Below are 57671 nucleotides of genomic sequence, written 5' to 3' on the forward strand. Positions count from 1 at the left end.
CAGTGGTTCACGGTCAACGCGATGAAGTCGGCGTTCCTGCCGTTCGACGAGCGGCTGGCGCTGATCAACGGCGTGATCAAGCCGGGGTTCGCGCAGCTCAAGTGGCAGTCGTGAAGCAGACCTACCGGTCCAAGACCGCGTTCGTGCTCGCCTGGGTGTGGCTGGCCTTCGTCGCGTTCAACGTCTGGGACCTGATCGCCCACTACACCGGCAAGTCGTCGCTGGTGGCACTGGCCGTGCTCGGCGCGCTGACCGCGCTGGTCTACGTGATCGCGATGCGCCCCGCCACCGTGTTCACGGAGGCGGGGCTGATCGGGCGCAACCCGCTGCGCACGACGTCCCTGCCGTGGGCCTCGATCGAGGACGTGACGGTCTCCCACTCGATCAACGTCGAGTACGGCGAGGAACGGGTGCTGCGGTTGTGGACGCCGATGAGCAGCGCCCGGGAGCGGGCCAGGGCGCAGCGGCGCGGGGCGCCCAGGCAGCAGCGCGGGCGCTTCAGCACCGAGCCCACGCTGTCGAAGGCCGAGCAGGCGGCCGTGGAGGCGTTCGCGGGCAAGACGCACGCCGACTGGGTGGGCGACCAGATCCGCGACCGCGCCGAGTCGGCCAGGCGCCGCGAGGAAGAGGCGGCGCCGGCCAGGGTCACGTGGTCCTACGACTCCATCGCGGTGCTGGTGGCGGCCGTGGTCCTGCTGGTGGTGGCGATCGTCATCGCCTAGCCCGGTTGACGAAGCGGGACATGCCCTCCTGGGCGATGCCCGATTCCTCGACCTGCCTGGCTGCCTCCGTCTCCCTCGCGAAGGCACGCTCGACCTCGTCCATGGACGGCCGCAGGAGCGCCAGGTGGACCGCCGTGGCCGTGCCCGGCCGGGTCCAGTGGCGTACGCGGTCGATCGCGGCGTCCAGCAGCCGCTCCTGGGGGACGATCTCGTCCAGCAGGCCCGTGGCCAGGGCCTGCTCGGCGGTCATCCGGGTCGAGTCGAGCACCAGCCTCAGCGCCTTGGCGCCCACCAGGCGGGGGAGCAGGTGGCTGGCGGCGTTCGAGACGGACAGGCCGATGTGGTTCTCCGGCAGGAAGTACTCGGTCGCCGGGGTGCCGAGGCGGGTGTCGAAGCACAGCGTCCACTCGGCGGCCCCGCCCACGGCCAGGCCGTTGACCGCCGCCACGACCGGGATCCGCGTCTCCAGCACCGCCCTGGTCATGTCGTGGAAGAGCTCCACCTCCTCGACCAGCGACTTGCCGGCGGCCTCGTGGATGTCCTCACCCGCCGAGAACGCCCGGCCGGTGCCGGTGACCACGATGCCCCTGACGTCCTCGCCGCACGCGCGGACGGCGGCCGCCAGGTCGCGGCGCATGCCCGCGGTGAGGGCGTTGAGCTTCTCCGGGCGCGCGAGCGTGATGACGGCCACCCCGTCGCGGTCGGTCACTTCGATCATGATCTCTCCTTGGGGATGGCGATGGCAGGGGTGGCGCGCTGGTCTCGTTCTGGGGAGAGGAGGTGGCGCTTCTCGATGCGGGACGACGGGGTGAGCGTGAACTCCGCCACGAACTCCACGTACTCCGGGATCTTGAAGCGGGCCAGCCGCTCCCTGGCGTGGGCGACGATGCTCCCGGCCGTCTCGGCGTCGGGGGCGTGCCCCGGGCGGAGCTGGACGAACGCCTTGGGCAGCTCTCCGAACAGGTCGTCGGGGATGGGCACCAGGGCGGCCTGGAGGACCGCGGGGTGCTCGGCGAGCACGCCCTCGACCTCGGCGCACGAGATGTTCTCGCCACCCCTGCGCACCATGTCCTTCAACCGCCCGCGATGGTGGATGTATCCGTGCTCGTCGCGGAAGCCGAGGTCGCCCGTGTGGTACCAGCCGCCCCTGAACGCGTGGGCGGTGGCCTCCGGGTGGTTCCAGTAGCCGTTCATCATGGGCGTGCCCCTGACCAGGATCTCGCCGGTCTCCTCGGCCAGCGTGACCTCCTTGCCCGGGTACGCGAGCCCCATGGCGCCGGTGCCGACCGTCTCCACGGCGTCGATGGGCATCCCCAGGTCGGGCCCGCTCTCCGTGGATCCGTACAGCTCGCGCCACGGCGCGCCCCAGCGCTCCTCGAACGCCCGGTGCAGGTCCGGCCGGATGCCCGAGCAGAGCACCAGGCGCATCCGGTTGTCGCGGTCGTGGGGGTGGGGCGGCTGCTTGTGCAGGAGGAGGGGCATCGAGCCCAGCACGTACGTGATCGTCGCCCCGTGCTCCCGGACCGAGGCCCAGAAGCCGGAGGCGGAGAAGCGGGGGAGGACGACGAGGGGGATGCCGCCGACGAGGCAGAAGAGGGTGGCCCACTGGGGATCCATGTACGAGTACGGCTGGGCGATCAGCATGACGTCGTCGTCGCGCAGGCGGGCCTGGTCGGCGATCAGCCGGGCGGTCCTGAGCCAGTAGTCGTGGGTGAGCATGCAGGCCTTGGGGAAGCCGGTGGTCCCCGACGTGTACTGAAAATTCGCGATTTCGTGGGTCAAAGCCGGGCGCTCGCCGCAGTGCTCCCCACGGTGCTCCCCACAGTGCTCCGCGTCGAGGACGTAGACCGTGCCCGGGACGTGCGGGGCGTGCTCGTCGGTGGTCAGGGTGGCCACGGCGCCCGAGTCGCGCAGGACGTGCTCCAGGTCGGCGGCCCGGTAGCGGACGTTCACCGGTACGGTGACCGCGCCCGCCTTCAGCACGGCCAGCCAGCTCAGCGGCCAGCCGGGGACGTTGTCCATCATGATCGCCACCCGGTCGCCGGGCCGGACGCCCTTGTCGATCAGCGCGGCGGCCAGGCCGTCGGAGCGGGCGTCGGCGTCGGCGAAGGTGAGCGAGGTGTCGGGGAAGCGGAGGAACTCGCGCGTGCCGTACGTGCTAGCGGCGTGCCTCATCAGGTCGGGGATCGTTGCGTGCATCCGGCGGCTCCCAGGGGAAGTCGGGCAGCAGGGAGAGGTCGAGGGTGGCCCCGGCCGGGGCGGGTGCGCGGACGGCGGCCAGGCCGATCGTGACGAACTCGGCGCACACCTGCTCCAGCGCGGAGTCCCCGTCGGGGCGGTACCACTCGCTGGTGCCGGTGCACATGGACATCAGGGCGAGGCGGGTCAGCTTCTGGTCGGCGACGCGGAACACGCCCTGGGCGACGCCGTCCGCGAGGGCGTCCTTCCAGTGGGCCTCGTACGCGTCGCGCAGGGCGATGATCTCGTCGCGGGCGGCGGAGCCGGGGGTGAGGGAGCGGAGCTCGCCGTCCATGACGCGGCTGGTCATGGGGCTGAGCGCGTGGACGGAGGTGAGGGAGCTGATCAGCAGGGCGAGCCGGTCGGTGGGGCTGCGGACGTCGGCCAGCATGCGTTCCGTGGCGTCGATCAGCCCTTGCTGGGCGACGCGCATGAGGTCGGCGAGCAGGGACTCCTTGCTCGTCACGTGGTGATATATCCCGGCATTGGTCATGCTGACCGCTTTGGCCAGGTCGCGGATGCTCGTTGCCGCGTAGCCCTGCCGGGCGAACAGCAGCACCGCCGCCGTCCTGATCCGCCGGTTCGCATCCTCGCTGGCGGTCCTACCGAACGTTCGGTCGCCCATGATGGGAAAAATACCCCATGCCTTACGAAATCGCCATAGGTTGACCCTGACACCGTGTCAGGCCGTACACCTGGAGCCGTCATGTTCAGCATCGGAGATTTCGCCAGGCTCGGTCTCGTCTCGGTACGCATGCTGCGTCACTACGACGCCATCGGCCTGCTGCGCCCCGCGCACGTGGACCCCGTCAGCGGCTACCGGTCCTACCAGGCCGCGCAGCTGTCCCGGCTCAACCGCATCGTCGCGATCAAGGACCTCGGCTTCACGCTGGAGCAGGTCAGCGCCATTCTCGACGAGAAGGTGAGCACGGAGGAGCTGCACGGCATGGTACGGCTGCGCCGCGCCCAGCTCGAAGCCCAGATCAGCGCCGACCTGGCCAGGCTCCGAGGCGTCGAGGCGCGACTGCGCACCATCGAGACGGAGGGGCACATGAGGACAGCCGAAGTCGTGCTCAAGAGGGTGGACCCGGTCCGGGTCGCCGAGCTCAGCGCCAGGGCGGCCAGCTACGAGGGGGAGGACATCGGCCCGGTCATCAAGCCGCTGTTCCAGGAGATCTGCCGCCGGGTGGAGGCCGCAGGGGTGAGCGTCGTGGGTCCCGGCCTGGCCTATTACGTGCCGGACGACGACGGCTCCGTCAAGGTCCACACGTGCCTGCCGGTCTCCGCTCGGCCCGGCCCGTACGACTTCGAGATCGTCGACCTGCCTCCCATCGAGACCGCGGCTGCGATCATCCACCAGGGGTCGATGGAGGCGGTGGGGCCGACGTTCCAGGCGCTGGCCCACTGGATCGAGGAGAACGGCTATCAGTCGCTGGGCCTGGCCAGGGAGATCTCGCTGCACTGCCCGGAAGACGAGGATGAGTGGGTCACCGAGCTCCAGATCGAGGTGACGTCGGCGTAGTCGATGAGTTTCGATCGCGCGCCCGGTCTGAAGGACGAAGGAGGAACACACGACATGCCGCAGATCGTCGAATTTCCCGAGCGCCCCTACATCGGGATCCGCAAGACCATCACCATGACCAGCTTCAACCTGGTGGGGGACCGCATCGGTGAGCTCATCGGCTGGCTCGCCGAGCGCGGGGTGTCCCCGGCCGACGCCCCGTTCTTCAGGTACGACAGCATCAACATGGCGGAGGACCGGCTGGTGGTGCAGGCGGGGGTGCCCGTTCCGGCGCCGGTGGCGGGTGAGGGCGAGATCTTCGCCGACGTCCTGCCCGCGGGCCGCTACGTCACCACCTCCCACCACGGCCACCCGGACCAGCTGAGGGACGTCATCGCCGGGCAGCTGAAGTGGGCCGAGGAGCAGGGCCTGACCTGGGACATGACCGAGAAGGACGGGACGGAGCACTGGGGCTGCCGCCTGGAGTTCTACAAGACCAACCCCATGGTCGAGCCCGACCTGAACAACTGGGACACCGACCTCCAGTTCCGCCTGGCCTGACCCTCCAGGGGCCTGCGCGTCACGGGGTCCGGAGCGGATCCCGTGACAGGGGTCAGTCGATGGCCTGGTAGAGCGTGGTCCAGAAGTCGTTCATCAGCCGCGCCGGGTCCGGGACGGTGTATCCGACCTGGGTGAGCAGGATGCCGGTGAGCTGCTCGGCCGGGTCGGCGTAGGTCGAGGTGCCGCTTCCGCCGTCCCAGCCGAACTGGCCGATGGAGGCGTAGTCGCCGCGGTACGTGCGCACCGCCATGCCCAGGCCCCAGCCGCCCTGCTGCCCCTGGCCGAAGGACACGTGGACGTTGTTGACCGCCAGCGCGTGCCGGGCGGCCTGCTGCTCGGCCGTGAGCCGGTTGGTGGTCATCAGCTCCACCGCGGGCCGCGACAGGATCCGCTCGCCGGCGTGCATGCCGCCGTTGAGCAGCATCCGGAAGTAGGCGTGGTAGTCGTCGGCGGTGGAGACCAGCCCGCCGCCGCCGCCCTGGAACGCCGGAGCCTGGCTCCACCGCCCGCCCTTGGCCTCGTCCCACACGAGGAACTCGCCGGTCTGCGGGTCGGGGGCGTACAGGTCCGGCAGCCGGTCGATCTTGTCCTCGGGCACGTGGAAGCCGGTGTCGCTCATCCCCAGCGGCTCGAAGATGCGCTCGCGCAGGAACTCCTCGAACGACCGGCCCGTGACCCGGGAGACCAGCACGCCGACCAGGTCGCTGCTGATCTGGTACTGCCAGCACTCGCCGGGCTGGTGCATCAGCGGCAGCTCGCCCAGGCGGCGCATCCACTCGTCCTGCTCGGGCACCGGCACCGGCAGATTGGGCGTGAGCCCCCGCTCGAAGACCGCGTTCAGGATCGGCGTGCCCAGCGCCGTCATGTCCATGCCGAGCCCGAACGTGGAGGTCAGCACGTCGCGTACGGTGATCGGCCGGCGCGCCGGCACGGTGTCGTCCAGCGGGCCGTCGACCCGCTTCAGCACCTGGCGGCCGGCCAGCTCCGGCAGCCACTCGTCCACCACGTCATCCAGCCGCAGCCGGCACTCGTCCAGGAGCACCATCGCCGCCGCGATCGACACCGGCTTGGACGTGGAGGCCATCCGGAAGATCGTGTCCCGGCTCATCGGCGCGCCACCGTCGTGACGCGTCGTCCCGATCGCCTCGACATGCGTCTCGTCGCCCCGGCTGACCAGGGCGACAAGCCCGGGGATCCGCCCGGAGTCGACATGCCGCGCCAGCACCTCGCGCAGCCTGCGCAGCCCCGCCTCGGAGAAGCCGCTGTTGCTGTGTCCCATCGTGGAGCTCCTTGCCCAAAGTGTTCGGGAATCGCTGAACGTCTGCGACACTACATTGCATTCACTGATCGGTCAACAAATATGGAGAGGCTAGAGGGCTGGTTAGACGGGTAATCTCGGCTGCATTGCAATGATAGTGAAGCTGAACGCAATGGCGTGGATTGCAATGATGGTTCGCGCGAATGCATACTGTGCAGCGGCGCGCATGGCGAGCGACAGGAGACGAGCACCGATGCCGGGAGGCAGACTCACCAACGAGGACCGTCAGCACATCGCCGAGGGGCTGGCCGAGGGGCTCGGATACGCGGAGATCGGGCGGCGTCTGGGGCGGCCCGCCTCGACCGTCATGCGGGAGGTCACCCGCAACGGCGGACCCGACGGCTACGGGGCGGAGCGGGCGCACGAGGCCACCCGGCATCGCGCGCGCCGCAACAAGCAGGCCCAGCCGCCGGCGCCGCCGATCCCCGACGGCGGCCACGGGCGTGACCCCCGGGCGGTGCAGGACTTCACGGAGTCCTTCACCGCTCTGCTCATCCAGCAGGGGCTGCCCCAGATGATGGCGAGGGTGCTGGCCTGCCTCTACATCACCGACTCGGGCACCCTCACCGCCGCCGACCTGGTCCAGCGGCTACGCGTCAGCCCGGCGTCGATCTCGCACGCCGTCGCCTTCCTCGAGCAGCAGGGGATGGTCAGGCGCGAACGGGTCCCCGGCAGGCGGCGCGAGCATTATGTCGTCGACGACGAGATCTGGCTCCGGTCCATGATCGCGGCCCTGCAGATGAACGACGCCCTGGCCGCCGCGTCGCGGCGCGGAGCCGAGATCCTCGGGGCCGCCACCCCGGCGGGCGCCCGCTTCGAGTCCTCGGCCGCGCTCCTCCACCTCGTGACCGAGGCCTTCCGGCAGGTCATCGAGCAGTGGCGGCAGGGCCAGGCCGCCCGGCATCCGGACGCCCCGGCCCCACGGGAGGAAGCTCCTCCAGGTCCGCGGTAGCTTCAGAGGCCCAGGCAGGCGGTCAGGTCGGTCTTCAGGGCGGCCAGCTCGCGAGCCGCCTGCTCGCGGGCCCGCGCGACCTCCCCCGTCACCGGCACCACGACCTCCAGATAGCACTTCAGCTTGGGCTCCGTGCCCGAAGGGCGGACGACCACGCGGCTGTCCCCCGACAGCAGGTATCGCAGCCCGTCCGTGGGCGGCAGGCCGCCGTCGCCCTTCGCCAGGTCGTCCGTACGCGTCACCGCCCGGCCGCCCAGCTCGGCGGGAGGGTGGGCGCGCAGGCGGGTCATGGCGTCGGCGATCAGCGACAGGTCGGACACCCGGAAGGAGAGCTGGGACGTCGCGTGCAGGCCGTAGCGGCGGGCCTGGTCGTCCAGGAGGTCCAGCAGCGTACGGCCGGAGCGCTTGGCCGCCGCGGCGACGGCCGCGACCGTGAGGGCCGCCCCGATCCCGTCCTTGTCGCGGACCGGCAGCCCCGCGTCGGAGCCGACGCTGTAGCCGATGGCCTCCTCGTAGCCGAAGACCAGCCCCGGGCCCGCCTTGATGATCCACTTGAAGCCCGTCAGGGTCTCGCCGTAGCGGACCCCATGCGCCCGGGCGATCTTGCCCAGCAAGGTCGAGGAGACGATGGTGGTGGCCACCATGCGGTCGCCGGTGGTCTGCGTGATCACGTGCTCGGCCAGCAGGCCGCCGACCTCGTCGCCGGTCAGCATGCGGCACGTCCCGTCCGGCAGCGGGACCCCCACCGCGCACCTGTCGGCGTCGGGGTCGTTGGCCAGGACCAGGTCGGCGTCCAGCTTGGCGGCCAGGGCGACGGCCAGGTCCATCGCGCCGGGCTCCTCCGGGTTGGGGAAGGAGACCGTGGGGAAGTCGGGGTCGGGGTCGCGCTGCTCCTCGACGGCCACCGGGGTCTCGAAGCCGGCGGCCAGGAAGGCGCCGGTGAGCGTGGCGGCTCCCACACCGTGCAGGGGCGTGTACGCCACGCGCAGGTCGCGGGCCTCGCCCAGGGGCAGGGAGGTCACGGCCGCGAGGTAGTCCTCGACGATGCCCTCGCCGAGCTCGGTGAGCGTGCCGGGACCGTTCAGCGGGAGCCGGTCCACCCGCCCGACGGCGTCGATGGCCGCCGAGATCTCGGCGTCGACCGGGGGCACGATCTGGGAGCCGTCGCCCCAGTAGACCTTGTAGCCGTTGTCGCGCGGCGGGTTGTGGCTGGCGGTGACCGTGACCCCGGCGTCCGCGTCGAGGTGGCGTACGGCGAAGGCCAGCACGGGCGTGGGCAGCGGACACGGCAGGAGGGAGGCGTGCAGCCCGGCGCCCGTCAGGACGGCGGCCGTGTCACGGGCGAACACGTCGGACTTGTGGCGGGCGTCGTAGCCGATGACCACGTGCTTGCCCGGCCCGAGGACCCGGGCCAGGCCTGCGGCGGCGCGCATGACGGTGACGCGGTTCATCCGGTTGGGGCCCGCGCCCAGCTCTCCCCGCAGGCCAGCCGTGCCGAACTCCAGCTTGGCCCCGAACCGCTCGCGCAAAGCCTCCAGGTCGCCGCTGTCCAGGAGCCGGGAGAGCTCGTCGCGGGTCTCCGGGTCCGGGTCCTGGGCCAGCCACTCCCGGGCCAGGCCCGGCAGATCCGCGTTCACAGGCGGTCCACCACCTTGGCCAGCAGGACGCCCATGCGGGCCGCCGTGGCCCGGCCGACCTCCAGGACCTCCTCGTGGTTGAGCGGCTCGCCCGCCAGCCCCGCGCCGGGGTTGGTGACCAGGGAGACGCCGAGCACCTCCAGCTTCGCCTCCCGGGCGGCGATGGCCTCCAGGACGGTGGACATGCCCACCATGTCGCCGCCCAGCGCGCGCAGCATCCGGATCTCGGCCGGCGTCTCGTACGTGGGCCCGCGGAAGGCCACGTACACCCCCTCGGAGAGGCTCGGGTCGACCTCGCGCACCAGCTCGCGCAGGCGGCGCGAGTAGACCTCGGTGAGGTCGATGAACGTGGTGCCGGTGATCGGGTTGGCCCCGGTCAGGTTGATGTGGTCGCTGATCAGGACCGGGTCGCCGACGTTCTGCGTCTCGGGGCGCAGGCCGCCGGCGGCGTTGGTGAGCACGAGCGTGCGTACGCCGGCCGCGGCCGCCGTACGCACTCCGTGGACGACCGCGTCCACCCCGAGCCCTTCGTACAGGTGCGTGCGCCCGAGGAACACCAGCGCGTGCCGCCCCGCCGAGGTGCGCACGACGCGGATCTTCCCGCCGTGGCCCGCCACGGCGGGGGCGCGGAAACCGGGCAGATCGGTGAACGGGACCTCGCTCACCGTCTCGCCGATGGCATCGGCGGCGGGCACCCACCCCGACCCCATGACGAGCGCCACGTCGAAGGTGCCGAGGCCGGTCGCGCTCTTGAGAGCCGCGGCGGCCTCATCTGCCAGGGTGTATGCGTCGTTGGTCACAACTCAGTAGTTTAGGAGGAGCTTGTCCAGCACCCGCACCCCGAACTGCAGGGCGTCCACCGGCACCCGCTCGTCCACGCCGTGGAACATCGAGGCGAAGTCCATGTCGGCGGGCAGCCGCAGCGGCACGAAGCCGAAGCCGCGCACCCCCAGGTCCGCGAAGAACGTCTTGTTGTCGGTGCCGCCCGACATGCAGTACGGGATCGCCCGCGCCGCCGGGTCCTCGGACTTGAGCGCCGCGATCATCGACTCGACCAGCGCCCCGTCGAACGTGGTCTCCAGCGCGATGTCGTGGTGCACGAACTCGCGCCGGATCTTCGGCCCGAGCAGCGAGTCGACGGTCTTGAAGAAGTCCTCCTCGAACCCGGGCAGGAACCGCCCGTCGACCACCGCCGTGGCCTGGCCGGGGATGACGTTCGACTTGTAGCCGGCGTCGAGCTGGGTCGGGTTGGTGGTGTTGCGCAGCGTCGCGCCGACGAAGCGGACGAGCGGCCCGATCTTGTCCAGGATCGGCTGCGGGTCGTCCTCGTCGAACGGGATCCCGAACGCGTCCGCGACCTCGGTGAGGAACTGCCGCACGGTCGGCGTGTACGTGAGCGGCCAGTCGTGGTCGCCGATCCTGGCCACGGCCTTGGCGACCTCGGTGACGGCGTTGTCGGAGTTGAGCATCGAGCCGTGCCCGGCCGTGCCGTCGGCGATGAGCTTCATCCAGGCCAGGCCCTTCTGGGCTGTCTCGATCAGGTAGAGCCGCAGCGACGGGTCCACCTCCAGCGAGTAGCCGCCGACCTCGCTGATCGACTCGGTGACGCCCTCGAACAGCTCGGGGTGGTTCGCGGTGAGGTATTTGGCGCCGTACACGCCGCCGGCCTCCTCGTCGGCCACCCACGCGAACACGAGGTCGCGCCGCGGCCGGCGCCCGTCGCGCTTGAGCTGGCGCAGCACGGCGAGCATCATCGCGTCCATGTCCTTCATGTCCACGGCGCCGCGGCCCCAGATGTAGCCGTCGCGCACCTCGCCGCCGAAGGGGTCGACGGACCAGTCGGCCGCGTTGGCGGGGACGACGTCCAGGTGCCCGTGGACGAGCAGGGCGGGCAGGGACGGGTCGGTGCCCTCGACGCGGGTGATCACGTTGCCGCGGCCGGGCTCGCTCTCGATGTACGTCGAGTCGATCCCGACCTCGGCCAGCCTGGCCATGACGACCTCGGCCGCGGCCCGCTCGCCGGGGCCCGTGCCGTCCCCGTAGTTGCTGCTGTCCACCCGGATCAGCTCTGCGCAAAGGTCGGCGACCTCGTTCTCGGCGGGTGTCATGGCGTCTTCTCCCAACGGTGATCCAACGTGAGCAATCCGGACTTGTGAAGGTGACCGCGCTTGTAGGCGCGGGTGATCAGGGTGAGGTCGCTGTCGGTGATCTCGTCGTACTGTCCGACGACCCCGGTCATGAAGCGGTAGAGGTCGGCCTCGTGCGCGGCCACGACCTGCACGATGAGCGAATGGCTGCCCGAGGTGGCGGCGCAGTAACGCACGCTCGGGTGCCCGGCCAGCCGCTGCCCGACCAGGTCCAGCCCGTACGGCCGGACCTTCAGCCACAGCATGGCCTCGACCTCCAGCCCGAGCAGCGCGGGCTCCACCTCGGCCCGCGGCAGCAGCAGCCGCCGCTCGATCAGGGAGGTCACCCGCCTGCGCGCGGTCGGCACGGAGACGTCGAGGCGCTCGGCGACGGCGGTGAAGGCGATCCTGCCGTCGGCGGCGAGCAGCCGGGCGATCTCCTCCTCCAGGGGCGACAGGCCCTCCTCGTCGGGCAGGCACTCGGGGGCCGGCGCGGGCCGCAGCTCCAGCACCTCCTCCTCGCTGAGGTACGGCGCGTGCCACTCGGCGACGGTCCTGAACGTGTGGAGCACGACCTGGGCCTGCGTCTGCCGCACGCCGTAGATCTCGGACATCTGCGTGGAGAGCACGTGGTGCAGGTCCTCGCGGGAGGGGGAGACCAGCTCACAGCCGATGTCGGCGGCGCCGGTCAGCGCGTAGACCGAGCGCGTGTCGGGCCGGTCGGCCAGCGCCTCGGCCACCTTGCCCGCCGTGCCGGGGCGCACCTGGACGTGCAGGTGGACGGGCCGCCCGTGACCGGTGCGCAGGTCGTCGTAGATGGCCGTGACCCGCACGATGCCCTCGGAGATCAGGCGCTGCAGCCTCCTGGCGACCGTACGTTCGTGCTCGCCGACGACCCTGCCGATCTCACCCCATGAGGCGCGCGGGCTGACCTGGAGCGCGGCGACGAGGCGCCGGTCGAGAACGTCCACCTGCAACCTGTTCTGTGTCGGGTTTGTAAATATCTGGCCAGAGATTTGACTGTTTCGGTCGTCCAAATGCACAGTAAGCCATCTCCGCACTTTGCAGCAAAGGAGCCCCCGTGGCGACCTCCCCCGTGGCACAATCACCGGTCGGCATCCCGAAGAGCCGGGTCCGTCAGCTCATGGCGGCCAGCATCGGCAACGTCGTGGAATGGTACGACTGGTACGCATACACGTTCCTCGCGACGTACTTCTCCGCCCAGGTCTTCCCCAAGAGCGAGGGCGGCCTCGTGGCGCTGCTGAGCGCCTACGGGGTGTTCGCGGTGGGCTTCTTCATGCGCCCGCTGGGCGGCCTGCTGGTCGGCGCGTTCGCCGACCGGTTCGGGCGCAAGGCCGCGATGACGTTCACGATCGTGCTGATGGGCGTGGGGTCGCTGCTGCTCGGCGTGACGCCGACGTACGAGGCCGTCGGCCTGCTGTCGCCGATCATCCTGACGCTCGCCCGGCTCATCCAGGGCCTGTCCGTGGGCGGTGAGTTCGCCGCCGCGACCACGTTCCTGGTGGAGTCGGCCCCGCCCGGACGGCGCGGCCTCTACTCGAGCTTCCAGTACGTCAGCACCACCATCGGCCAGCTGCTGGCCTCCGGGCTGGCCGCGCTGCTCGCCTTCAGCCTCGTCAAGGAGGACATGGCCTCCTACGGCTGGCGCATCCCGTTCATCGTGGGCGCCGTGATCAGCCTCGTGGGCCTGTGGATCCGCAAGGGCGCCGACGAGACCTCGGCCGTGGCCGAGGAGATCCAGCGTGGCGAGGCCAAGCGGCCGCGGCTGTTCGAGTTCCTGGTGAGCCACCCGAGGGCGGCCGCCACGATCGTCGGCATCACGATCGCGGGCACCGTGGCGTACTACACCTGGACCAGCTTCCTGCCGATCTACGCGCAGATCACGGTCAAGTTCGACCCGGCGCAGTCGCTCACGGTCGGCACGATCTCGCTGCTGTTCTTCATGGTGCTGCAGCCGCTGCTCGGCATGCTGTCGGACCGCGTCGGGCGCAAGCCGATGCTGATCACTTTCGGTGTCGCCTTCGTGGTGCTGCCGGTGCCGCTGCTCAGCATGCTGGGCAACTCGTTCGGGAGCCTGCTGCTCGTGCAGCTGATCGGCATGGTGTTCCTCGGCTGCTTCACCTCGATCTCGGCCGCGGTGAACTCCGAGCTCTTCCCGACGAGGGTGCGCGCGGCCGGCGCGGGCTTCCCGTACTCGCTGACGGTGGCGATCTTCGGTGGCACCGCTCCGCTCATCGGCACCGCGCTCAAGGACGCCGGAAACGTCGAGGTGTTCCCCTATTACATGTCGGCGCTGGCGCTGATCTCGACGCTGGTCTACATCTTCGTGCTGAAGGAGACCAAGGACCAGCCGCTGCGTTAACCGCCGTACGAGGTGCAGGGGCGCTGCCGCAACTCCTTGACGTAGTCGTCGGGGGCGCCCGCCCGCTCCGCCGCCTCGGCGAGACTGCCGAGGTAGCGGGCCGACGGCAGGCCGCCCTCGTAGCCGTCGAGCACGTAGAACCAGGCCACGACCTCCCCGTCGAGGGTCTGCACCCGCAGCCGCACCTTGTGGTACGCCCCGCGCAGCGCGCCCTCCCACTGGTCGAGCGAGGTCTCCTCCCAGTCGGGCACGTCATAGAGCACCACGAACACGTGCTCGTCGGGATCCTCGACGATCGTGGCGATCGCGCCCTCCCAGGTGGGGTCGCTCCCGCCGAAGGTGAGCCGCCATCCCGTCAGCCAGCCGACGCCCCAGATGGGGGAGTGCGGCGCGCGCATGGCCATCTGCTCCGGGTCCATGTTGGAGCCGTACGCGGCATAAAGCCTGGGCTCATTCGGCTTTCCTGCAGGACCTGAAAGCCACGCCACGGTCCACCCCTCTCGGCGGGTGCTGCACGTCATCCAGCTACCGCGCCATCCTGCCACGCTGGGCGGCCGACTCGGTCCATCACTTCGGATGTGGGGACGACGTGTCATCCCTCCGTCACCGTGCGGCATCATACCAGCCATCATGATCTTGAACCTTTGTCCGCCTTTTATCGGGCTTGTGCGGGTGGCAACGGCCCAGTTGCAGCCTTACCGAGACCATGCGGGACAATGGGTTACGTGACGAGGATCGTGATCATCGGTGGCGGGCCCGGCGGCTACGAAGCGGCGCTGGTGGCCGCGCAGCTAGGCGCACAAGTCACGATGATCGAACAGGACGGCCCCGGCGGCGCGTGCGTGCTGACCGACTGCGTGCCCTCCAAGACGCTGATCGCGACCTCGGTCCGCAAGCAGGCGCTGCTCGACGCGCCGTCGCTGGGCGTGGGGTTCTCCGGGGGGCCCGACGGCGACGCGGGCGTGGTCGGGGTCGATCTGCCGCTGGTCAACAAACGGGTGAAGGAGCTGGCCCAGGCCCAGTCCGCCGACATCGCCACCCGCGTCGAGGCCGAGGGCGTCGAGATCATTCGCGCGCGCGGGCGGCTGGTCGACCCGCAGGTGGTCCGGGCGGGCGACCGTACGATCAGGGCCGACGTCGTGATCGTGGCCACCGGCGCGACGCCGCGCGTGCTGCCCGGCGCCGAGCCCGACGGCGAGCGCATCCTCAACTGGCGCCAGCTCTACGACCTGGAGGAGCTGCCCGAGCACCTGATCGTGGTCGGCTCGGGCGTGACCGGCGCGGAGTTCGCGGGCGCGTACCGCTCGCTCGGCTCGGAGGTCACGCTGGTCTCCAGCCGCGACCGGATGATGCCCAACGAGGACGCCGACGGCGCCGAGGTCCTCGAAGAGGTCTACCGCCGCCGCGGCATGAACGTCATGGGCCGCTCGCGCGCCGCCTCCGTCAAGCGCACGGACGACGGCGTGGTGGTGACCCTGGAGGACGGCCGCACGGCCGAGGGCACCCACGCGCTGATGACGGTCGGCATGATCCCCAACACCGCCGGCATCGGCCTGGAGGAGGCCGGGGTCCAGCTCGACAAGGGCGGCTTCATCAAGGTCGACAAGGTCTCGCGCACGTCCGCGCCCGGCGTCTACGCGGCCGGCGACTGCACGGGCGTGCTCATGCTGGCCTCGGTGGCGGCCATGCAGGGGCGCATCGCCGTCTGGCACGCGCTCGGGGAGGCCGTCCAGCCGCTGCGGCTGGCCACGGTGGCCTCCAACATCTTCACCGACCCGGAGATCGCGGCCGTCGGGGTCGCCCAGCGCTCCATCGAGGCGGGCGAGATCGAGGCCAACGTCGTCAAGCTGCCCCTGGCCACCAACGCGCGGGCGAAGATGCAGGGGTTCAACGACGGCTTCGTCAAGCTGTTCTGCCGCCCGCACACCGGGATCGTGCTGGGCGGCGTGGTGGTGGCGCCGCGCGCCTCCGAGCTGATCCTGGCGGTGTCGGTGGCGGTGCAGCAGCGACTGACCGTCGACCAGCTCGCGCACACGTTCGCCGTCTACCCGTCGCTCTCCGGCTCCATCACCGAGGCCGCCCGCCGCCTCATGCAGCCGGGCCACGCCATCTGACCCTCCCCCCTCCGCTTCCCCCGGGCAACCCGCCGCCGCACGGCTTCTCGCCGATGCGGTGTGCCGGCGTGCCGGGCGTCGGCGCGCCCTGACGCGCGCCGTCCCGGAATCTCGCCCCTTGGGGGCCGCATCGCGCACGGGGCTCAATGCCGCCGCGTGTGCCGTCGGCACCTGAGCGCAGGCTCCTTGGTGTCGTGGCATGAGTGTCCCGTCCGCCCTCATTGATGTGCCGACTTGAGGGGACCTGCGCCGCGGGCGGGCGGATGAAGTGGGGCGGGACCGTTGACGTTTGTTGGTATGGACAGCAAACTAACTCACGAAGTTGGCGCAGCCGTCCATAAGGAGCTTCCATGCCCTATCGCCCCCCCTTGGTCGCGCACGAGTACTTTGTCGCGGACCCGCCCGAGCTGCCGGTTCGCGGACGAGGCGAGGGTGGTCTGTCGGCGGTGACCGCCGCGGAGCTGGTCGCGGCCGACGGCGCCGAGGTGATGGTGAAAGCGGTCACCACGGCGGAGGAGACGCTGGTCGTCCAGGTGGGAGTGGCCGGTGAGGGAGTCATCCGGGTGCGGTTGTCGGAGGACGCGACCGCCAGGCCGCGCTCGGAAGGGGCCATCTCCCTGGTGACCCCCGGCACGTATCCAGGGGCACGGGCCGGGGTCGCGCCGGGCGAGCCGATCGTGATCGACGCCGGTTCGCTGCGGGCCGAGATCAGCCTGGCGCCGTGGCACCTGAAGTTCATGGACGCGACCGGTAAGACGCTGGTCGAGCAGGATCGGGGGCACACCGACATCAGCGGCCGGCTGCGTACGCTGCCCTTCGGCCGCTCCAGCGTCAACGGCGCCCCCGTCGCCTACCACGAGAGCTTCGCCGCCGCGCCCGACGAGGCCTTCAGCGGGTTCGGGGAGTCGTTCACCCGGCTGGACAAGCGCGGCCAGCGCCCGCTCATGTGGAACTTCGACGCGTTCGGCGCCGAGTCGCAGCGCGCGTACAAGAACATCCCCCTGTACGTCTCCAGCAAGGGCTACGGGGTCCTCGTCGACAGCGGGGCCCCGACGGAGTTCGACGTGTGCCAGTCCACGCACAGCGTCGTGCAGATCCTCGTGCCGGACGACGTCATGGACTACTACGTGATCGCCGGGCCGACGCCGTCGCAGGTCCTGGACCGTTACGACCTGCTGACCAGCCGCCCGTCGCTGCCGCCGAAGTGGGCGTTCGGGACGTGGATCTCGTCGGGGTTCTGCGTGGACAGCCAGGAGCGGGTGCTGGCCAGGGCGCGGACGATCAGGGAGCGCGGCATCCCGTGCGACGTGCTGCACCTGGACACGTACTGGCAGAGCGACGGGCACTGGTCCGACCTGCAGTGGGACCCCGTGAACTTCCCCGACCCGGACGCGATGCTGGCCGAGCTCAAGGGGATGGGGTTCCGGGTCTGCCTGTGGATGAATCCGTATATCTCCCACCTGAGCCCCGCCTTCGCGGAGGCGGCTGATGCCGGATATTTCTTGAAGAATCGGGCGGGGGAGACCTACGTCGCCGACTGCTGGCACGGGTCGTTCCCGGCGTGCGGGATCGTCGACCTCACCAACCCGCAGGCCGTCGCCTGGTTCCAGGGCCTGCTGCGCGACCTCCTGCGCCAGGGCGTGGACACCTTCAAGACCGACTTCGCCGAGGGCGTGCCCGCCGACTCCGTGGCCTTCAACGGCATGAGCGGCACCGACCTGCACAACGTCTACACCCTGCTGTTCAACGACGCCGTCGCCGCCGTGACCCGCGAGGTGCACGGCCACGACCTCGTCTGGGCCCGCTCCTCCTACCTCGGCGGCCAGCGCCACAGCGCCCAGTGGGGCGGCGACACCTACACCAGCTACGCCGCCATGGGCAGCACGATCAGGGGCGGCCTCGCGCACGGACTGTCCGGCGTGCCGTTCTGGAGCCACGACGCCGGCGGCTTCACCGGCCGGCCCACCGACGACCTGTACGTGCGCTGGACCCAGTTCGGCGCGCTCTCCCCGCTGCTGCGCCTGCACGGCACGACCACCCGCGAGCCGTGGGAGTTCCCGGCCGTCGAGGAGCAGGCCGTCGGCGCCCTGAAGCTGCGCTACCGGCTGATGCCCTACATCTACACGGCGGCCGTGGAGGCGGCCCGCACCGGCGCGCCCATGATGCGGGCCCTGTGCGTGGACCACCCGGACGACCCGGTGGCCTGGCAGGCCGACCTGCAGTACCTGCTCGGCCGGGACCTGCTCGTCGCCCCCATGACCGCGCCCGAGGGCACCCGCCAGGTATACCTGCCGCGCGGCACGTGGGTCGACTACTGGACGGGCGAGGTGCTCGAAGGCTCCCGCTACGTCACGGTCTCCAAGCCGCTCGACCAGATCCCCCTCTTCGTCCGGCACGGCGCGCTCATCCCGGTGGCCACCCACCCGGGGGACACCGTGGACGTGCCGGCCGAGATCACCCTCGTCGCCTTCGGGGGCGGCGACGCGACTGCGGAAATCCACGACGCGGACGGCGTGACGGTCGCCGTCGCCACCAGGGACGGCGACGTGCTGCGTGTCGCCGTCACCGGCCCGAAGCGCGTCACCGGGGTCGAGATCGCCCCGGTGGCCGGTGCTCCCGCGCGGGCCGAAATCTCGTAACACCCCCTGGAGGGATCATGATGAAGACAAGAGCCGCGGCGGCGCTCGCCGTCGCGGTCCTGGTCCTGTCGGCGTGCGGCTCGGGAGGCTCGGACACCCCGTCCGCCCAGAGCAGCAGTCAGCCGCGCACTCTCAAACTCTGGCACTACGAGTCGGCCGACAGCGCCATGGGCAAGGCGTGGACCGAGGCGATCAAGAAGTTCGAGGCGTCGCACCCGAACGTGAAGGTCAAGTTCGAGGCCAAGGGCTTCGAGCAGATCCAGAAGACCGCGAGCATGGTGCTCAACTCCGACGAGGCGCCCGACCTCATGGAGTACAACAAGGGCAACGCCACCGCCGGTCTGCTGTCCAAGCAGGGGCTGCTCACCGACCTGAGCGAGGAGGCCGCCAAGCGCGGCTGGGACAAGCTGCTGCCCGGCGGCCTGCAGACCACCGCCAAGTACGACGACCGCGGCGTCATGGGCTCCGGCAAGTGGTACGGCGTGCCGAACTACGGCGAGTTCGTGATGGTCTATTACAACAAGGACCTGTTCGACAAGCACAAGGTCCAGGTGCCGACGACGTTCGAGCAGTTCACGGCCGCGATGGACACGTTCGTCAAGGCAGGGGTGACCCCCATCGGCACCGCCGGCGCCGAGTACCCGGCCCAGCAGATCTTCTACCAGCTCGCGCTGACCAAGGCGCAGAAGCCGTGGCTGGACGCCTTCCAGTCCTACAAGGGCAAGGTCGACTTCCACGGCCCCGAGTTCACCTACGGCGCCGACACGTTCGCCGACTGGGTGAAGAAGGGCTACATCGCCAAGAACTCGTCCGGCGTGAAGGCCGAGGACATGGGCGTGGCCTTCATGAACGGCAAGTTCCCCATGATGATCAGCGGTAGCTGGTGGTACGGCCGATTCGCCTCGGAGATCAAGAAGTTCGAGTGGGACCACTTCCTCTTCCCCGGCGCCACGATGTCCCCGGGGTCGAGCGGCAACCTCTGGGTCGTGCCCGAGAAGTCGGAGAACAAGGACCTGGCCTACGACTTCATCGACATCACCATGAGCAAGGACATCCAGAACCTGCTCGGCAACTCCGGCGGCGTCCCCGTGGCCGCCGACCCGGCCGCGATCACCGACGCGAAGAGCAAGGAGCTCATCGAGACGTTCAACAAGCTCACCAGCCAGGACGGCCTGGCCTTCTACCCCGACTGGCCCGCGCCCGGCTACTACGACGTGCTGGTCGCCGGGATCCAGAACCTCATCAACGGCAGCAAGGCGCCGTCCGCGGTGCTGGACGAGATCGCCAAGCCGTACGAGGACAACCTCGCCGACATCGGCAACTAGATGCGGGTGCGCACAAGGGGGTACTGGCTCTACCTGGTCCCCAGCCTGCTGCTGTTCCTGGTCGTCATCGTCGTGCCGTTCCTCATGAACGTGGGCGCGAGCTTCACCCGCTGGTCGGGGGTCGGCACGCCCAGGTGGATCGGCTTGGACAACTACACCAGGCTGTTGAAGGACGAGCGGTTCTGGCAGTCGTTCCAGCACAACGTGGGCCTGATCGTGGCCATGGCCATCGTGCCGACCGCGATCGGCCTCGTGCTGGCGGCCGCCCTGTTCGACTACATCGGCAAGAAATTCGGGTCCCGCACGGCCTCGGCGCTGCGGGCCATGTACTACCTGCCGCAGGTGCTGCCGGTGGCGGTGGCCGGCGTGGTGTGGGGCTGGATGCTGCACCCGTCGTACGGCGCGATCAACCAGATCTTCGGCCTCGACCTCGACTGGCTCGGAGATCCCGACCTGGCGCTGGCCACGGTCATGGCGGTCATGGTCTGGTTCCAGCTCGGCTACCCGGTGGTGATCTTCATGGCGGGGCTGCAGCGCGTGGACCCGGCCTACTACGAGGCGGCCGAGATCGACGGGGCCTCGTGGTGGCGCAGGTTCTGGCACATCACGCTCCCGCAGATCCGGCCGGAGGTCTTCGTGGTGCTGCTGACGTGCACGATCGCCGCGCTCAAGGTGTTCGGGCCGATCTTCGTGCTGACCCGCGGAGGGCCCGGCAACGCGACGATGGTGCCGTCGTACTTCTCGTACCTGAACTTCTTCCAGAAGAGCAACGTCGGGTACGGCTCCGCGATCGCCACGGTGCTGGCCCTGATCATCATCGTCGTGACGTTCCTGTTCCTGCGGGTCCAGGAGCGTGAGCGATGAGGGGCCCGGGGCGCTGGGCGGTGCTGTTCGCGCTGGTCGTGCTGGCGGTCGTGATGGTGTTCCCGTTCGCGATCGTGGCGATCAACGCGGTCAAGTCGCCGGCCGAGTACAGCTCCGACGGGCCGCTGAGCCTGCCCGACGGGCTCTACCTCCAGGGGCTCGTCGACTTCTGGAACCGGGTGGAGTTCGGCACGAAGCTCTGGAACAGCCTCCTGATCAGCGCGTCCGTGGCCGTGCTCGCCGTCGTGCTGTCGGTGCTCAACGCGTACGCGCTGGGCATCGGCAGGGTGAAGGGCCGGCTGTCGATCCTCGTGCTGTTCCTGGTGGCCAACACGCTGCCGCAGGAGGCGCTGGCCTACCCGCTGTACTACCTGGCCAAGGCGGTCGGGCTGTACGACACCCAGCTGTCGGTGATCATCGTCATGACGGTGATCCAGGCGGCGTTCGGCACGTACCTGCTGAGCGCGGTCCTGGGCCAGTTCCCGAAGGAGATCCTTGAGGCGGCGGCGATCGACGGCGCGGGGCGGCTGCGGTCCCTGTGGCGGATCGTGGTGCCGATCAGCAGGCCCACCCTCAACGTGCTGCTGATCTTCTTCTTCATCTGGACCTGGAACGAGTTCTTCCTGCCGCTGATCTTCCTGATCTCGAACGACACCCAGACCGTGCCCGTCGCGCTCGCCGTGCTGCAGGGCGAGAAGTACATGGACGCCACGATGTCCAGCGCCTCGGCGCTGCTCGGCCTCCTGCCGGCGGTCGCCTTCTTCCTGATTTTCCAGCGCACGCTGACCCGCGGTGTGACGGTCGGCGCCATCAAATGATGGAGAACCCCCCAATGCGAAAGATCCCGCTACTAGCTACCCTCACCCTCGCGGCCGCGCTGCTGGCCGCGCCCCCCGCCCAGGCCGCCGACTACCCGTTCCAGAACCCGGCCCTGCCGGTGGAGCAGCGGGTCGAGGACCTGCTCGGCCGCCTCACGCTCCAGGAGAAGCTGGGGCTGCTGCACCAGTCGCAGGCGGCCATCCCGCGGCTGGGCATCGCGTACCACAAGAACGGCACCGAGGCGCTGCACGGCGTCGCCTGGTCCAACGACCTCAACGACAAGTGGAGCCAGAAGCTCGCCAGCGGCACCGTGTTCCCGCAGGCCGTGGGGCTGGCCAGCACGTGGGACCCGGCGCTGATCAAGAAGGTGGGCTCCGCCGTCGGCGACGAGGCCCGCGGCTACAACGCCGTGGACCCGACCGTGTGGGGCCTGCAGGTGTGGGCGCCCGTCGTGGACCTGCTGCGGGACCCGCGGGCGGGCCGCAACGAGGAGGGCTACTCGGAGGACCCGCTCCTGACCGGGGCGATCTCCACCGCCTACGGCAAGGGCCTGCAGGGTGACGACCCCTTCTACCTGAAGACCGCGCCCGTCCTGAAGCACTACCTGGCCTACAACAACGAGACCAACCGCGGCACCAGCTCCTCCAACCTGACGCCGAAGCTCAAGCACGAGTACTACGAGCAGGCGTTCAAGGCGGCCATCTCGGCCAACGCCGCGACCGGGGTCATGGCGTCGTACAACCTGGTCAACGGGCGGCCCAACCACGTCAACCCCGACCTCGGCACCACGGTCAGGTCGTGGACGGACAAGACGCTCTACAACGTCAGCGACGCCTGGGGGCCATACGCGCTCACCGAGACGGAGAAGTACTACGACAACAAGCCCGAGGCGTTCGCCGCGGTGCTCAAGGCGGGGCTCGACAGCTACACCATCGACGACAGCAACCCCGGGCCGCTGGCCGAGCAGCTCACGGCCGCGCTGAACCAGGGGTTCATCACGCAGGCCGACGTGGACAGGGCCGTACGCAATGTCCTGACCATCCGCACCCGGCTGGGGCACTTCGACCCGGACGGCGGGCCGTACAAGAAGATCACCAAGGATGTGATCAACAGCCCGGCCAACCAGCAGCTGAACCGGGAGGCAGCGGGCAAGGCGGCGGTGCTGCTGCGGAACTCCGGGGCTCTGCCGTTCAAGCGGCCGAAGTCGGCGGCCGTGGTCGGGCCGCTGGCCGGGACGCTGTACCACGACTGGTACGGAGGCACCATGCCCTACCAGGTGACGCCGCTCGACGGGATCAAGGAGCGCGTCGCCGACGTCAGCACCGGCACCGGGCTGGAGCGGATCGCGCTCAAGCACCTGGCCTCCAGCAAGTACATCACCGCCACCGGCACCGGGCCCGACGACAACGCGGCCCTGGTCGACACGGCGCCCACCGCGGCCTCCGAGTGGGACCTGACCGACTGGACCAGCGGCGTCTCCACGCTGCGCAACGCGGGCAACGGCAAGCTGCTCGGCGGCGACTGGCGCTCGCTCGACACCGACGACGACCAGCCCCACGGCTGGTACGTCCAGCAGCAGTTCGCCCTGGAGCGCCAGTCCGACGGCAGCTACCTGATCAGGTACGCCGGTTACGAGACCGGTGATGGCTGGTACGGCCTGCCCGAGCCGTACGTCACGGTCTCCGCCGACGGCACGCTCGGCCTGGGCGCCAAGGACCAGGCGGCGAAGTTCGGCAAGGAGGTCGTCTCCGACGGCGTCGCCGAGGCCGCCGCGCAGGCCGCCAAGGCCCAGGTGGCGGTCGTGGTGGTCGGCAGCAACCCGTTCGTCGCGGGGCGCGAGGTCCACGACCGCTCCAACCTGCAGCTCGGCGAGGGGCAGCGGCGGCTGATCGAGGCCGTGCGCAAGGCCAACCCGCGCACCGTCGTCGTCCTGGAGACCAGCTACCCGGTCATCGTGGACGCCCCGAACCTGCTGTGGACCACGCACGCGGGCGCGGAGACCGGACACGCGGTCGCCGACGTGCTCTTCGGCGCCGTCAACCCGGCCGGCCGGCTCACCCAGACCTGGCCCGCCACCGACAACCTGCCGAGCATCTACGACTACGACCTGGCCAAGACCGGGATGACGTACCTGTACGGGAAGGACAAGCCGCTCTACGCGTTCGGGCACGGCCTGAGCTACACCTCGTTCGGCTACCAGGGGCTGACCGTCCAGGGCGACAAGGTGAGCGTCAAGGTCACCAACACCGGCAAGGTGAAGGGTGACGAGGTGGTCCAGCTCTACACCCACCAGCGCGAGTCCCGCTTCAAGCAGCCGGTCAAGCAGCTGCGCGGCTTCCAGCGCGTCACGCTGAACCCGGGCCAGTCGCGTACCGTGACCTTCCACCTGAAGAAGTCGGACCTCGCGGTCTGGGACTACACCCGGGGCAGGTGGGCCGTGGAGAGCGCCACCCACGACGTGCTCGTCGGCTCGGCGTCCGACAAGATCCGCCAGTCCGCCACGCTGCGGGTCTCCGGCGAGACCATCCCCGTGCGTGACCTGACGCGGACCACGCGGGCGATGGACTTCGACGACTACGCGGGCGTGACGTTCGCGGACGAGACCAAGGCCGGCGGCGAGGCCGTGGAAGGCTCGGCGGGGGACTGGATCTCCTTCACCGGCGCCTCCTTCGGCTCCCGCTTCACGGCCGGCGTGTCCTCGGTGAGCGGCGGCTCGCTGGAGCTGCGCTCCGGCTCGCCGACCGGTGCCCTGCTGGGCACCGTCCAGGTGCCCGCCACGGGCGGCGTCTACCAGTGGGGCACGGCGACCGCCACGGTCAAGGCGGGCGGCGGGAGCCTGTACTTCGTGTTCAAGGGTGACCTGCGGATCAAGGACTTCGCGCTCGCCCGATGACGTTCCGCGGCGGTCACGAGCATGGTCGTGGCCGCCACGGAACACTCCTTGCCTTCATTGGATAGTTGTGCTATCTATTTTGTTTTAGATAATTCAACTATCCAATGGAGGCTCCGGTGATCGTGATCGTTCTGCTGGTCGCCACGCTGGCGTTCCGGCTGCTGGGCGCGCTGGGTGTGGCCAGGTTCGCCACCTGGAGGGTCAGTGCCGCCCATGGTCTGGCGGTCATGCTGGTGATGACGGCCGGCGCGCATTTCGTCCCGGCAGGCGTGACGTTCATGCCCAACCAGGCCGACATGGTGGCCATGGTGCCGCCGTTCGTGCCGTTCCCGGCCCTGGTGGTCGCTCTGACCGGCGTGCTGGAGCTGGCCGGCGCGGCCGGGCTCGTGCTCGAAAGGACCCGCAGGGCCGCCGGGATCTGCCTGGCGCTGCTCTTCGTGGCCCTGCTGCCGGCCAACGTGTACGCCGCCCTCGCCGGCCAGGACGTGACCCCGCTCTGGCAGCGGATCCCCGAGCAGGTCCTCTACATCGCGATCGCCCTGTGGGCCGCCGCGCGCCGCCGCGAGCTCAACCGTGGGAGCAGCCGCGAGCTCAGCCGCGTGTGACCGCCGCCCCGGCCCAGGCCGATCCGGCGACGCTGAAGGCGCGGCAAGGGGGTGAAGTTCACCGACGTCACCTCCGCACGATCAAGATCGGCGACAAGAGCTACACCACGGCCCCGTGGCTGCAGGAGGTGCCCGCCGGCAAGAAGCGGGTCCGCCACATCCTGAGCACGACCGGCGGCATGGCCGGCACGTACTCGCAGCATCGCGTATGGCCGGAATCCGGGAAAACCCCTCTTAATTCGTTGTGCGTCCAAACTATTGACCGTCGGCTCGCCCGTGTGTGAGCCTTCTTGAGTAGCTCATGCGCGAAGGCGCGGTGACGGTCAGGGTCCCTGCACTCTGCTCGTGCATGGCGGTCATCTGAAGCCTTTGGGGCGCCTGCTGGCGTGCCTGGAAAGGGAGAGCCGCGCATGCGAAGAAGATTATCGGTCATGTTCACGGTCGCCGCCGTCCTGCTCGTGGCGGCGATCGTGCGGATGTCGCCGGTCTCGGCCGTCGCCTCGGATCCGTACGCGTACAAGAACGTCAGGATCGACGGCGGCGGCTTCGTACCCGGCATCATCTTCAACCCCACGGAGAAGAACCTCATCTACGCCCGCACCGACATCGGCGGGGCGTACCGGTGGAACCAGTCCACCAAGTCCTGGACCCCGCTGCTGGACTGGGCCGGCTGGGACAAGTGGGGCTACAACGGCGTGATCAGCCTCGCCACCGACCCCGTGCAGACCAACCGGGTGTACGCCGCCGTCGGCATGTACACCAACAGCTGGGACCCCAACAACGGCGCGATCCTGCGTTCGACGGACAAGGGCGACAACTGGCAGGTCACGCCGCTGCCGTTCAAACTGGGCGGGAACATGCCAGGACGCGGCATGGGCGAGGCGCTGTCGGTGGACCCGAACAACAACAGCGTCCTCTACTTCGGCACCCCCAACGGCAACGGGCTCTGGCGCAGCACCGACTACGGCGCCACCTGGGCGAAGGTGGCCAGCTTCCCGAACCCGGGCAACTACGCCCAGGACCCGAACGACTCCAACGGCTACCTGAGCCACAAGCCGGGCGTGGTCTGGGTGACCTACGACCCGCGCTCGTCCACCAAGGGCACCGCCACCAAGACCATCTACGTGGGCGTCGCCGACAAGGAGAACAACGTCTACCGCACCACCGACGCGGGCGTCACCTGGTCGCGCGTGGCCGGCCAGCCGACCGGCTACCTCGCCCACAAGGGCGTGCTGGACAGCACCAACGGCTACCTCTACATCGCGACGAGCGACACCGGCGGCCCGTACGACGGCGCCAAGGGCGACGTGTGGCGCTACGCCACCGCGACCGGCACCTGGACCCAGATCAGCCCCATCCCGTCGTCCAGCTCCGACGACTACTTCGGCTACAGCGGCCTGACGATCGACCGGCAGAAGCCGGGCACGATCATGGTGGCCACGCAGATCTCCTGGTGGCCGGACGTGATCTTCTTCAGGTCCACGGACTCCGGCGCGACCTGGACCCGCGTGTGGGACTGGACCTCGTACCCGAACCGCAGCTTCCGCTACAAGCACGACATCTCGGAGAACCCGTGGCTGACCTTCGGCGCCAACCCGCAGCCCCCTGAGGTCACCCCCAAGCTCGGCTGGATGACGGAGTCCCTGGAGATCGACCCGCTCGACTCCAACAGGATGATGTACGGCACCGGCGCCACGATCTACGGCACCGAGGACCTCACCAAGTGGGACTCGAACACCCAGTTCACCATCAAGCCCATGGCCAAGGGCCTGGAGGAGACGGCCGTCCTGGACCTGATCAGCCCGCCGAGCGGCGCGTCCCTGGTCAGCGCCCTGGGCGACATCGGCGGCTTCCGCCACACGAACCTGGACGCCGTGCCGTCGATGATCTTCACGGCCCCGGTCTTCACCTCGACCACCAGCCTGGACTACGCGGAGAAGTCCCCGTCGATCATGGTCAGGGCGGGCAGCTTCAAGGACTCCGACCGCCCGAACGACAGCCACGTGGCCTTCTCCACGGACGGCGGCGCGAACTGGTTCCAGGGCACGGAGCCGGGCGGCATCGACGAGGGCGGCACGGTGGCGGCCGCCGCCGACGGCTCCCGCTTCGTCTGGGCGCCCAAGGGCGTCACGCCGGTCTACTCGGTCGGGTACGGCAACTCCTGGCAGCAGGCGTCCGGCCTGCCCACGGGGGCGATCGTGGAGTCGGACCGCGTCAACGCGACGAAGTTCTACGGCCTCAACGGCGGACGCCTCTACCTCAGCACCAACGGCGGCGCGACCTTCACCGCCACCGCCGCCTCGGGCCTGCCCGCCAACGGCAAGATCAAGGCGGTGCCGGGCAAGGAGGGCGACCTGTGGCTGGCCGGTGACGGCGGCCTGTGGCACTCCACCGACAGCGGGGCGTCCTTCACGAAGCTGCCGGGCATCACCAACTCGGTGAACGTCGGTTTCGGCAAGGCGGCGCCCGGCGGCACGTACATGGCGATCTTCGCGGTGGCCACGATCGGCGGCGTCACGGGCCTGTACCGCTCGGACGACGCCGGGGCGAACTGGGCGCGCATCAACGACGACAAGCACCAGTGGGGCAACATGGGCGAGGCCCTGACGGGCGACCCCAGGGTGTACGGGCGTGTCTACGTCGGCACCAACGGGCGCGGCATCCTGTACGGCGACCGCACGGGCCCGCCGGTAACCGTCACCCCCACCCCGACCCCGACGGTGACCCCCACCGTCACGCCCACCGTGACCCCGACCGTCACCCCCACCACGGGGTCGGGCTGCGCGGCGACGTACAAGGGAGTCAACGAGTGGTCGGGCGGCTTCCAGGCGGAGGTCACCGTCAAGAACACGGGCGCGGCGCAGATCACGGGCTGGAAGGTGACCTGGACCTGGGCGGGTGACCAGAAGATCAGCCAGCTCTGGGGCGGCACCCCGGCCCAGACGGGCGCCAACGTGAGCGTCGTCAACGCCGGCTACAACGGCACCCTGGCACCGAACGGCACGACGTCGTTCGGCTTCACGGGCACCTACACCGGCACCAACACCCCACCCGCCACCCTCACCTGCGCCCCGGCGTAGGCGAGGCCTGCCACGAGGGGGAGCGCACGCCCCGGGATTCCGGCCCGTGCCTCCCCCTCACCCGTCCGCTCAAGAGCAGCTGTCGCGGTACGGAAGGTCCGGGACATAGGCCCTCCATTCAGCGGTGGTGAGGGAGCCGCCCGCCCGCCGGCAGATCGCCCGGATGACACCGGCCGGCTCGACGACGTGCGTCCGCGCCACCCCGTTCAGATCAAGGGTGACGACGCCGCCCCCGTCAGCCGTGAAGGCGATCGACTGGAGCTGCCCCGTTCCCGGGTCCTGACCTCCCCCGATGTCACGCAGCGTGCCGAGGATCGTTCCCGTGACCGGATCGAACAACCGCACCCTGCCGTCCGTCGCGCCGACCGCGACGACGTCGTCGCGCGGGGAGTAGGCGGCGATCGACAGTTCGCCGGACTCGTCGCGGACGACCGGCCCGAGGCGCTTGCCGGCGGTGTCCCACAGCGTCAGGCGGCCCCGGGAGTCCAGGACCACCACGCCGCCGCCCTGGTGGAGGAAGAAGATCCGGACACCGGTGGTGTCCCTTCCGCCGGCGCCGAAGGGCCTGGTCACCGGCCGTCCGGTGGCGGCGTCGAGCAGGCGCTGGCCGGCGCCGGCGAATGCCAGCCGCTTGCCGTCGGGGGAGAAGGCCACGTCGTTCGTCTCCGGGAGCGCCGCGCTCCAGAGCTTCCGCCCGGCCTTCCAGTCCCATGCCTGGGCGGCGTACCTGAGCACGCGGCGCCCGTCGTCCGGGCTGCGCAGGACGAGCGCGAGGCGGGTGCCGTCCGGGCTGAAGCTCACCACGTGGGGCTCCAGACCTCCCGGGTCAGGGGCGATCTCGGCCAGGACGGCTTGCGAGGCGACGTCCACGATCTTGACCGCGCCCTGGTCCACCGCGGCCAGCAGCCTGCCGTCCTTGCTGAAGTACGCCTCCTCCATGGCGGGCAGGGCGCCCGCGGCCCTGCCGCTGCGCACGTCGCGTAGCCGGGTTTTGCCGTCGGTCAGGGTCACCGAGAGCTGCCCGCCGGGGCTCAGCCTGCCGAAATCGGTCGAAGAGCCCGCCGGGGTGACGGAGAGGTCGGAGACGTCGACGGAGAAGACCCGGTCCTCGACGAGGTAGCGGAACGTCCGGCCGTCGAAGGCGCCCTGGGGCTGCTCGCCATCAGTGTCGCCCAGCAGCGGCACCGTGGTGAGGAGCTGCGCATCGGCCATCCGCCAGAACTGGACCTCCTCACCGGTGATCGAGGCGAGCAGCTTCCCGTCCTCGCTGACCGTCACCGCGCCGCCGTTCCAGGTCCCTTGTGTGCCGGCGCCGTCTTTGACGCCGATGTCCACGACGGACCTGTCCTCGACGTCGGTCAGGCGCACCGACTTCGCCCGCCGCGTCGCCAGCCACCTGCCGTCCGCGCTCGCCGTCGCGCCGGCCGTGGAAAGCCGGTTGTGCTCGCCGGTCCGCGGATTCCACTGCTGGTACTTGTCAGGGTCACGGATCACCACCGTCCGGTCGTCCGCGCGGACGATCTCCGCCCAGCTGTTCACGAGGTCGAGCGGGCGATCGAAGACCCAGGTCCCGACGGCCGTTCCGGCGGCCAGCTCCCAGGCCCGGATCCGCTTGTCCGTCAGGACGACGAGCGTACGGTCCGAGGGCGCCAGGGCCACCGCGGTCACCTGGTCCCCGGCCAGCCCCAGCCGGTTGATCTCGCCGATCCGCTTTCCGGTGCGCACGTCCCACACCTGGGCGGTGTCCTGGCTGACGTCGGTCAAGGTACGCCCGTCCGCGCCGAGGGCCCGGACCGTGTCGCCGGCGCTCACCCGGTCCGCGAACGTCGCCGACTCGCGCTGGGCGAGCGCCGTCATCAGCCCCGCCCTGGTGAGCGGCGTGCGGTCCAGGCTCCACGCCGCCACGCTCAGCCGCATCGCCAGCATCGGATCCGTGACGCGTACCTGGTGCACGAGCCCGGCCAGCCGGGTCGCCTCCGACCTGCCGAGCGACGCGGTGACCTCCTCGGCACGCCGATCGGCGACCAAGCCCTGCTGGACGGCCAGTCCTCCGGCCACCAGCGAGATCACCAGCAGCCCGCCGAGGGAGAGCGACACCAGCCGGGCACGCTTGGCGCCGCGCCTGGCCAGGTCCGCGCTCGCCTGGAGGAAACCTCGCTCCACCGGGGCCAGCGTGATGTCGCGCCGCGAGTTGGCCGCCCACCGCAGGGCGTTGTCCAGGCTGCTGCCGCGGAACAGGTCGCCGTCGCGCCGGCCGGCCCCGTCCCACCGGCGCGCCGCCGTGAGGATCTCCCGGTGGACCGCCAGCCCGTCGCGGTTGTTGTCGATCCAGCGCCTGTACCTGGGCCAGGCGTGCGGCAGGGCCGGCCGCGCCAGCCAGATCTCCTCGCCGCCCCTGGCCAGCAGGTACGTGAACACCTCCAGGATCCGGTTGACCGCCGTCGCCTCGTGCTGTGCCCTTCCCTGCAGGAGCTCGGCCCGGGCCGCCCGCCGTCCGGTCAGCTCCCCGTGCTCGTCCACCGTGACCAGCCGCAGGAAGACCTCGGCCACCAGCTCGCGCTCGGCGGGCCCGAGCATCGCGTACGCCTCCTCCGCCAGCGCGCCCAGCGCGGGATCGTCGGCCGGCACCGAGATCCGGGTGGCCTCGCGGCCGCCCATGGCGAGCAGCCCGGCGACATCCACCTGCCCGCCGCCGCTGACCAGGCCGAGGAGCAGCTCCCGGGAGGTCGGGCGGTCGAGCGGATCCTTGGCCAGCGCGGCGGCCACCAGCGGGTGCAGCGACTCCGGCAGCACGCTGAGATCCGGGCTGGCGGACAGTACGCGGTGCATGACCCCGCCCAGGCTCTCGGCCTGGAACGGGTCTTCGCCGGTGGCGGCGAACATCACGATGCCGGCCCAGGCGAACACGTCCGCCGGCGCGCCCGCCCGGTGCCCGGTGAACACCTCCGGGGCCATGTACGTAGGCGTTCCCGCGACCAGGCCGGTCTCGGTGAGCGACATCTCCATCGTCCGGGAGATGCCGAAGTCGATCACTCGCGGGCCGTCCGGACCGAGCAGCACGTTGTCCGGCTTCAGGTCACGGTGGATCACGCCCGCCTCGTGGACGGCGGTCAGGGCGGTGGCGATGGCGGTGGCCAACCGGTGCAGGTCACCGCCCGCGAACCGGCGGCCGTCGAGGACGACCTGACGCAGGCTCGGCCCTTCGACGTACTCGCTGACGATGTACGGGCGGGTCCCCTCCAACTGGGCGTCGAGCACGCGCGCGGTGCAGAACGAGGCCACCCGCTGCGCGGCTGTCATCTCCCTGCCCAGCTGGGCGGCCTGGTCGCTGTGCAGGACCTTGATCGCGACGCGGCGGGCGTCCTCCGTGTAGGCCTCATAGACCACACCCTGGCCGCCCGCGCCCAGCCGCCCTGCCAGCCAGTACTGCCCCAGCCGCTGCGGATCCCCGTCGAGCAGTTTCGCCGCCATGCCTCATCCCCGTTTGTCGTGAATATGCGTATTCGATGCGCTGGATCCGGACAAAGTTCGATCACAACAGTTCACGCGTACGGCGGCGGCCGTCGGAGTGGAGCAGGTGGCGGCCTGCCAAGGGCGGGCCCGGTCCAGGTCGAACGCCACGCCGGCCAGGCGGATCGTGCGCACCTTCGGGTCCTTGAGCAGCTCCCGCAGCTCGCGGACCGCGAGCGGGACGCGATCCGGGCCCGGGTGGCCGTGACCGGCCAGTTCGCCGCCCTGGACGAGGACCTGACCGGGTACGAGAACCTGACCGTCCTCGCCCGCCTCCACGGCCTGCCCCGCGCCGCCGGCAAACAGCGAGCCGACGACCTGCTGGCCGCCTTTGCTCAGCCACGTCGCCGCCGCGGCCCGGGGCCTGATGAACAACGCCGGCGGCGCCGCCGGATCCGTCGCCTGGTCGCTCATCGCGACCGCTGCCATCGCCGCGGTCTGCGCGCCGCTCGCCCTCCACCTCTACAACAAGCGCGGCTGACGCGCCGCAGCGCCCACGCCGTCGCCCGGCCGGCGGGTCAGCCTACGGGCCCCCGGCGGCCTTCAGACTCCGACGACCTTGACTGTTTTCCCGCATAGCCTGATCAGATCGTCCTCGTCCGAAGCGAGGACGATCACCGGCCGGACGGAGAGTAGGGCGGTGGCCGCGACCACTGCGTCAATGGCCCTCACGCACGATCGAGGTCGCCCTCTGATCGGCCGCACACCATTTCACAAGACCTTCGCAGTCGAGGATCAGGGTGCCCGCGCTCAGCTTGCTTCGTGCGCGCGCCATCCGTTCTCCCCCTGGAGCTCGGGCGCCGACTTGACGCTGCGGAACAGCTCTGCCGCCTCATCCCGCAACGACTGCGGGATCGGGCCGGCGGCCGGCCGCGTCAGGGGCCGCCGCGGCAGGAGCGTCTGACGCGTCTTTCGGCGCTCACCAGGTCGGGCAGGTCGAGGTGGAGGAGCTTGTCGCGGATCTCGTCGGCCGTCGCCGGATCGACGACCTCGTCCACCAGGTCCAGGGCGTGTTGCCAGGAGTCCCGGGCCGCGTCGTGGTCGCCGGCCGCGCGGTGGCTGTCGCCGAGGTGGCGCAGGGTGCCGATCTCGTTGTAGCGGTCGCCGACGTCCCGGTAGAGGGTCAGGGCGTGCCGGTAGTACACGATGGCCCGGTCGTACTCGCCCATCCGGTGCAGGGCGTAGCCGAGGCCGTCCAGGACGCCCGCGTCGCCGTAGCGGTTGCTCAGGCCGTTCAGCTTGATCAAGGCGTCCTGGAGGTACGTGGCGGCCCGGCAGTCCTGGTCGAGCCGGATGTGGGTCCAGGCGAGCGCGTGCAGCATGCTGGCCTCGCCGGCGGGGTTGCCGGTGGCCGCGTACAGGGCGAGCGCCCGTTCGGCCTGTCGGATCGACTCCTCGTACCGGCCGACCTGGTCGAGCAGCCAGGCGTGGCTGCGGTGGGCGGTGGCCAGCCCGCCCAGGTCGCCCAGCTCCTCGTGCAGCTCCAGCGAACGCCGGATGCCGGGCCAGGCCACGTGATAGTCCCCGAGCCGCGCGGAGGCGCGGGCCAGCGCCCGGTGCAGGTGCGCCTGCGCGGCCCTGTGCCCCAGCCGCTGGGCGGCGGCGAGCCCGAGGCGCTGTACGGTCGCGCAGTCGCGCCAGTGACCCTGCTGGTCGAGGAAGCGCTCCAGCGCCCAGGCCAGTTGCCAGCCGTGCGTGTCGAACCCGCCCTGGGCCGCCAGCTCCACCACGGACATCAGTACGGGATGCTCGGCCGTGAACCAGGCCAGCGCCTGCCGGTCGTCCTCGAACTCCGGCACGGGCAGGCTCAGCTCCGGCCGCACCCAGAACGGGGCGAACTTCCTGCAGGCCCCGTGCGCCTGCTGCGTGTAGTGGTCGAGCAGCCGTTCTACGGCCGCGTCCCGATCGTCCTCGGAGTCCTCCACGAGCTCGGTGGCGTACGCGCGCAGCAGATCGTGCGCGACGTACCGGCCGGGGGCGTGCTCGGTGAGCAGGCTGGCCCTGGTCAGCTCGTTCAGCGCCCGCCGTACGGGCTCGCCCGCGAGGGCGGCGGCCGCCCCGGCGCTGACATCAGGCCCCGGGTGCAGCGCCAGCAGCCGGAACAGGCGGGCCGCCGCCGCGCTGAGCGACCGGTACGACCACGAGAACACCGCCCGCACGTCGACGGCCGGATCGCCGTCCGCGAAGGCGTCCAGCGTCGCGGGCGTCTCGCGCAGCTCGGCGGCGATCGCGGACAGCGGGAAGGCCGGGTTGGCGGCGGCGCGGGCGGCCACCACGGCCAGGGCCAGCGGCAGGCCGCCGCACCGTTCGACGATCTCGTCCACCGCCCGCGGCTCCCGGGCGACCCGCTCCTCGCCGAGCCGCCGGGCCAGCGACTCCCGGGCGTCCTCGGCCGGGAACAGGTCCAGCGTCATCGGAAGCGCCCCCTCCGTCGCCAGCAGGCCCGGCAACCGGTCCCTGCTGGTGATCAGCACCAGGCAGCCGGGGCTGCTGGGCAGCAGCGGGCGTACCTGCTCGGCGTCGCGGGCGTTGTCCAGCAGGATCAGCACCCGGCGCTTGGCCAGCAGGCTCCGGTACAGCCCGACCTGTACGTCCACCCCGACCGGGATCCGGTGCGGCGGCACGCCGAGCGCCTCCAGGAAGCTCCTCAGGGCCTCGGCGGGGTCCATGGCGGAGCCCAGGCGGTCGAAGCCGCGCAGGTTCACGTACAGCTGGCCGTCCGGGAAGCGGTGGGCCACCCGGTGCGCCCAGTGAACCGCCAGCGTCGTCTTGCCGACCCCCGCCATGCCGCCGATGGCGCTGATCACGACCGTCCGCAGCGCGTCACCGTCGAGCAGGGCGAGGGCCTTGGCCAGGTCGGCCCGCCTGCCCGCGAAGACGGCGAGATCGGCGGGCAACTGCGCGGGCGGCACCGCGTTGCCCGCGTCGCGGGCCTCGCCCGCCGTGTCCGGCGGGGTCGTCGGGAGCGCGGTCGTGTCCCTCAACGGGGCGGCGGTCTCGGTCAGTACGCGCTGTTGGGCGGCGCGTAACTCCTGGCCCGGTTCGATGCCCAACTCCTCGGCGAGCTCGTCCCGGACCGCCTGCCAGGTGTCCAGCGCCTCGGCCTGGCGGCCGGTGGTGGCCAGGGCGAGCACCAATCTGGCCTGGAGCCGCTCGTCCAGCGGATGCCGGGTGGCCGCCGCCCTCAGCGCGGGCAGCAGTCCGGCCGTCCCGCCGTGTTCCAGCGCCACGTCGGCCGCCTCCAGCGCGACCGCGATCCGCTCCTGCTCCAGAGCGGCGAACACCGGCCGCGACCGGACCTCGGCCGGGATGCCCGCCGCCGCCTCGCCCTGCCATAGGGCCAGCGCCTCCGCGTACTGCTCCACCGCCTCCGCCGGGGCGGCCGAGCGGGCCTGTTCGACCAGGTGGCGGAAGCGCAGCAGGTCGAGCGTGCCGGCGTCGGCCTTCAGGCGGTACCCGCCCGCGCCCCGGAGCAGCCAGCCGCCCTCCGCTCTGGGCGGCAGCCCCGGCTCCAGCAGCCGGCGCAGGTTGCCCACATACCTGTGGACGACGTTGACCGAGCTGGACGGCGGGTCCTGCCCCCAGAGGACGTCGACCATCTCGTCCAGGCTCACGGGCCGTCCCGCGTACGCCAGCAGGAGGGCGAGCAGGGCTCGCTGCTGCGGAGCGCCGGAGTTCAGCTCGACGTCCCCCCGCCAGAGGCGCACAGGCCCCAGCACCGCGAACCGCATCCGTCGCATCCCCCTCCGCCGACCCTGACATTTGGGAGTATTTTTAACCGGCCATGCAATCGGATTGCAGCGGGCTGAACGCCCCAAGGGCTCTCAAGGCTCACGTTTCGGATGTGCCGGAGCTGGGGAATGGTTTGCGGAGTAACGTGGCTATATGAGTGGTATGTCTGAATAGCTGGTCAGGGATGTGCGCTCCTGTCCCTCGACCGCTCCATCACATTCTCGAAAGGAGCGAACCATGATCTTCCCGCGATATATGTCCGCTGCGAGGATCTTGCCCGTGGCCATGGAGCCCCCTGGGCCCAATCCACTGGGGCCGAGGAAGAGGACCAACAGCGACAGCAGCAGCCGTTCCAGAAGCCGTCGCAGCCGCCGTCGCCGGTGAGCGAGGCGTAGTTCAGACCTGATGACGACCTGGCCGCCCGTAGTGGCCAGGTCTTCGTCTGCGCGGTCATCCGCGGCGTTCGCGGTCCAGCTCGTTGAGGATGCCGGCCAGGCCCAGCTCGAAGCGGCGGGTCAGGCCGGGGGTGCCGGTGAGCTCGTCGGCCACGGCCGTCACGTGGGGGTAGCGGTCGGCGGGAAGCTCGCGGAGGAAACGGGTGATCTGGGCGAGGCGGGTGGGGTTGCCGGGGCCCTTGCCGAAGGCGATCTCCTGGCCGGCGAACCCGGTGACGTAGAACAGCAGCAGCAGGTAGCCGTAGCCGGCCAGCCGGTTGTCGAACCCGGCCTGGCGCAGGATGCCGATGATGTGGTCGGCCAGCCGCAGCCCGTTCGGCCCGAAGGGCACCCTGCCCGGCAGGAGCCGGGTGGCCGCGGGGTGGGCGAGGAGGACCTGCCGGAGCTCGAGCCCGATGCCGGCCAGCCGCTCGGCCCAGGGACGGTCGTCCTCGGCCGGCAGCCGGCACTTGCCCAGGACCACGTCGATCAGCAGGTCGAACAGCTCGTCCTTGCCGCGTACGTGCCAGTAGAGCGACGGCGACTTGATGTCGAGCGCCACGGCGAGCTTGCGCATGCTGAACGCGTCGAAGCCGTGCTCGTCCAGGAGGTCGAGCGCCGCCTGGGCGATCTGGGCGCGATCCAGCCTCGGCTCGGTCTCCTCGATGCCGCCGGGGAAGCCGGGATCTTGACGTGCCATGCGCGAGCTCCTCCATCTGCCGTCCACCAATCTAGCAGTGCAAGGCAATCCCTAGCAGTGTTAGATTCTCCCTTGCAATGCTAGGGAAGGTTCGACGAGAGGACGGCGGGACATGCACGTGATCGTCATCGGCGCGGGGCTGGGCGGGTTGTGCCTCGCACAAGGGCTGCGGCAGCGCGACATCAGCGTGGCCGTGTACGAGAGCGACGACGCCCTGACCTCCCGGCAGCAGGGCTACCGCATCCACATCGACGAGCACGGCGACCGGGCCCTGGCCGCCAACCTGCCCGAGCGGCTGCACCGGTTGTTCCGCGCCACGGCCGGGCTGCCCCGTACCAGCACGCCCGTCTTCGACCACCGGCTCGAGCGGCTCAGGGTCCTGGAGCCGTCCGACGGCGGCGTGCACCTGGCGGTGGACCGGCTGACGCTGCGGCGGATCCTGCTCTCGGGCCTGACGGACGCGGTCCGGTTCGGCAAGCGGTTCACGCACTACCGAACCGGCGCCGACGGCCGGGTCACCGCGTACTTCGCCGACGGCGGCACCGCGACCGGCGACGTGCTCGTGGCGGCGGACGGCGTCAACTCCCCGGTGCGCCGGCAGTATCTGCCGCACGCGCGCGTGGTGGACACGGGCCTGCGGCAGTTGTACGGCAAGGTGCCGCTCACGGAGCGGACCCGCGAGCTGTTCCTGGACGACATGTTCGCCGTGTTCACCCCGATCATCGGCCCGGACGGCAGCTTCGTCGGCGTCGCGCCGGTGGAGTTCCCCGAGCCCGTGCGGGCCGAACTGGGTGTCACCCAGGACTACATGACCTGCTCCTTCGGCGCCCGCCGCGAGCTCCTGCCGCCCGACGACGAACTGCGCGCCATGCCGGGGACCGAACTGCGCGCCCTGACCCTGCGGGCGATCGAGGGCTGGCACCCCCGGGTGCGGGCGATCATCGACCACTGGGACACGTCCACGGTCTTCGCCCTGGTGCTCCGTACCAGCGTGCCGATCGAGCCCTGGCCGGCCACCAACGTCACGCTGCTCGGGGACGCCATCCACGCGATGAGCCCCGCGGGCGGCATCGGCGCGAACACCGCCCTGCGCGACGCGAGCGCGCTCGCCGCCGCCCTCGGGGAGGCCGCCGCCGGCCGGCCGCTCCTCCAGGCGCTGGCCAGGTACGAGTCCGAGATGACCGCCTACGGCTTCGCCGCCGTACGCACCTCCGCCGAGAACGGCCACCGCCTGCTCGGCCAGGACCCCCTCCCCGCCGCCTGAGTAGCGCCTTTCCCGGCGATCCGGCGAGAATGATGGCTTGATGGAGAATGAGGACCGGGGGTCGGACTCGCCCTACATCGAGCGGATCTACCGCAGTGAGGGCGTCACCACGGCGAAGCGGATGCACTCGATCGCCAACTCCAACTGGGAGCTGGTGATCTGGGAGCACCGCGGGCGCGCGCACGTCGCGATCCGCGGACCGGAGACCAGGCCGACCACGGTGGACGTGAGCCCCGAGGGATCGGCGTTCGGGATCATCTTCGCCCACGGCGCGGCCATGCCGCACCTGCCGGTCCAGGGCCTGGTCGACTCGGCCGTGTCGTCCCCGCACGTGACCTCGGACGCGTTCGTGCTGCGGGGGGAGGAGTGGGAGCTGCCGGGCTTCGGCAACGCCGAGGTCTTCGTGGACCGGCTCGTGCGGGCCGGCATCCTGGTGCGCGACCCGCTGGTGACCGACGTCGTCGCGGGCGACGACGCCCCGCGGCTGAGCGCCCGCTCGGTGCAGCGCCGGGTGGTCGCCGCCACCGGGCTGACGCAGGGGGCGATCCGGCAGATCGAGCGCGCCCGGGAGGCGGCCCTGCTCCTCGGCGAGGGCGTCGCGCCGCTGGACGTGGTGCACCGGCTCGGCTACTACGACCAGCCGCACCTCGCCCGCTCGCTCACCCGCTTCATGGGTCTTACGGCGACCGAGCTGCAACACCCGGACCCGGACGAGCCCCTGTCGCTTCTGTACAGGTCCGGACGCTGAGCGTGCGCGACGGGCTGAGCGCGCGAGCGCTTGTGTCCGGGCTCGGCCTGTTTGTTGCCTATGGTCGCTTATGGTGTTTTGGTGACCGCCAGTCAAGGCCGCCGTGACCAGCTCAAAGAGTTCCTGCGTGGCAAGCGGGAGGCTCTCACCCCCGCCGACGCCGGCATGCCCGCCGGAGGGCGCCGCCGTACTCCCGGGCTGCGCCGGGAAGAGGTGGCGGTGCTCGCCGGGGTGGGGGTGTCCTGGTACACCTGGCTGGAGCAGGGACGCGACATCAAGGTCTCCGACGCCGTGCTGGACGCGGTCGCCCGCGCGCTGCGGCTCGACGAGGCGGAGCGGGCCCACCTGTACGTGCTGGCCGGGCTGAACCCGCCGGACCCCGCAGGCCGGCCCGGCGCGCCGGTGAGCGAGCAGCTGCGCGCGGTGCTGGACGCCTGGATGCCCAACCCGGCGCACGTTCTGGACCGTCACTACAACCTGGTGGCGATGAACGACGCGGCCAGGTGGGTGTTCGGGTTCGACGGCGAGGTCCGCAACTGCATGGTGGCGTTCTTCACCCATCCGATCTACCGCGGCAGGTTCACCGAATGGCACGAGTTCGCCCCGGACATGGTGGCCGACTTCCGCGCCAGCGCCGCCCGCTATCACGACGATCCGCTCTTCGGGCGGATCGCCGAAGAGCTGTGCGGCGCCAGCGCGGAGTTCGCCGAGTTGTGGGCCCGGCCGGAGGTCCGCTCCCGCTCCCAGGGGATCAAGGCGATCACCCACCCCGAAGCCGGGGACCTCGTCTTCGAGTACTCGCTGTTCCGGCTGCCGGATCGTGCGGACCTCAACGTGGTGCTGCACACGCCGCATCCCGACACCGACACCAAGGCGAAGGTGGAAAGCCTGGTGGTGGCACACCCAGGATGAGCTGACACTGCCTTGCCGGAAGCCGTCCCAGCACCATGGACGGCATGAAGGCAATCACGATTCCCGAATTCGGCGGCGCCGACGTCCTCCGCCTCGACGAGGTCGAGCTCCCCGAGCCCGGTCCGGGGCAGGTCTCCATCGACGTGGCCTACGCGGGCGCGAACTTCGCCGAGATCCTCTACCGGCAGGGCGTGGTGGACGTACCGCTGCCCTTCGTGCCCGGCATCGAGGTGTCCGGCCGCATCCGGGCGCTCGGCCCCGGCGTCGAGGGGCTGCGCGTGGGCCAGCCGGTCGCCGCCCTGACGATCGTCGACAGCGGCGGCTACGCGGAGGCGGTGGTCACCTCCGCGGACCTGGTGGCCCCGTTGGACGGCCACGACCTGGGGCTGGGCATCGCGGCGGCACTGCCCTCCAACAGCACCACCGCGTTCCTCGTGCTCGACCGGGTGGCCCGCATCGAACCGGGGGAGAGCGTGCTCGTACACGCCGCCGCCGGAGGCGTGGGCAGCCAGCTCGGTCAGGCCGCCCGGTTGCTGGGCGCGGGCCGCGTGGTGGGCACCGTGGGCAGCCCCGCCAAGATCGAGACCGCCAAGGCGTTCGGCTACGACGAGGTCGTCCTGCGCGAGCAGGCGGCCGAGGCCGGTCGGTTCGACGTCGTGGTGGACATGGTCGGCGGTCCGGCACGACGCGGCAGCCTCGACCTGCTCGCGCCGATGGGCCGGATGGTGGTGATGGGCAACGCCTCCGGCGCCGAGGACGTCGGGATCTCGGCCAACGAACTGTGGTTCACCAACAAGACGGTCTCCGGGTTCAACCTGGCCGCCTTCTCCGCCGCTTTCCCCGCGCAGGCAGGCCGGGCGCTGCGCCGGGCTGTCGCCGCGGCCGCCGGCGGGGAGCTTCGGGTGCAGGTGGAGTCGCTACGGCTGGAGCAGGCCGCCGAGGCGCACCGCCGCATCGAGTCCGGCCGCACGACCGGCAAGCTGGTGCTCGAAGTCGAACGAATCTGAGGTGTTCTCCGTCAGCTCATCCGACGTCGAAGGGCGGCAGCTCAGCCAGGTCCAGGACGGCTGCCGGCGGGAAGTCGGGCCACGAGCCCGGCGGGTCTTGGCTCAGGTCGCGCAGGTGCTTGTCGATGAAGCGCTGAGCATTGCGCAAAACCCTGACGGCGGTGGCGGCGTCGATGGCGCCGTTCTGCAGCGCGTCGGCAAGCTCGTCGAGGTCCAGGACCTCGTAGCGCCGGCTGACCGGGGGCACGACGATGTCCACGTAGAGATCGTGGACCACCAGCCGCTTCGGGCCCGTTTCCTCCAGTTCGACCAGGTCGATGTACCAACCGCCTTCGAGCGCGTCGACGAAGGTGACCGGCCTGGTGAGCTGTATTCCTTCGTCGGCGACGACGAAGCAGCGATCGGTCGTGGGCCGGCCGGGAACCCGCCATGGGGGAAGGATCTCGACGTCGTAGGCCACGATGTTGTCGCCGGTTCGGACACCGGGGCACCATTGCCCGGTGCGGTGGTGGACACGTACCTCTTCAAGGGTCACGCATCGCAGTATGGCCGCGCCGGGATGCGGCGCGCCCCGGCCGTTGTGTCTGTGGGAGAGAGGGGAGGCGCTGGCTGGAAGTTCATGGCGCGCAGCGCCCCCCTGTGGAAGGCCGTCAGCCCTTGACGGCGCCGACGATCACGCCCTTGGTGAAGTGGCGTTGCACGAAGGGGTAGATGATCAGGGCGGGGATCACCGCGATGACCACGATGGCCATTTTGATGGCGAGTGTCGGCGGGGCGTCGCCGGTCACGCCCGCCGTGGCGCTGGGCAGCGGGTTGGAGTCCACCACGTACTGGCGCAGGATCAACGCCAGCGGCCACTTCCTGGTGTCGTCGATGTAGAGCATCGCGTTGAACCAGGCGTTCCAGTAGCCGACCGCGTAGAACATCGCCACCACGGCCGTGACCGCCTTCGACATGGGCAGGACGATGCGCCACAGGATGCGGAACTCGCCCGCCCCGTCGATGCGGGCGCTGTCCAGGACCTCTCCCGGGATGCTCATGAAGAACGAGCGCAGCACCACCACGTTGAACGCCGAGACGGCCGTCGGGAGGATCAGCGACCAGTAGCTGTCCTTCAGGCCCAGGCCGCTGACCATCAGGTAGACCGGGATGATGCCGGGGAAGAAGACGAACATCAGCAGCACGCTGAACAGCAGCGGGCGGTGGAGGAACGAGCCCGGGCGCGACAGCGAGTACGCGCCCAGGATGCTCACGCCGGCGCTGATGAGCGTCCCGACCACCGTGACGCCCGTGCTGACCAGGATGGCCCTGCTGACGACCGTGTCGGAGAAGATCTGCTCGTACGCCTCGAACGTGATCCCTTCCGGCACCAGCACCAGCCCGCCCGCGCGGTTGACCGTGGCGGCCGAGCTGAGGCTGGTCAGGAGGATGGTGTAGAGGGGGCCGAGGATCACCACGACGATCAGCGTGATCAGCGAGCCCTTGCCGAGCCGGCCGACCGGCGAGGGGCGTTCCTCCCACGGCGCGAGCCGGGAGGGCTTGCGGGAGGCGAGTACGGTCATGATCGCGAATACACCCCTCGCTCGCCGAACGCGTGCGCGACCCGGTTGGCCGCCACGATGAGCAGCAGCCCGACCAGGCCCTTGAACAGCCCGGCCGCCGCCCCGTACCCCAGGTCCCCGGTACGCAGGCCCGACCAGTACACGAACGTGTCGAAGACCTCGGACGCCTCGCTGCCGACGGCGCTGCGCTGCAGCATGAACTGCTCGAACCCGACGTTCAGCGCGTCACCGAGCCGCAGGATCAGCAGGAGCACGATCACCGGACGCAGTCCGGGCAGCGTGATGTGCCACATGCGACGCCAGCGGCGGGCACCGTCCACGGCGGCGGCCTCGTACAGGTTGGGGTCGATGGTGCTGAGGGCGGCGAGGAAGATGATCGCCCCCCAGCCGGCGTCCTTCCAGACGGTCTGGGACGTGATCAGCAGGATGAACGTGTCCGAGCTCGTCATCCAGTCGACGCCCTGGTGGCCGTGCTCCCGCAGGATCTGGGCCAGCAGCCCCGCCCCGCCGAACATCTGCTGGAAGATGGCGATGACCAGCACCCAGGAGAAGAAGAACGGCATGTAGACCACGCCCTGCACGAACGCCCTCAGCCTGGCCGAGACGATGCTGTTGAGCAGCAGCGCCAGCATGATCGGCACGGGGAAGTAGAAGACGAGCTGGAAGGCCGTGATGGACAGGGTGTTCGCGATGGCGCGCAGGAACTGGGGGTCCTGGAAGAGCAGCGCGAAGTTGGTGAAGCCGATGATCGGGGAGCCGGCGATCCCGTCGGTGTACGGGTTGTAGTCCTGGAACGCGATGACGTTGCCCAGGGCGGGGATCCACCAGAAGGCGAGGACGAGCAGCAGCATCGGGAGGTTCATCACGAGCAGCGGCCAGTCCCGCCGGAGCTTGGCCCGCCAGGTCAGTTCGTGGGGCTTGGCCGCGACGCTCAGGGGGTGCCGGGCCGTTCGCCTGGCCGTCGTCACGCCCATGAGATGCCCCTCGCGAGAGTCGCCGGGGTCACAGCCTGCCGTTCTCCCGCGCGACCTTCATGTAGAACTCGCGCGCCTCGTTCCCGCCCTGCTCCTGCCAGTCCTTGACGATCTTCGTCCACTCGGACACGGGCCGCTTGCCCCGGAGGATCTCCTGCATCTTGTCCTCGGTGGGTGTGGCCAGCCCGGCCATCTTGGAGGGCGTCTCCACCCGGATCCCCACGAACGGGTCGCTTTCCAGGATCTTCGAGGCCTGCGTCTGCCAGTCGTACTGCGCCTGGACCAGGCCCTTGTACTGGCTCTTCTCGTTGGCGTTCGGCCGGCCCGACAGGAACAGGTACGTGGGCGCGACCTCCTTGCGCCCGAGCGCCGTCTGCTCGATCTTGCCGTCCTTGACGTTGTAGTGCTTGCCCTCGACGCCGTTGAAGACCAGCTCGTACTCCTGGGTGCCGAACGGCGCCGAGCACCAGTTGGACAGGGCGAGCAGCTCGCGGGTGCGGGCGTCGCCGAGACCCTTCTTGATGAAGACGAACATGCTGGCGGGCTCGTTGCGCCACATGATGGTCTTGCCGCCGGGCTTGGCCGGGTAGGGGGCGACGATCTGCATGTCGAACTTGGGATTGTCGGCCTGGAACCGGCCCAGGTTCTCGTGCCAGGCGCCGAGCCCGTCCCGGTAGATGACCATCTGGCCGCTGCCGAAGACGGCTTTGTTGTCGGCGTCCTTGTTGGCGACGATGTCGGGGTGGACCCACCCGGCCTCGAAGACCTTGGTCATGAACTCGATCGAGGCGGCGAACTCGGCGGTCTCGTACTTGTACTCGAGGGTGCCGTCGCTCTTCTTGCGCCACTCGCGCGGAGCCCCGAAGGCCCGCTGCATCTCCTGCTCCATGCCGCCGCCGAACGCCCAGCGCTTCTTCTTGGGGTCGGTGATGGCCTTGCCGAGCGCCATCAGGTCGTCGCCGCTCCTGGGCTGCTGCAGGCCCAGCTCGTTCAGGATGTCCTGGCGGACGAAGGTGGCGAACGGGAACGGGTCGTTCTGCCAGGGGATGCCCTGAAGGACGCCGCCGAAGACTCCGTACTGCCAGGCCGCGGTGTCGTAGTTGGCCAGCAGCGGGAACTCCTTGGCCTTGTCCCCGGCCAGGAAGGGGGACAGGTCGGCGAAGAGCTTGTTGGCCGCCTCGGTGAAGTGGGCGATCTTGATGAGCTCCCAGTTCGGCACCATGAGCATGTCGGGCACGTCGCCGCTGGCCAGCAGGGTGCTGAGCTTCTGCCCGTAGGTGTTGCCGTCGGAGATGTTGAAGCGCACGACGCCGCCGAGGCGCTCGTTGACGTAGTCGTAGTAGGAGTTGCTGCCCAGGCCGGGCGGCACCGTGCCCCACAGCGGAGTCATCGCGGTCACTTCCTTGCCGCTGGTCAGCGGCTTGGTGGTGACGGCCTGCACCATGGTGGCCGGGCGGGTCAGGAAGCCGGGCGAGACGAACTCGGCGCCGGGCAGATCGGGTTTGAGCCCGGGGATCTCGAACGGGATCCGCGTGGGCACCAGGCTCTTGAGCTTGTCGGCCGCCACGGCCGTACCCTTGGACAGCTGCTTCTTCTCGGCGCAGCCGGCCACCAGGACGCTCGCACCGACCAGGCCGAGGAATCCGCGGCGGGACGTGTTGGTTGCCATGGCCCGCTCCCTTCTCCAAATGGGGATGGCCTCGTTAAAATTAGTTGGTATTGCGACCAAACAAATTAGTAGACTGTGACCGTGGCCACAAGGGATCGCGACGTCACAGGTTGGTGCCGATGAGAAGGTTCGCGGCATCGACTCCTGTTGGTGAAGGGAGCCCGGGATGCGGCATGCTGGGGTCATCTCTTGGCGGGAACGGGGCTGATTTTGATCACTTCTACGACCGGCCCTCAGCCGGCCGACTTCGCCGACGTACGGGCCACCAACCTCGCGGTCGTGCTCCGGTTCGTCCGCGAGCACGCGCCCTGCTCGCGCGCCGACATCGCGGCCTCCACCGGGCTCAACAAGGCGACGGTCTCCAGCCTCGTCGCGGACCTCATCGACCGGCGGCTGGTCCGTGAGACGGGGCTGACCGAGAACCGGGTGGGGCGGCCGGCCACGATGCTGGTGCTGGACGGCTCGCCGTACGCCGCCATCGGGGTCGAGATCAACGTCGACTACGTGTCCGCCGTGGCCACCGACCTGGCGGGGGAGCGGCTGCTCACGTGGCGGCGCTCGTTCGGCGGCGGCGAGTCCGTCAACCAGGGGATCGCGAGCGTCGGCGCGATCATCAGGCGGGTGGTCAACCGCATGGCCAAGGAGGAGCGCCAGGTCCTGGGCCTGGCCGTGGCCGTGCCGGGGCTGGTCGACGTGCAGGGCGCCGTACGCATCGCGCCCAACCTCGGCTGGCGCGACGCCGACCTCGGCGGAGACCTGGCCAAGGCGCTGCGCGACCCCGGCTTCCCGATCCAGGTCGACAACGACGCCAACCTCGCCGCCCTGGCCGAGCAGCGCTTCGGCGCGCACGCGGGGGCCTCCGACCTCGTCTACCTCACCGGCGAGATCGGCGTCGGCGCGGGCATCATCCTCGACGGGCGGCTGCGCCGGGGCCGTCGCGGCTTCAGCGGCGAGATCGGCCACGTCCAGCTCGATCCCGACGGTCCCGGGTGCCACTGCGGGCGGCGCGGCTGCCTGGAGGCGATGGCCGGGATCGGCGCCGTGCTGGGCAAGGACCCCTCTCCCGCCGAGATCCAGGTGGAGATCGAGGAGTCCGTACGCCTGGCCCGCGCCGGCGACCCGGCCACCCTGGCCACGCTGGAGTCGGTGGGCCGGAGCCTGGGCAAGGGCGTGTCGATCCTGGCCAACCTGCTCAATCCCGAGGTGGTGATCCTCGGCGGCTACTACGTCCCGCTGGCGCCGTGGCTGCTGCCCGCCGTCCAGGACGAGATGGACGACCGCGTGATCGCCGCCGGGTCGGGCGATTGCCAGGTCGTCGCCTCGACGCTGGGCCACGACGCGGCCGCGCTGGGCGGGGCCGCGAGGGTGCTCGACTCCATAGATTCGGGGAGATTGCCCCGAGTCCCTTGACCTTGGCCACCGGGGAGTGCACTCTTCAGTCAACCCACCGAAATGTCCGTGTAACTTCCCCCGGCCGGTCGTCGAAGCGCTTCGACACTCTCACAGGGATGACCATGCAAGAACCCTTCCTCGACCCAGCGATCCCGATTCCCGACCGGATCGACGACCTGGTGCGCAGGCTCACCCTTGAGGAGAAGGTGGGGCTGCTGCACCAGTACCAGGCGCCGGTCGAGCGGCTGGGCCTCGGCGCGTTCCGCACCGGCACCGAGGCGCTGCACGGGCTGGCCTGGCTGGGACCGGCCACGGTGTTCCCGCAGGCCGTGGGGCTGGCCTCGACGTGGGATCCCGACCTCGTGCGCAGGGTGGGCGAGGCCACCGGCGACGAGGTGCTGGCCTTCCACCACAAGGACCCGGCGGGCGCGGGGCGCAACGTGTGGGCCCCGGTGGTCAACCCGCTGCGCGACCCCCGCTGGGGGCGCAACGAGGAGGGTTACTCCGAGGATCCGTGGCTGACCGGCGTGATGGCCACGGCCTATGCGCGCGGACTTCGTGGGAGCGCTCCCGGAGTTCTCAAGACGGCCCCCACGCTCAAGCACTTCCTGGCCTACAACAACGAGACCGACCGCTGCACGACCTCCAGCAACCTGCCGCCGCGCGTGCTGCGCGAGTACGAGCTGCCCGCCTTCCGGCCCCCCATCGAGGCGGGCGCGGCGGTGGCCGTCATGCCGTCGTACAACCTGGTCAACGGCCGCCCCGCGCACCTCAGCCCGCTGATCGGCGAGGTGCTGCGCGCGTGGGCGCCCGACGACCTGCTCGTGGTCAGCGACGCGTACGCGCCGGGCAACCTCACCGCGCTCCAGGGCTACCACGACACGCTGCCCGAGGCGTACGCGCACGCGATCAAGGCGGGGCTCGACAGCTTCACCCAGGACGACGACCGCTCCGAGGCCACGCTCGGCCACCTGCGCGACGCGCTCTCCCAGGGCCTGCTGGCCGAGGAGGACGTGGACCAGGCCGTGCGGCACGCGCTGTCGATCAGGTTCCGGCTGGGGGAGTTCGACCCGGCGACGCCATATGACGACATCAGCGACAACGTGGTCAACTGCCCCGAGCACCAGGCGCTGGCCAGGGAGGCGGCCCGCCGCTCGTTCGTGCTGCTGAAGAACGACGGCCTGCTGCCGCTCGACGGCGTCACCAAGGTCGCGGTGATCGGGCAGCTCGGCGACGCGCTCCTGGAGGACTGGTACAGCGGCACCCTCCCGTACGCGGTCACCGCCCGCCAGGGGCTGGCCGAGCGGTGCGAGACGGTGTTCTGCGAGGCCGTGGACCGGGTGACGCTGACCACCGAGGCCGGGCCGGTGGCGGCCGATCCCGGGGGCGGGCCGCTGAGCGTGGCCCCGGGCTCGGAGGCGGGCACGTTCGACCTGTTCGACTGGGGCGGCGGGGCCTACGCGCTGCGAGCCGTGGCGACCGGCCGGTTCGTGTCGGTGGACGGCGTCACGCTGGTGAACGACCAGCCCGGGCCCAACGGGTGGGAGGTGCGCCAGACGTTCCGGATGGAGGAGCGGCCGCGCGGCACGCTCGCCCTGCGCCACATCTCGACCGGCTGCTACGTCGGCGCGGGCGACGACGGCGTGCTGCGCCTGGTCGACGACGCCGACCAGGCGCTCTGGCTGGCCATGGACGTGGTCAGGAGCGGCACCGACCAGGCCGCCCGCCTGGCCGCCGCGGCCGACGTGGCCGTGGTGGTGGTCGGCGACCACCCCCTCGTGAACGGCCGCGAGACCGAGGACCGCATGACGCTGGCCCTGGCCCCCGGGCAGGACGCCGTGGTGCGGGCCGTCCGCAAGGCGAACCCCCGTACCGTCATGGTCATCACCAGCGGTTACCCGCTCACCTGGACCGACGACGAGGTCCCGGCCGTGCTGTGGTCGGCCCACGGCGGCCAGGAGTACGGCCACGCCCTGGCCGAGGTGCTCTTCGGCGACGCCGACCCGGAGGGCCGCCTCACCCAGACGTGGTACCGCTCCGAGCAGGAGCTGCCCGACCTGCTCGACTACGACATCATCGCCTCCGACGCCACGTACCTGTACTTCCGCGGCGTCCCGCTCCACCCGTTTGGCCACGGCCTGAGCTACACCACGTTCGAGTACGCCGACCTGCGCGTACAGCTGGACGGCGACCTCGTGCGGGCCCGCGTCACCGTGACGAACACCGGCCCGCGGCCCGGCGTCGAGGTCGTGCAGTTCTACACCCACCAGCAGCGCTCCCGCGTCAAGCAGCCGCTGCGCCGCCTGCGCGGCTTCGAGAAGGTCCGCCTGGCGCCCGGCGAGAGCCGCGCCGTCACCCTGACCCTGCCCGTGTCGGAGCTGGCGTTCTGGGACGTGACCAGGAGCAGGTTCGTCGTGGAGAGCGCGCCGCACCAGCTCATGGTCGGCCGCAGCGCCACCGACCTGCGCGTGAGCGCCCGCTTCGAGGTGGACGGCGAGACCGTGCCGCCCCAGTCCGGGCTGCTGCGCGCGGCGGCGCACGACGAGTACGACGCGATCACGTTCGTGGACGAGACCAAGGTGGACGGCGACGCCGTCAGGTCCGACGCGGAGGGCGCCTGGATCCTCTTCCGGCAGGTCGACCTCACCGGGGCCACGACGTGCGTGGCCACGGCGGGCAGCGCGGAAGGCGGCATGATCACCATCCGCCGCGGCGACCCCCTCTACGGGGAGGCCCTCGCCACCTTCCCCATCCCCAGGACCGCCCGCTACGCCTACCACGCCGTCACGGCCCCGCTCGCGGCCGCGGACGGCGTGCACGACCTTTATGCCGTGTTCGAGAACGACGGCGTCACGCTGGCCCGGCTCGACTTCGGAGCCGGGGCTTGAGCGGGCGCACGGTCACGATCTCCCAGGTCGCCAAGCACGCGGGCGTGGCCGTCAGCACGGTCTCCTACGTGCTCAGCGGCAAGCGGACGATCTCGGCCGACACCAGGCGCCGGGTGCTCGACAGCATCAGCGCGCTCGGCTACCACCCCAACGCCGGCGCCCGCGCCCTGGCCAGCAAGCGCTCTAACGTGATCGCGCTGGTGCTGCCGCTGCGGGCGGGCATGCACGTGCCCGTCCTGATGCGCTTCGCCAGCGCCGTGGTGACGGCCGCGCGCCGGTTCGACCACGACGTGCTGCTGCTGACCGCCGACGAGGGCACCGAGGGCATCCGGCGGGTGGCCGCGAGCGCGCTGGTGGACGCGCTGGTGCTCATGGACGTCGAGCTGGACGACCGCAGGGTGCCGCTGCTGCGCGAGCTGGCCGAGCCGAGCGTCCTCATCGGCTTCCCCGCCGAGCCCGCCGGGCTGACGTGCGTCGACCTCGACTTCGCCGCCGCGGGCGCGCGCTGCGTCGACCACCTCGCCGAACGCGGCCACGAGGAGATCGCGCTGCTCGGGGCGCCGTCGGTGGTGTACGAGCGGGGCACGGGGTTCGCCCGGCGGACGCGCGAGGGGTTCGTGGAGGCGGTGGCCGCCCACCGGCTGCGGGGCGTCGCGCTGCCGTGCGAGGAGACGTTCGACGAGGTGTACGAGACCGTACGCGGCCTGCTCCTCGACCGCCCCGGCCTGTCCGGGCTGGTCGTGCACAACGAGGCGGCGGTCGGCCACGTGCTGGCGGCGCTGCGGCAGCTCGACCGCCGGGTGCCGCACGACGTGGCGGTGGTGGCGATCTGCCCCGACGACGTGGCCGAGCGGGCCAGCCCGCCGCTCTCCTCCGTGCTGATCCCGGCCGAAGAGGTGGGCAGGGAGGCGGTCCGCCTGGTCATGGACAAGCTCGAAGGCCGCGCGGTGCCCGACTCCACCCTCCTCACCCCGCTCCTGGCCGTCCGCGCCAGCACCTGACCCGATCTGCCCCCGGGGTGTGACCTAGCATCGGGTGCGTGGACGACCTTGGCGCGGAGGTGTTCGAGGGGCAGCGGGCGCGGCTGTTCGGGCTGGCGTACCGGCTGCTCGGCTCCGCAGCCGAGGCCGAGGACCTGGTGCAGGAGACCTACCTGCGCTGGAGCCGGGTCACCGGGCCGGTCGAGGTCCCGGCCGCCTGGCTGACCAGGGTGATCACCAACCTCTGCCTCAGCCGGCTCACGTCCGCGCGGCGGCAGCGGGAGAGCTACGCGGGCCCGTGGCTGCCCGAGCCGGTGCTCACCGCCGGCGGGGCGCTCGGGCCGCTGGAGACCGTCGAGCAGCGCGAGTCCGTGTCGATGGGCGTGCTCATCCTGCTGGAGCGGCTGACGCCGGTGGAGCGGGCGGTGTTCGTGCTGCGGGAGGCGTTCGGGCACAGCCACGCGGAGATCGCCGGCGTGCTCGGCATCGAGGAGGCGCACTCCCGCCAGCTCCACCGGCGGGCGCGGGCGCACGTGGGGGAGCCGCGCAAGCGCTTCGAGAGCGACCGGGAGCAGCACCGGCGCATCGTGCGGCGATTCCTGGAGGCCGCCACACGCGGGGACGTCGCCGCCCTGGAACGGCTGCTCGCCGACGACGTGATCGCCTGGACCGACGGGGGCGGCTCCGTGACCGCGGCCCGGCGCCCCGTATACGGGTTGGGGAAGGTGGCGCGCTACCTGGGAGGGTTTGTCACGCGGCCGGAGGCGGCCGGGGTGGTGGTCGAGTTCCTGGAGGTCAACGGGGAGCCCGCGGCGCTGATCCGCGGCCCCGGCGGCGACCTGCTGGCGATCATGACCATGGAGCTGGACGGCGACCACGTCGCCGCCGTCCGGACCACCGTCAACCCGGCCAAACTCGCCTTCGCCGGGGCACAGCTCGCCTGATCCGGGTGTGAGCACGATCACACGCCGGTCCTGTCACGGACGGGCGGGCTCGCCAGTTCAGGAACCATGACAGATCGCATCGTGGTACTGGGAGCCGGATACGCCGGACTGGGAGCGGCCAAGCGCGCCGCACGGCGGCTGCGGGGCGCCGGCGCCCGGGTGACGCTGGTCAACGCGGCCGACCGGTTCGTGGAGCGCATCCGGCTCCACCAGCTCGCCGCCGGGCAGCGGCTGCCCGACCTGCCGCTGGCCGGCCTGCTCGACGGCACCGGCATCGAGCTGGTGGTCGCCCGGGTGACCGGGATCGACCCGGGGTCGAGGACGGTACGCCTGGACGCGCCCCCGTACGAGCTCTCCTACGACGTGCTCGTCTACGCCCTCGGGAGCGCGGCGGAGCTGGACTCCGTGCCCGGGGTGCGCGAGCACGCGTACACGCTGGCCACCGCCGACGAGGCCGTCCGGCTGGGCGCCCGCCTCGCCGGGGCCGGTGAGGTGACCGTGATCGGCGGCGGGCTGACCGGGATCGAGGCCGCGACCGAGTTCGCCTTCACCCGCCCCGGGCTGCGCGTTTCGCTGGTGTCGGGCGGCCTGATCGGGAAGGGCCTGTCCGCGCGTGCCCGCCGCCACCTCCACCGGGCCTTCCGCCGCATGGGCATCGCCGTGCGCGAACGCACGCCGGTCGCCAAGATCGGCCCGAACGGCCTGCTGCTGGCGGACGGCGACGAACTGCCCGCCGAGACCGTGGTGTGGGCCGCCGGCTTCCGCGTCCCCGGCCTGGCCGCCGCGGCCGGGCTGGCCACGGACCGGCACGGGCGCATGCTCGTGGACCGGTCGCTGCGGTCGGTGTCGCATCCGGAGGTGTTCGGCATCGGCGACGCCGCCGCGGCGGACCGGAGCGGGCGCGCCACCCGGATGGCCTGCCAGACCGGCCTCCCCATGGGGATCTGCGCGGGCGACGCGGTGGCCGACCTGCTGGGCGGGCGGGAACCGCGACGGGCCAGATTCCGCTACGTCTGGCAGAACATCAGCCTGGGCCGGCACGACGGCGTCACCCAGTTCACCCGTCCCGACGACAGCCCGCTCGACGCCGTCCTCACCGGCCGGACCTCCGCCGCCTTCAAGGAGCGCATCGCCCGCGGCACCGTCTGGGCTATGCGCCACCCGGGCCCGTACCGGCCGTGACGGCCCACCGCTCGTGATCCCGCCAGGCCCCGTCGATGAGCTGGAAGTCCGGCGAATAGCCCTCTCGCCGGAAGCCGACCCGCTTGATGAGGTTGAGGGAGGGGGTGTTCGACGGCTGGATGTTGGCTTCGACGCGGTGCAGCCCCAGCTCGCCGAACGCGTACCGGACGAGCAGCCGCAGCCCCTCCGTCATGTAGCCGCGGCCGGTCGTGGACGAGTAGGCGCAGTAGCCCAGGGTGCCGTCCTGGCGGGTGCCCCGGATGATGTTGTTCAGGTTGGCCCGGCCGACGATCGCGCCGGTGTCGATCCGGCAGATCACGAAGCCCTCGTTCGCCGGGTCGTCGAAGCGCGCCAGGTAGCCGTCGAAGGCCTCGTCGGTGGTGATGGGGGCGCCGGGCATCCAGCGGGCGAGCAGGTCGGCGCTCTCCCTGTTCAGGGCCAGGAATTCCGTACGGTCGTGGTGGCCGATGCGGCGGATGCCGACGCGGCCGGCCTGGGCGAGATAGGTCACTTATCGATCTTGTCGCAGCGCCGGCCACGACGCGCACCGCCAGGACCGGCCGTCCCATTCGACCGGGAACGGCACCGCGTGCGGAAGCGGCGCCCCCCAGACCCGCTCACCCAGCCCGCGGCACAGCACGCTGAGCCCGGCGGTGAGACTACCCACATGCCCGACCAGCGCGACCGTCCCGCCCGGGTGGGCGGCCGTACGCGCCCGGACCGCCGGGTCGGCGGTGCCCTCCAGCCGCCCGATCCCGAACTCCACGAGCTCCTCCAGCGCCACCACCTCCCGCACACCCAGCGCGTGCGTGATGATCGCGGCGGTCTGCCGGGCCCGCACCGCCGTACTGGCGTAGATCCGGGTGAGGCCCGCTCCCCGCAGGCGCTCGGCCGCCTCCGCCGCCTGTGCCCGCCCCTTCGGGGTCAGTTCGGCCGGGGGCAGCGCCCCGGCCACCCCGGCGACGACGTTCTCCGACTCGGCGTGGCGCAGGCACAACACGCGGACCCCCATACGCCCGACCCTACGAGCCGGAGCCCCGGACGCGCTCAAGATCTCGAAGCAGGGCGTCGAGCGACTGCTCAGGGGCCTGTCCGGCGGTGTCGACGAGGACGCGTTCGCGCTCCCACGGCTCGTACTCGCGCTCGACGACCTCCTGCCAGTCAGGCGGCCGCAGGCCGGGGATGTCGATGGAGCGCGAGGTCACGCGGTGCCGATGCTCGGCGGGATCGGAGCAGACCACCTCCACCTCGGCCACCGCGACGCCCGCCCTGATCCCGGTCTCCCGCCAGGCGTCGCGGGTGACCGCCAGCGGATTGACCGACTCCGCGATCACCGTCAGCCCCTGGCGCAGGTGCTCCTCGGCCAGCGCGTAGCCGACGACGTATCCGGCGGGGCCGACGGGGTGGCGGGCCAGACCGGAGCGGACGATCGCCTGCTCGATGGTGTCGATCCGCACGTGCACCGCGCCGATGCGGGCGGCGAGGAGCCGGGAGAGCGTGGTCTTGCCTGTCGCGGGGAGGCCGCCGATGACGATGAGCACGCCCTCATGCTATGAACGCCCACCCCGGCGAGCGCGGAAAATGTCACCCACGTAGTACAGGCTGAACCCGTCCGCTCTCACGAAGGGATGTCGTTCGTGCCGATCCAGGTTGCCGGCCGCCGCCGTTCGGCTGCCTCACTCGCCAAGGCCTTCCCCGGCGCCGAGGTCATCGACGTGACCTCCAAAGCGGACGAGCCATGGGTGCGGCTGAGCCCGTTCTACCCGCACGGCGGCATCCCCGTGCCGCAGACCCCGGGCGTCACCAGCCAGACCGTCGAGGGGATCTGGCAGGCGCTCAAAGTCTTCGAGACCGCCGACGTCGACCCGGCCAGGCTCGCGATCAACACCATGACCGGCCTCAAACGCACCGTACGCAAACACGGGCCGGTGCGCGGCCACCGCGACGGCCTCCACGGGGACCGGCTGCTGACCTACCGGGCCGCGCGGCGCCGCATCTACCTTCCGGCCTACCGCTGGGTCCTGGAGCACAGGACCGGCGATCTCGTGGAGCGGCTGCGCCTGCTCGCCGCCGACCGCGAGGTCGTCCTCCTCGACTACACCACCAACGGCGACGTCGACGACCCCGCCACCCCGCTCTCCCACGCCGCGCTGATCTGCCTCCACCTCCAGGGGAAATGGCCCGAGGAAGACTGACCCGCTGGGTCACCATCAGGTTCCCCAGTCACTAAAAAGTGCGTTCTTCCATGTCAGGGCACACTCTCTTATGGTTTCTGAGTAACTACAAGAGACCACCGGCGTCCCGGTTCGCCGGACGTCCGGACAAGGAGGCAGGCAGCATGGCCATCACTCTCGTGAACCCCGACGGATTGCCCAAGATCGATGTCTACCGGCAGGTGTCGATCGCATCGGGGACGAAGCTCGTCTTCATCGCCGGACAGGTCGCCTGGGACGCCGACGGGGCCACGATCGGCGAAGGCGACCTCGCCGCGCAGGTCGAGCAGTGCTACCTCAACATCGCCACCGCCCTGGCCGAGGTGGGGGGCTCCTTCGACGACGTGGCGAAACTGAACGTCCACGTCGTCGACTGGACCCCCGACAAGATGCCCGCGCTCCTGGAGGGCATCTCCCGGGCGGCCGCGAAGCTGGGAGTCACTCCGACTCCACCGGCCACGCTGCTGGGCGTCGCGGCACTGGACATCCCGGACCATCTGGTCGAGATCGAGGCCACCGCGGTCATCGACTGAGCAGCTGCTCCGTCGCGTAAAAGGGGATGAACCTCTCCAGGGTGCGGTGCGAGGCTGGGCTCGTGAGCGACACGCAAACCGTGGTCCTGGTCGAGGGCGTCAGCGACAAGTCGGCCGTCGAAACGTTGGCCGAGCGCCATGGCCGGAACCTGGCGGCCGAAGGCGTCTCCCTGGTGGCGATGGGTGGCGCCACGAACATCGGGACGTATGTCGGCAAGTTCGGCCCTGCCGGTCGTGATCTCCGGCTGGCCGGTCTGGTTGACGTCGGGGAGGAAGGCGACTACCGGAGGAGCCTCGAGCGCGCGGGGCTCGGATCCAACCTCAGCAGAAGCGATCTGGAGGCGCTCGGATTCTTCGTGTGCGTCGCCGACCTGGAGGACGAGCTGATCCGCGCCCTCGGCACCGCCATGGTCGAGCAAGTCATCGACGCAGAGGGCGAGCTCGGCTCGTTCCGGTCACTTCAGAAGCAACCCGCGTGGCGCGGGCGGGCCACTCACGACCAGCTGCGCCGGTTCATGGGAGCGGGCAGTGGCCGCAAGATCCGCTATTCCAGCCGGCTCGTCGAGGCCCTTGATCTCGATCGCGTGCCGCGCCCGCTGGACATGCTGCTGGCCCACCTATGAGGCACGTCATCGCCGGGAGCGGGCGCCTGACACGCGAACGCTCCCCGCGGGCTCGTGGGCCCAGGGGGAGCGCTCGTGGTGCGCCTTGTTCAGTTTTCCGTCGGGCTCGGGGCCTTAAGGATTACCAGTCGCCGCCGCCGAAGTCTCCGCCGCCGAAGTCGCCTCCGCCACCGAAGTCGCCCCAGCCGCCGCCGTCTCCGCCGCCACCGCCGAAGTCACCGCCGCCACCGAAGTCGCCACCGCCGCCGTCAGCGTAGCCCTCGGCGTAGCCGGCGCCGTAGCCGCCGTAGCCGAAGCCGCCGCTGAGCATGCTGCCCATCATGGTGCCGATGAACATGCCGGTCATGATGTCGCCGAAGCCGCCGTAGTAGCCGTAGGCGTACGGCTGGTACGCGGGCCCCGCGTCGTAGTAGGGGCGGCGCTGGCCGTCGACCATGACCTCGCGCATCTGCGGGTCGAAGCCGCGCTCCACGGCCTCGGCGTCCATCTTGCAGGCGGGCACGTCGCGGACGGCGCCACCGGGCGGGGCCCAGCGGACGTCACGGGCGGACGGGCCGTGCTGCGGGTTGAAGAAGCAGGGGGCGCGCCGCTCGGGGACCGGGTCGTTGTGGACCTTGGCCTTCACCACGGCCAGCGCGTAGCGGCCGTCCTCGAGGGTCTGGGTGACCTCGCGGACCTGCTCGGCGCGCTGGACGTTGGCCAGCTGGGTCTTGGCCTTCTCGTAGGAGTCGAGCGCCTGCTGCCACTCCTCGATGTGCGCGCCGCCCTGGCCGGCGAGCGTCACGTCGGTGTCGAGGGCGGTGATCTCCTCGCCCAGCTTGGTGACGTCCTCGTCCACGGTCTGCTTGACGGCCGCCAGGTCCTTGGCCTCCTGGAGGGCCTTCTTCTTCTTGCGGTTGCTGGAGTAGAGGAAGTAGCCGCCACCGCCGACCACGACCAGGCCGCCCAGGGCGATCAGCGCGGCGGTGCCGCCGGCGCCGGGGTTGGCCTGGCTGCCGCTGTCGAGGGCGGAGCGCTTGCCTGCGACGGCGAGGTCGACGCGGTTGACGAAGTCCTTCATGCCGTCCGCGACGTTGCCGGAGTTGGCGTTCACCGCGAGGTTGGCCAGCCTGCCCGCGAGGCCCTGCTGGCGCAGAGCGCTCGAGGCCGCGAACAACGTCTGGCCGTCGAGCACGGCGAACGTGGCGCGGTTGCGGCCGGCCTTGGTGAGCTCGGCGTTGAGCGAGCTCATGTAGGGCGCAATCGTGGAGTTGTCCAGCGTGCCGTCGGGGAGTGCCACGGCGTAGATCTTGCTGTCGGCCCCCTTCAGCGCGTCACGGATCTCATTCTGCTGGTCCGACGACAGCGATGAACCGGACTCCACGAACAGCGGGTCCTTCTTGTCCTTCCAGTAGGACACCACCGACTGAGCATCAGGGGGTGCCGCCGCGTTGGCGGCAGGGGACAGCGCAAGCACGACGATGAGACCGGCGATCAGAGCCGCGATCGCGGCCCCTGCTCGGCGCAGCGAGTGGGTCATTGGCAGCAAGCCTCCTTCGCCCATGAGGACGAACGAGCGGTCGGCAAAGTTCCTCACTGTCGCACGTTACCTGTCCGCGAGCGCGCGGGCGCACACCGTGGCGAAGATGCCGGGATCTCCGTCAGGTGTCCTTGATCTCGCAGATCGCGGCGCCCGACGTGACCGTCTGCCCGACCGTGGCCGTGAGCCCCGTGATCGTGCCCGACTTGTGGGCGGCCAGCGGCTGCTCCATCTTCATGGCCTCCAGCACCACGACGGTGTCGCCCTCGTTCACCACGTCCCCGTCCGTGGCCACGACCTTGACGATCGTCCCCTGCATGGGGCTGACCAGCGCGTCGCCGCCCGCCGCCGACGCCTTCCTGGCGCCGGCGCCACCGCGCCGGGGCGCCTTGGCGGGCGCCGGCGCGGAGGCGCCGAGCCCGGCGGGCAGCACCACTTCAAGGCGCTTGCCTCCGACCTCGACCGTCACCGTCTCCCGAGCGGCGACGTCCGGGCCGGAGGCGACCTCGTCCTCGTACGGCGCGACCGTGTTCTCCCACTCCGTCTCGATCCACCGCGTGTGGACCGAGAACGGCGAGGAGGTGAACGCCGGATCGGCCACGACGGCCCGGTGGAAGGGCAGCACGGTGGGCATCCCCGAGATCTCGAACTCGGCCAGCGCCCGCCGCGACCGCTCCAGCGCCTCCTGCCGCGTCCGGCCCGTGACGATCAGCTTCGCCACCAGCGAGTCGAACGTCTGCGGCACCGTCATCCCCGCCTCGTAGCCGGCGTCGAGGCGCACCCCGGGCCCGGCGGGCGGGCGCAGGACGGTCAGCGTCCCGGGAGCGGGCAGGAAGTTGCGCCCGGCGTCCTCCGCGTTGATCCGGAACTCGATCGAGTGCCCGCGCGGCTCCGGGTCGCCGTACTCCAGCGCCTGCCCGTCGGCGATCCTGAACATCTCCCGCACCAGGTCGATCCCCGACACCTCCTCGGTGACCGGGTGCTCGACCTGCAGCCGGGTGTTCACCTCGAGGAACGAGATCGTCCCGTCCTGCCCCACGAGGAACTCGCACGTGCCGGCCCCGACGTAGCCCGCCTCCTTCAGGATGGCCTTGGAGCCGGCGTAGAG

General features: G+C 70.8%; 49 protein-coding genes (2 of these 49 only partly in view). 27 read left to right on the plus strand and 22 right to left on the minus strand.

Annotated features, from left to right (window positions below; translation table 11 throughout):
- A protein-coding gene (locus tag H4W80_RS41560) for an adenosine deaminase (RefSeq protein WP_192790064.1) crosses the window boundary here: on the plus strand, positions 1-114 show its final stretch. The gene continues 960 nt to the left of window position 1, outside the view; only the last 114 of its 1074 coding nucleotides appear in the window; its start codon lies off the left edge, out of view; the stop codon is at positions 112-114.
- Positions 111-722 carry a PH domain-containing protein gene (locus H4W80_RS41565; RefSeq protein WP_192790065.1) on the plus strand — a complete coding sequence of 204 codons (612 nt, stop codon included), beginning with the start codon at positions 111-113 and terminating at the stop codon, positions 720-722. Before H4W80_RS41560 ends, H4W80_RS41565 begins: the two co-directional genes overlap by 4 nt.
- On the opposite strand, the gene H4W80_RS41570 is transcribed toward H4W80_RS41565, so the two are convergent.
- The 3 genes from H4W80_RS41570 to H4W80_RS41580 are packed head-to-tail and all read right to left on the minus strand — an operon-like array spanning position 712 to position 3585.
- Positions 712-1440: an enoyl-CoA hydratase/isomerase family protein gene (locus tag H4W80_RS41570; protein ID WP_192790066.1), complete on the minus strand. Its 729-nt coding sequence runs from the start codon at positions 1438-1440 to the stop codon at positions 712-714. The genes H4W80_RS41565 and H4W80_RS41570 overlap by 11 nt on opposite strands.
- Positions 1437-2921 carry an AMP-binding protein gene (locus H4W80_RS41575; RefSeq protein WP_225963935.1) on the minus strand — a complete coding sequence of 495 codons (1485 nt, stop codon included), beginning with the start codon at positions 2919-2921 and terminating at the stop codon, positions 1437-1439. The genes H4W80_RS41570 and H4W80_RS41575 overlap by 4 nt, the downstream gene beginning before the upstream one ends.
- Positions 2881-3585, minus strand: coding sequence for a TetR/AcrR family transcriptional regulator (locus H4W80_RS41580; RefSeq protein WP_192790067.1), 705 nt, complete (start codon positions 3583-3585; stop codon positions 2881-2883). Before H4W80_RS41580 ends, H4W80_RS41575 begins: the two co-directional genes overlap by 41 nt.
- An 81-nt stretch (positions 3586-3666) precedes the next feature.
- On the opposite strand from H4W80_RS41580, the gene H4W80_RS41585 reads away from it, so the two are divergent.
- Positions 3667-4482 (plus strand): MerR family transcriptional regulator, encoded by an 816-nt coding sequence (locus H4W80_RS41585; RefSeq protein ID WP_192790068.1) that lies wholly within the window; start codon positions 3667-3669, stop codon positions 4480-4482.
- Between the two features lie 54 nt (positions 4483-4536).
- The gene (locus H4W80_RS41590) at positions 4537-5022 is read left to right on the plus strand and encodes a GyrI-like domain-containing protein (protein ID WP_192790069.1); all 486 of its coding nucleotides are present in this window, start codon (positions 4537-4539) and stop codon (positions 5020-5022) included.
- Positions 5023-5074: 52 nt separating this feature from the next.
- Here H4W80_RS41590 and H4W80_RS41595 read toward each other — a convergent pair whose 3' ends face one another.
- Positions 5075-6301: a serine hydrolase domain-containing protein gene (locus H4W80_RS41595; protein WP_192790070.1), complete on the minus strand. Its 1227-nt coding sequence runs from the start codon at positions 6299-6301 to the stop codon at positions 5075-5077.
- Between the two features lie 232 nt (positions 6302-6533).
- Between H4W80_RS41595 and H4W80_RS41600 the strand changes: the two genes are divergently transcribed.
- Positions 6534-7292 (plus strand): GbsR/MarR family transcriptional regulator, encoded by a 759-nt coding sequence (locus tag H4W80_RS41600; protein WP_192790071.1) that lies wholly within the window; start codon positions 6534-6536, stop codon positions 7290-7292.
- A 2-nt stretch (positions 7293-7294) separates the two neighbouring features.
- On the opposite strand, the gene H4W80_RS41605 is transcribed toward H4W80_RS41600, so the two are convergent.
- The 4 genes from H4W80_RS41605 to H4W80_RS41620 are packed head-to-tail and all read right to left on the minus strand — an operon-like array spanning position 7295 to position 12026.
- Positions 7295-8929, minus strand: a complete 1635-nt coding sequence (locus tag H4W80_RS41605) for a phospho-sugar mutase (protein WP_192790072.1) — start codon at positions 8927-8929, stop codon at positions 7295-7297.
- Positions 8926-9729: a purine-nucleoside phosphorylase gene (locus H4W80_RS41610; protein WP_192790073.1), complete on the minus strand. Its 804-nt coding sequence runs from the start codon at positions 9727-9729 to the stop codon at positions 8926-8928. Before H4W80_RS41610 ends, H4W80_RS41605 begins: the two co-directional genes overlap by 4 nt.
- Before the next feature lie 3 nt (positions 9730-9732).
- The gene (locus H4W80_RS41615) at positions 9733-11037 is read right to left on the minus strand and encodes a M20/M25/M40 family metallo-hydrolase (protein ID WP_192790074.1); all 1305 of its coding nucleotides are present in this window, start codon (positions 11035-11037) and stop codon (positions 9733-9735) included.
- Positions 11034-12026 carry an Lrp/AsnC family transcriptional regulator gene (locus H4W80_RS41620; protein WP_192790075.1) on the minus strand — a complete coding sequence of 331 codons (993 nt, stop codon included), beginning with the start codon at positions 12024-12026 and terminating at the stop codon, positions 11034-11036. Before H4W80_RS41620 ends, H4W80_RS41615 begins: the two co-directional genes overlap by 4 nt.
- A 110-nt stretch (positions 12027-12136) precedes the next feature.
- On the opposite strand from H4W80_RS41620, the gene H4W80_RS41625 reads away from it, so the two are divergent.
- Positions 12137-13438, plus strand: coding sequence for an MFS transporter (locus H4W80_RS41625; protein WP_318787294.1), 1302 nt, complete (start codon positions 12137-12139; stop codon positions 13436-13438).
- Here H4W80_RS41625 and H4W80_RS41630 read toward each other — a convergent pair.
- Positions 13435-13926, minus strand: a complete 492-nt coding sequence (locus H4W80_RS41630; RefSeq protein ID WP_318787295.1) for a gamma-glutamylcyclotransferase family protein — start codon at positions 13924-13926, stop codon at positions 13435-13437. The two genes, H4W80_RS41625 and H4W80_RS41630, sit on opposite strands and share 4 nt — an antisense overlap.
- Before the next feature lie 237 nt (positions 13927-14163).
- Between H4W80_RS41630 and H4W80_RS41635 the strand changes: the two genes are divergently transcribed.
- From H4W80_RS41635 to H4W80_RS41675, 9 genes are all read left to right on the plus strand, one after another.
- Complete coding sequence (locus tag H4W80_RS41635) at positions 14164-15552, plus strand: NAD(P)H-quinone dehydrogenase (RefSeq protein WP_192790077.1); 1389 nt, start codon at positions 14164-14166, stop codon at positions 15550-15552.
- A gap of 350 nt (positions 15553-15902) precedes the next feature.
- The gene (locus H4W80_RS41640; protein ID WP_192790078.1) at positions 15903-18191 is read left to right on the plus strand and encodes a TIM-barrel domain-containing protein; all 2289 of its coding nucleotides are present in this window, start codon (positions 15903-15905) and stop codon (positions 18189-18191) included.
- A gap of 17 nt (positions 18192-18208) precedes the next feature.
- The gene (locus H4W80_RS41645) at positions 18209-19516 is read left to right on the plus strand and encodes an ABC transporter substrate-binding protein (protein WP_192790079.1); all 1308 of its coding nucleotides are present in this window, start codon (positions 18209-18211) and stop codon (positions 19514-19516) included.
- On the plus strand, positions 19517-20380 hold the full coding sequence (locus H4W80_RS41650; RefSeq protein ID WP_192790080.1) for a carbohydrate ABC transporter permease: 864 nt from the start codon (positions 19517-19519) through the stop codon (positions 20378-20380).
- Positions 20377-21198 (plus strand): carbohydrate ABC transporter permease, encoded by an 822-nt coding sequence (locus H4W80_RS41655; protein WP_192790081.1) that lies wholly within the window; start codon positions 20377-20379, stop codon positions 21196-21198. Before H4W80_RS41650 ends, H4W80_RS41655 begins: the two co-directional genes overlap by 4 nt.
- A gap of 14 nt (positions 21199-21212) precedes the next feature.
- Complete coding sequence (locus H4W80_RS41660) at positions 21213-24092, plus strand: glycoside hydrolase family 3 protein (RefSeq protein WP_192790082.1); 2880 nt, start codon at positions 21213-21215, stop codon at positions 24090-24092.
- Between the two features lie 116 nt (positions 24093-24208).
- On the plus strand, positions 24209-24697 hold the full coding sequence (locus H4W80_RS41665; RefSeq protein WP_318787296.1) for a DoxX family protein: 489 nt from the start codon (positions 24209-24211) through the stop codon (positions 24695-24697).
- The gene (locus H4W80_RS41670; protein WP_192790084.1) at positions 24694-24981 is read left to right on the plus strand and encodes a hypothetical protein; all 288 of its coding nucleotides are present in this window, start codon (positions 24694-24696) and stop codon (positions 24979-24981) included. Before H4W80_RS41665 ends, H4W80_RS41670 begins: the two co-directional genes overlap by 4 nt.
- A gap of 126 nt (positions 24982-25107) precedes the next feature.
- A complete protein-coding gene (locus H4W80_RS41675) occupies positions 25108-27777 on the plus strand; it encodes a cellulose-binding domain-containing protein (RefSeq protein WP_192790085.1) in 2670 nt (889 codons plus the stop codon).
- Positions 27778-27846: 69 nt separating this feature from the next.
- On the opposite strand, the gene H4W80_RS41680 is transcribed toward H4W80_RS41675, so the two are convergent.
- From H4W80_RS41680 to H4W80_RS41695, 4 genes are all read right to left on the minus strand, one after another.
- Entirely contained in the window at positions 27847-31248 is a 3402-nt protein-coding gene (locus H4W80_RS41680) for a serine/threonine-protein kinase (RefSeq protein WP_192790086.1), read from the minus strand.
- 3 nt (positions 31249-31251) lie between these two features.
- Positions 31252-31716 (minus strand): hypothetical protein, encoded by a 465-nt coding sequence (locus H4W80_RS41685; RefSeq protein ID WP_192790087.1) that lies wholly within the window; start codon positions 31714-31716, stop codon positions 31252-31254.
- A gap of 446 nt (positions 31717-32162) precedes the next feature.
- Positions 32163-35027: an AfsR/SARP family transcriptional regulator gene (locus tag H4W80_RS41690; protein WP_225963938.1), complete on the minus strand. Its 2865-nt coding sequence runs from the start codon at positions 35025-35027 to the stop codon at positions 32163-32165.
- 442 nt (positions 35028-35469) lie between these two features.
- Positions 35470-36153, minus strand: coding sequence for a TetR/AcrR family transcriptional regulator C-terminal domain-containing protein (locus tag H4W80_RS41695; protein ID WP_192790089.1), 684 nt, complete (start codon positions 36151-36153; stop codon positions 35470-35472).
- A 112-nt stretch (positions 36154-36265) separates the two neighbouring features.
- On the opposite strand from H4W80_RS41695, the gene H4W80_RS41700 reads away from it, so the two are divergent.
- From H4W80_RS41700 to H4W80_RS41715, 4 genes are all read left to right on the plus strand, one after another.
- Entirely contained in the window at positions 36266-37417 is a 1152-nt protein-coding gene (locus tag H4W80_RS41700; protein WP_192790090.1) for an FAD-dependent oxidoreductase, read from the plus strand.
- A gap of 37 nt (positions 37418-37454) precedes the next feature.
- Positions 37455-38165, plus strand: a complete 711-nt coding sequence (locus H4W80_RS41705; RefSeq protein ID WP_225963939.1) for a helix-turn-helix domain-containing protein — start codon at positions 37455-37457, stop codon at positions 38163-38165.
- Positions 38166-38246: 81 nt separating this feature from the next.
- Positions 38247-39077: a helix-turn-helix transcriptional regulator gene (locus H4W80_RS41710; protein WP_318787297.1), complete on the plus strand. Its 831-nt coding sequence runs from the start codon at positions 38247-38249 to the stop codon at positions 39075-39077.
- Between the two features lie 44 nt (positions 39078-39121).
- Positions 39122-40084 carry a quinone oxidoreductase family protein gene (locus H4W80_RS41715; protein ID WP_192790092.1) on the plus strand — a complete coding sequence of 321 codons (963 nt, stop codon included), beginning with the start codon at positions 39122-39124 and terminating at the stop codon, positions 40082-40084.
- A 16-nt stretch (positions 40085-40100) separates the two neighbouring features.
- On the opposite strand, the gene H4W80_RS41720 is transcribed toward H4W80_RS41715, so the two are convergent.
- From H4W80_RS41720 to H4W80_RS41735, 4 genes are all read right to left on the minus strand, one after another.
- Positions 40101-40544 carry a DUF402 domain-containing protein gene (locus tag H4W80_RS41720; RefSeq protein WP_192790093.1) on the minus strand — a complete coding sequence of 148 codons (444 nt, stop codon included), beginning with the start codon at positions 40542-40544 and terminating at the stop codon, positions 40101-40103.
- Positions 40545-40734: 190 nt separating this feature from the next.
- The gene (locus H4W80_RS41725; RefSeq protein WP_192790094.1) at positions 40735-41646 is read right to left on the minus strand and encodes a carbohydrate ABC transporter permease; all 912 of its coding nucleotides are present in this window, start codon (positions 41644-41646) and stop codon (positions 40735-40737) included.
- Positions 41643-42620: an ABC transporter permease gene (locus tag H4W80_RS41730; RefSeq protein ID WP_192790095.1), complete on the minus strand. Its 978-nt coding sequence runs from the start codon at positions 42618-42620 to the stop codon at positions 41643-41645. The genes H4W80_RS41725 and H4W80_RS41730 overlap by 4 nt, the downstream gene beginning before the upstream one ends.
- Positions 42621-42648: 28 nt before the next feature.
- Complete coding sequence (locus H4W80_RS41735; protein ID WP_192790096.1) at positions 42649-44289, minus strand: extracellular solute-binding protein; 1641 nt, start codon at positions 44287-44289, stop codon at positions 42649-42651.
- A 210-nt stretch (positions 44290-44499) separates the two neighbouring features.
- Here H4W80_RS41735 and H4W80_RS41740 point away from each other — a divergent pair, with 210 nt between their 5' ends.
- The 5 genes from H4W80_RS41740 (at position 44500) to H4W80_RS41760 (ending at position 51675) form a co-directional block, all read left to right on the plus strand.
- On the plus strand, positions 44500-45699 hold the full coding sequence (locus H4W80_RS41740; RefSeq protein ID WP_192790097.1) for an ROK family transcriptional regulator: 1200 nt from the start codon (positions 44500-44502) through the stop codon (positions 45697-45699).
- Positions 45700-45803: 104 nt separating this feature from the next.
- On the plus strand, positions 45804-48569 hold the full coding sequence (locus H4W80_RS41745; protein ID WP_192794040.1) for a glycoside hydrolase family 3 C-terminal domain-containing protein: 2766 nt from the start codon (positions 45804-45806) through the stop codon (positions 48567-48569).
- Positions 48566-49570 (plus strand): LacI family DNA-binding transcriptional regulator, encoded by a 1005-nt coding sequence (locus H4W80_RS41750; RefSeq protein WP_192790098.1) that lies wholly within the window; start codon positions 48566-48568, stop codon positions 49568-49570. The genes H4W80_RS41745 and H4W80_RS41750 overlap by 4 nt, the downstream gene beginning before the upstream one ends.
- A gap of 38 nt (positions 49571-49608) precedes the next feature.
- Entirely contained in the window at positions 49609-50493 is an 885-nt protein-coding gene (sigJ, locus tag H4W80_RS41755) for an RNA polymerase sigma factor SigJ (protein WP_318787298.1), read from the plus strand.
- Positions 50494-50559: 66 nt separating this feature from the next.
- Complete coding sequence (locus tag H4W80_RS41760) at positions 50560-51675, plus strand: NAD(P)/FAD-dependent oxidoreductase (protein ID WP_192790099.1); 1116 nt, start codon at positions 50560-50562, stop codon at positions 51673-51675.
- On the opposite strand, the gene H4W80_RS41765 is transcribed toward H4W80_RS41760, so the two are convergent.
- Genes H4W80_RS41765 through H4W80_RS41775 form a run of 3 tightly spaced genes read right to left on the minus strand, consistent with a single transcriptional unit; the run spans position 51644 to position 53216 of the window.
- Positions 51644-52186, minus strand: a complete 543-nt coding sequence (locus tag H4W80_RS41765) for a GNAT family N-acetyltransferase (RefSeq protein ID WP_192790100.1) — start codon at positions 52184-52186, stop codon at positions 51644-51646. The genes H4W80_RS41760 and H4W80_RS41765 overlap by 32 nt on opposite strands.
- Positions 52187-52687, minus strand: a complete 501-nt coding sequence (locus tag H4W80_RS41770; protein ID WP_225963941.1) for a phosphoglycerate mutase family protein — start codon at positions 52685-52687, stop codon at positions 52187-52189.
- A gap of 10 nt (positions 52688-52697) precedes the next feature.
- A complete protein-coding gene (locus H4W80_RS41775) occupies positions 52698-53216 on the minus strand; it encodes a P-loop nucleotide/nucleoside kinase family protein (RefSeq protein ID WP_192790101.1) in 519 nt (172 codons plus the stop codon).
- 96 nt (positions 53217-53312) lie between these two features.
- On the opposite strand from H4W80_RS41775, the gene H4W80_RS41780 reads away from it, so the two are divergent.
- The 3 genes from H4W80_RS41780 (at position 53313) to H4W80_RS41790 (ending at position 55044) form a co-directional block, all read left to right on the plus strand.
- Positions 53313-53870, plus strand: coding sequence for a DUF6939 family protein (locus H4W80_RS41780; protein ID WP_192790102.1), 558 nt, complete (start codon positions 53313-53315; stop codon positions 53868-53870).
- A 143-nt stretch (positions 53871-54013) separates the two neighbouring features.
- Positions 54014-54421: a RidA family protein gene (locus tag H4W80_RS41785; protein WP_192790103.1), complete on the plus strand. Its 408-nt coding sequence runs from the start codon at positions 54014-54016 to the stop codon at positions 54419-54421.
- A 62-nt stretch (positions 54422-54483) separates the two neighbouring features.
- Positions 54484-55044, plus strand: a complete 561-nt coding sequence (locus H4W80_RS41790) for a TOPRIM nucleotidyl transferase/hydrolase domain-containing protein (RefSeq protein ID WP_192790104.1) — start codon at positions 54484-54486, stop codon at positions 55042-55044.
- 121 nt (positions 55045-55165) lie between these two features.
- On the opposite strand, the gene H4W80_RS41795 is transcribed toward H4W80_RS41790, so the two are convergent.
- Positions 55166-56563: a hypothetical protein gene (locus H4W80_RS41795; protein WP_225963942.1), complete on the minus strand. Its 1398-nt coding sequence runs from the start codon at positions 56561-56563 to the stop codon at positions 55166-55168.
- 121 nt (positions 56564-56684) lie between these two features.
- Positions 56685-57671, minus strand: partial view of an acetyl/propionyl/methylcrotonyl-CoA carboxylase subunit alpha gene (locus H4W80_RS41800; RefSeq protein WP_192790105.1) — the 3' portion only. The gene runs 759 nt beyond the window's last position; 987 of the gene's 1746 nt are visible here — the last part of the coding sequence; its start codon lies beyond the right edge, outside the window; it ends in the stop codon at positions 56685-56687.

The organism is Nonomuraea angiospora (genome assembly GCF_014873145.1).
In the GTDB taxonomy this organism is placed as follows: Bacteria; Actinomycetota; Actinomycetes; order Streptosporangiales; family Streptosporangiaceae; genus Nonomuraea; species Nonomuraea angiospora.

Bases quoted from the DNA above. Each gene is read 5' to 3' on its own strand.
- H4W80_RS41760 (WP_192790099.1), top strand. From the start codon at position 50,560: ATGACAGATCGCATCGTGGTACTGGGAGCCGGATACGCCGGACTGGGA.
- H4W80_RS41675 (WP_192790085.1), top strand. From the start codon at position 25,108: ATGCGAAGAAGATTATCGGTCATGTTCACGGTCGCCGCCGTCCTGCTC.
- H4W80_RS41770 (WP_225963941.1), bottom strand. From the start codon at position 52,687: ATGGGGGTCCGCGTGTTGTGCCTGCGCCACGCCGAGTCGGAGAACGTC.
- H4W80_RS41580 (WP_192790067.1), bottom strand. From the start codon at position 3,585: ATGGGCGACCGAACGTTCGGTAGGACCGCCAGCGAGGATGCGAACCGG.
- H4W80_RS41600 (WP_192790071.1), top strand. From the start codon at position 6,534: ATGCCGGGAGGCAGACTCACCAACGAGGACCGTCAGCACATCGCCGAG.
- H4W80_RS41730 (WP_192790095.1), bottom strand. From the start codon at position 42,620: ATGGGCGTGACGACGGCCAGGCGAACGGCCCGGCACCCCCTGAGCGTC.
- H4W80_RS41785 (WP_192790103.1), top strand. From the start codon at position 54,014: ATGGCCATCACTCTCGTGAACCCCGACGGATTGCCCAAGATCGATGTC.
- H4W80_RS41575 (WP_225963935.1), bottom strand. From the start codon at position 2,921: ATGCACGCAACGATCCCCGACCTGATGAGGCACGCCGCTAGCACGTAC.
- H4W80_RS41660 (WP_192790082.1), top strand. From the start codon at position 21,213: ATGCGAAAGATCCCGCTACTAGCTACCCTCACCCTCGCGGCCGCGCTG.
- H4W80_RS41595 (WP_192790070.1), bottom strand. From the start codon at position 6,301: ATGGGACACAGCAACAGCGGCTTCTCCGAGGCGGGGCTGCGCAGGCTG.
- H4W80_RS41690 (WP_225963938.1), bottom strand. From the start codon at position 35,027: ATGCGACGGATGCGGTTCGCGGTGCTGGGGCCTGTGCGCCTCTGGCGG.
- H4W80_RS41640 (WP_192790078.1), top strand. From the start codon at position 15,903: ATGCCCTATCGCCCCCCCTTGGTCGCGCACGAGTACTTTGTCGCGGAC.
- H4W80_RS41570 (WP_192790066.1), bottom strand. From the start codon at position 1,440: ATGATCGAAGTGACCGACCGCGACGGGGTGGCCGTCATCACGCTCGCG.
- H4W80_RS41650 (WP_192790080.1), top strand. From the start codon at position 19,517: ATGCGGGTGCGCACAAGGGGGTACTGGCTCTACCTGGTCCCCAGCCTG.
- H4W80_RS41680 (WP_192790086.1), bottom strand. From the start codon at position 31,248: ATGGCGGCGAAACTGCTCGACGGGGATCCGCAGCGGCTGGGGCAGTAC.
- H4W80_RS41795 (WP_225963942.1), bottom strand. From the start codon at position 56,563: ATGACCCACTCGCTGCGCCGAGCAGGGGCCGCGATCGCGGCTCTGATC.
- H4W80_RS41585 (WP_192790068.1), top strand. From the start codon at position 3,667: ATGTTCAGCATCGGAGATTTCGCCAGGCTCGGTCTCGTCTCGGTACGC.
- H4W80_RS41745 (WP_192794040.1), top strand. From the start codon at position 45,804: ATGCAAGAACCCTTCCTCGACCCAGCGATCCCGATTCCCGACCGGATC.
- H4W80_RS41715 (WP_192790092.1), top strand. From the start codon at position 39,122: ATGAAGGCAATCACGATTCCCGAATTCGGCGGCGCCGACGTCCTCCGC.
- H4W80_RS41695 (WP_192790089.1), bottom strand. From the start codon at position 36,153: ATGGCACGTCAAGATCCCGGCTTCCCCGGCGGCATCGAGGAGACCGAG.
- H4W80_RS41615 (WP_192790074.1), bottom strand. From the start codon at position 11,037: ATGACACCCGCCGAGAACGAGGTCGCCGACCTTTGCGCAGAGCTGATC.
- H4W80_RS41685 (WP_192790087.1), bottom strand. From the start codon at position 31,716: ATGGCAGCGGTCGCGATGAGCGACCAGGCGACGGATCCGGCGGCGCCG.
- H4W80_RS41735 (WP_192790096.1), bottom strand. From the start codon at position 44,289: ATGGCAACCAACACGTCCCGCCGCGGATTCCTCGGCCTGGTCGGTGCG.
- H4W80_RS41645 (WP_192790079.1), top strand. From the start codon at position 18,209: ATGATGAAGACAAGAGCCGCGGCGGCGCTCGCCGTCGCGGTCCTGGTC.
- H4W80_RS41725 (WP_192790094.1), bottom strand. From the start codon at position 41,646: ATGACCGTACTCGCCTCCCGCAAGCCCTCCCGGCTCGCGCCGTGGGAG.
- H4W80_RS41655 (WP_192790081.1), top strand. From the start codon at position 20,377: ATGAGGGGCCCGGGGCGCTGGGCGGTGCTGTTCGCGCTGGTCGTGCTG.
- H4W80_RS41700 (WP_192790090.1), top strand. From the start codon at position 36,266: ATGCACGTGATCGTCATCGGCGCGGGGCTGGGCGGGTTGTGCCTCGCA.
- H4W80_RS41590 (WP_192790069.1), top strand. From the start codon at position 4,537: ATGCCGCAGATCGTCGAATTTCCCGAGCGCCCCTACATCGGGATCCGC.